The sequence below is a fragment of the Herbiconiux sp. VKM Ac-1786 genome, from assembly GCF_015350805.1.
GTDB lineage: Bacteria > Actinomycetota > Actinomycetes > Actinomycetales > Microbacteriaceae > Herbiconiux.
The window spans coordinates 226166-282142 of sequence record NZ_JADKSG010000001.1; the positions used below are offsets into that span (position 1 = coordinate 226166).

A 55977-nucleotide genomic window follows, 5' to 3' on the forward strand; every position below is an offset into this window, starting at 1 on the left:
AGTCTCCCAGCCTGCACGGCGCACCCGGGTCGCCACCGTTAGCATTGCCCGGTGAGCACCGAGGAGCCGACGACCGCGCCGTCCCCGCCCCCCGACGCGCACGAGGCTCAGGATGCTCGCGCCGCAGCCGACGCGCCGGCCGCAGCCGTGGCCACCGCCGCCGACACTACCGACGCCCCCGCCGAGCCCGCGCTCCCCGTCCGCACCGGATCCCGCCTCGACGACTGGTGGCTCCGCCTCCTGGCCACCCCCGCCCGCGAGCGCGCCTGGCGCTGGGGCGGCCCGATCGCAGTCACCCTGCTCGCCGCCGTGCTGCGTCTGGTGAACCTCGGCCATCCGCACAGCCTCGTCTTCGACGAGACCTTCTACGTCAAGGATGCCTGGGCCACCTGGAACCTCGGCTACGAGGCCACCTGGCCGGCCGACGCCGACACGCGGTTCAACGCCGGCGAGACCGACATCTTCCAGACGATGGGCTCGTTCGCCGTGCATCCGCCCCTCGGCAAGTGGATCATCGGCGCCGGCATGGAGCTCTTCGGCCCCGGCGACTCGACGGGGTGGCGCATCTCGGTGGCGGTGGCGGGCATCCTGCTGGTGCTGCTGACGACGCTGATCGCGGTGAAGCTGACCCGCTCGACGCTGCTCGGCGTGATCGCCGGGTTCCTGCTGGCGATCGACGGGCACGCGATCGTGATGAGCCGGGTGGGCATCCTCGACGGGCTGTCGTCGCTGTTCCTGCTGCTCGGCTTCGGAGCGGTGCTGCTCGACCGGGCCTGGCACGAGCGCAGGCTGGCCGCGGCGCTGAATGGGAAAGAGAATGCCACCTGGGGCCCCGCGATCTGGTGGCGCCCCTGGGTGCTCGCCGCGGCGGTCGCGTTCGGCGCCGCCTCCTCGGTGAAGTGGAGCGGCCTCTATTTCCTCGCCGCGTTCGGCGTCTACCTGATCGTCGTCGACGCCCTCGCCCGCCGCCGGCTCGGCCTGCCGTTCTGGTTCAGCGCCGCGGTGCTGAAGCAGGGCCCGGTCACGGCGATCCTGCTCGTGCCGCTCGCCGTCGTCACCTACCTCACCACCTGGATCGGCTGGTTCGCCACCACCGGCGGCATGTACCGCACCTGGGCCCAGACCTCGGGCGGCGAATGGACCGGCGCCCTCAGCTGGGTGCCGCTGGCCGTGCAGAACTTCTGGCACCTCGAGGTGGCGATCTACCAGTACCACGTGGGCGAGAACTCGCCCCACCCCTACGCGGCGAACCCGCTGACCTGGCTCTTCCTGATCCGGCCGACGCAGATGTACGTGGCGCAGGTCGACGACTCCGTCTGCGGCGGAACCACCTGCTACGAGAACATCACCTCGATCGCCAACCCGATCATCTGGTGGTGCGCGACGGCCGCTCTGTTCTACCTCGTGTACCGCCTGGTGCGCCGCCGCGAGTGGCAGGTCGGGCTGGTGCTGATGGGAATGGTCGCCGGCTACCTGCCGTGGCTGATGTACACGGGCCGCACGGTGTTCCAGTTCTACACGATCGCGTTCGAGCCCTACATGATCCTCGGGCTGACGATGGTGATCGGGCTGGCGCTCGGTTCGCGGGCCGATCCACGCCCGCAGCGCACCCGGGCACTGGCGATCGTCGGGGCGTTCCTCGTGATCTGCGTGCTGGTGAGCGCGTGGTTCTACCCGGTGTGGGTCGGGATGCCCGTGCCCGCCTGGTTCCTCAGCCTGCACTACTGGCTGCCGAGCTGGCGCTGACATGAGCGCGCCGCCCGCCGGTCGGGCGCCCGACCTGCTTCGACGGGTGCTGCCTGGCATCCTGGTCGCCGCCGCCGCGGCGCTCGTCGCCCTCGCGCTACACCTCGCACTGCCCGCCGTGCCGCTGCTCACGATCGCGGTCGTGCTCGGGATCGTCGTGGGCCAGCTCCCGCCCGCCCAGCGACTGCTCGACGGCGTGCTGAAGCCCGGCCTCGGCCTGTCGTCGCGGCGCCTGCTGCGCATCGGCATCGTGCTGCTCGGCCTCAAGCTCAGCCTCGTCGACATCGCGGCGCTCGGCTGGCCCACAGTGCTCGCGATCGTCGCGATCGTGCTCATCACCTTCGTCGCCACCTTCGGTCTCGGCCGCCTGCTCCGGCTGCCGGGCCACCAGCCCGTGCTGATCGCCGCGGGCTTCTCGATCTGCGGCGCCTCGGCGATCGGCGCCATCAGCGCGGTCACCCGCAGCGACGAGGAGGAGACCGCCACCCCCGTCGCCCTCGTCACCCTCTGCGGCACGCTCGCGATCGCGGTGCTCCCGGTGCTCCGCTTCCCGCTCGGCCTCTCCCCCGAGCAGTTCGGACTCTGGGTCGGTCTCAGCGTGCACGACGTCGGCCAGGTCGTCGCCACCGCCCAGATCGCGGGCCCCACGGCGCTCGCCGTCGCCGTCGTCGTGAAGCTCACGCGGGTGCTGACGCTGGCACCCATGGTCGCCGGTGTCTCCCTCGTGACGAGACGAGCGGATGCCCGCGCCGCCGTCACCCCGGCCGCCCGCCCCGCGCTCGTGCCGCTGTTCGTCGCGGGTTTCCTCGCGGCGGTGCTGGTGCGCACCCTCCTGCTGCCGCTGGTCGCGGCACCCGTGGCGACCACACTGCTGGACGTCGCCGACGTCGCGCAGAACGCCCTCTTCGCGGTGGCGCTGTTCGCGCTCGGCACGAGCATCCGCTTCGCGCGCCTGGCCCGCACCGGCTGGCGCGCGCTCATCGTGGGGCTGGCATCGTGGGCGCTGATCGCGGCGCTCTCGCTCGGCGCGGTCGCGCTGCTCACCTGACCGCCGCGGTCGCGCTGCTCACCTGACCGTCGGCGCTCGTGCTGCCCGTCGGATGCCCCACCGGGCGTCGGTACGGGAGGAGAATCGCGGCGATGGCGCTCCCCGGAGGATATGGCCGCCATTCTCCTCCCGTGCCGACGTGCTGCGGGGCGCGGCAGGCGTGGTGGCGGGGAAAGTAGGCTGTGCGCGTGAGCGATCGGGGTGCAGCGGCGGTCGTGGGGGTGCTCGGGCCGGTGGCCGTGGGGCGCGGCGGGGTGTGGGTCGAGCCGTCGGGGCGCCGGGCCAAGGCGGTGCTCGTGGTGCTGGCGCTCGCCGCCGGGCGGGCCGTGGGCGTCGAGGCGCTGATCGACGAGGTGTGGGGCGACGAGCCGCCGCGATCCGCGCGGGGGGCACTGCAGGCGCTGGTGTCGCGGCTGCGATCCGCGTTCGGTGACGGCGTGATCGAGTCGACCGCGTCGGGATACCGGCTGGGGGTCGGCACCGACCTCGGCGAAGCGCGAGCCGAGGCGGCGCGGGCAGCGCAGGCCCTGGCGGGAGGCGCCCCCGAGGACGCGGCCCGGATAGCCTGCGAGGCCGCCGCGCTGTGGCGCGGCACTTCGGGCGCCGACCTCGATCCGGGCGAGCTCGCCGATGCACTCGCGAGCGCTGCCGACGAGGTGGCCGCGGCCCTGGATTCGACCGCCGCGGCCGCCGCGCTCGCCCTCGGCCTCGCCGCCGACGCCGAGGCCGCCGCTCGCAGGCTCGCCGCCCGGGCGCCCTTCGACGACCACGCCCAGCTCCTCCTGATGAGGGCGCTCGACAGGCAGGGCCGCGGAACGGAGGCGGTCGCCGCCTTCGCGCAGTATCGCGAACGGGTGCAGGACGCCTTCGGAACCAGCCCCTCGCCCGAGCTCCAGGCCCTGAACCTCGAGCTGCTCGACCGCGCGGAGCAGCCCCCGGCCGCGGCGACGGCCACGCCGGCGTCTGCGGCGGCATCGGCGACGGACGCGCCCGGCACCGCCGCACCGTTCGCCCGGGGCATCCGGGCGGCGCCCAACGCCTTGGTGGGACGCGAGGACGCGGTGCAGGCCGTGCTCGCGCTACTGCAGCAGGCGCGCGTGACGACGATCCTCGGGCCGGGCGGGCTCGGCAAGACGCGGCTGGCGCACGAGGTGGCGGCAAGGTCCGTCGGGGCGTTCGGCGCGGTCGTCGTCGTGGAGCTCGCGAGCGTGCGCAGCGCCGAGGACGTCGTGTTCGCGCTGGCGTCGGCCCTGGGCATCCGGGAGCTCGGCACCTCACGGCGGATGGGCGACCAGCGGGTGCGCGCCGACCTCCGCATGCGCATCCTGGACCGGCTGGCCGAGCGCCGCACGCTGCTCGTCGTCGACAACTGCGAGCACCTGATCGACGCGGCCGCCGGCTGGGTGGCCGAGCTGACCGCCGAGCTGCCCGCCCTGACCGTGCTGACGACGAGCCGCACGCCGCTCAGCATCTCGAGCGAGCGCGTGTACGCACTGCAGCCGCTCGGGGCTTCCGGCACCGATCAGCCCGAGGCCGATCCCGCCGTGCAGCTCTTCCTCGATCGTGCCACCGCCGCCCGCCCCGACGCCGCCCTCGACCCCGCCACCGTCGCGCGGCTCTGCGAGCGACTCGACGGGCTGCCGCTGGCGATCGAGCTGGCGGCGGCGCGCATCCGCTCGCTGTCGCTCGACGAGATCGAACGCCGGCTCGGCAACCGCTTCGCCCTGCTGACGGGCAGCGACCGCACGGCCCCCGAGCGGCACCGCACGCTGCTCGCCGTGATCGAGTGGAGCTGGAACCTGCTCGGCGCCGACGAGCAGCGCGCCCTCGCCCGGCTCTCGGAGTTCGCCGACGGCTTCAGCGGCGACGCGGCCCGCGCGGTCGTCGGGCCGGGCGTCGACGACGCGCTCGACGGGCTCGTGGCGCAGTCGCTCGTCGTGCTGAGCGAGCCGGCGGTCGCTGACATCGACGCGGCGGGCGGGGTCGCGGGCAGGGCTGCAGGCGGTGCGGTGGTCGGGGCTGTCGGCGGGGCCGCAGGCGGCGGCGCTGGGGCCGGGGCGGCAGGCGGCGGCACGGCCGGCGGGCTGCGGTTCCGGATGCTCGAGACCGTCCGTGAGTTCGGACGGCTGCAGCTCGAGCGCGGTGCGCTCCGGGCCGAGGTGCAGGACGCCCTGTTCGCCTGGGCCGACGCCTTCGGCGAGCGCCTGCTGCCCCGGCTGAACGGGAGCGGACAGGTGGCGGCGCTCCGCGAGGTCGCCGCCGAGGAGGACAACCTCATCGACGTGCTGCGCCGCGCGGTCGACGCCGGTCGTCCCGACGTCGTGGTGTCGGTGTTCGCGCTGCTGGCCTGGTACTGGTCGTTGCGCGGGACGCACTCCGAGGTGCTGGCGTTCGCCGCGCCGGTGTTCGAGAGCGTGCGCCGCTACGATCCGACGGCGGAGCGCGCGGGGAGCACCGTGCTGTCGCTGATCCTGATCGCCGTGACGCAGCTGGTGGGGCAGCAGCGGGCGGCGTACCGGGTGCTGTCTCGGGTGCGCCGGGTGCTGGCCGCGCATCCGGTGACCGAGCCGCGACTGGCCGCCATGGCGGAGATCGCCCTGGCGATCGGCGACGCCGCTCGCCTGGAGGCCGCCATCGACCGCGCCCGCTCCTCGGCCGACCGGCCGACCGCCCTGATCGGCAGCCTCGTCGCGAGCCTCGCGGCCGAGAACGCGGGCCGGTACCCCGAGGCGATCACGACGGCGCGACGGGCCGCGTCGCTCGCCGACTCGCTCGGCGACACCTGGGGTGCGGGCATGGCGGCGCAGATGCTCGCCCAGCTGCACAGCCAGAACGCCGAGCCCGCCGAGGCGCTGCGCTGGGCCGTGCGCGCCCGGACGAGCATGAGCGCCGTCGGCGCGAGCGACGACGTGCGGCAGCTCGAGTGGGTGATCGCGGCGAACGACATCGGCGTGGGCGCGCTCGACGAGGCCGCCGTGCTGTTCGAGCGACTGGCCGCCGATCCCGGGCGGGCCGACGGCGTCGACGTCGCGTCGATCGGCCGGGCCGGACTCGCCGAGGTGCTGCGCGCCCGCGGCCTCGTCGAGCAGGCGGCCGAGGAGAACCGGAGGGCGCTCGCGAGCTTCGACGTGCCGCGCGGGCGGTCGTCGCCCTGGTTCCGGTTGGCGCTGTCGAGCGTGCTCGGCGCCCTCGTCGTCGACGGCACGGGAACCGTCGAGGAGCAGCGCCGGATGGCGCGGCGCCTGCGCTCGCGCACCCTCGCGAGCCTGCGGCCGGCGGGCGTGTACGTCGACCGTCCCGTGCTCGGTGCCTCGCTCGTGGGGCTCGCGGCGTGGGCGGCCGGAGTCGGGTCCCTGGGCGCGTCGCTCGCGCTCGAGCTGCTGGCGCTCGCCGAGACGATGGGGGCGCGCCAGGACAACCCGGGCCTGCACATCGCGCCGATGGTGGCGCGCTTCGCGGCACTGGTGGGTGAGGACGCGGTGGCGTCGGCCCGGGCATCCGCTGCCCTGCTCGGGCACGACGAGCGGCCCGGGCGTGCGGCGGAACTGCTGCGCGCACCCGGGCCGTGGTCGTGGGCCTGGACGGACCAGGCCGAGGTCTGAGCGTCTGGCCTCTGGCCTCAGGCCTTCTTCATGTAGGCGCGCACCGTGAGGGGCGCGAAGATCGCGACGATGATCGCGGCGCCGAGCAGCGAGATCCAGGCGTCGGAGGTGAACGTCGCGGTGTTGGCCAGGTCGCGCACCGCCGTCACGAGGTGCGACACCGGGTTCACGTTCACGAACCACTGCAGCACGGGCGGCAGGGTGTCGACCGGCACGAAGGCGTTCGAGAGGAACGTCAGCGGGAACAGCACGAGGAACGAGATGCCCTGCACGCTGGCGGCGCTGCGGGCGATGACGCCGAAGAACGCGAAGATCCAGCTGATGGCCCAGGAGCAGGCGATCACGAGTAGGCCGGCCACGACCACCGCGCCGAGCCCGCCGCCCGGGCGGTAGCCCATGATGAAGCCCATCACGAAGGTCAGCGTGGTGGCGATCGCGTAGCGCACGGTGTCGGCCAGCAGCGCGCCGGCGAGCGGGGCGATGCGGGCGATCGGCAGGGACTTGAAGCGGTCGAACACGCCCTTGTCCATGTCCTCGCGCAGCTGCACGCCGGTGACGACGCTGGTGGTGATGACCGTCTGCACGAGGATGCCCGGGATCAGCAGCGGCAGGTAGTCGGCGACGCTGCCCGCGATCGCCCCGCCGAAGATGTAGGTGAACATCAGCGTGAAGATGATCGGTTGCACGGTGACGTCGATCAGCTGCTCGGGCGTGCGGCGGATCTTGATCAGGCCCCGGCCCGCCATGCTGAGCGAGTTGCGCAGGGTCTGGGCGATCGTGACGTGGTTCTTGAGGGTGCGCTGGGCACCGGGGGTGATGGTGAGGGTGCTCATGCTCGCGCTCATCGGGTGGTCTCCAGTTCGGGGGTGGTTCCGGATGCGGGGGTCGGGTTCTCGGCGCCGGTCGCGCCGCCGCTCGGCTCGTCGTCGCCGGCCGTGTGGCCCGTCAGGGCGAGGAAGACCTCGTCGAGGGTGGGCTGCTGCACCGCGAGCTCCTCGACGGCGATGCCGTCGGCGCGCAGGCGGATGAGCAGGTCGGTGATCGAGTCGGGGTCGCTCATCGGCGCGGTGATGCGCCCCGCCTCCGGGGTGAGCATCGCCTCGACGCCGAGCACGTCGAGCACCGCGTGCCGCGCCCGCTCGAGCGCCGCCGGGTCGGCCAGGCGCAGCAGCAGGGAGGCGCTGCCGACGCTCGCCTTCAGCTCCCCCGCCGTACCCTCGGCGACGACGATCCCGCGGTCGATCACCGCGATGCGGTCGGCGAGCTGATCGGCCTCGTCGAGGTACTGGGTGGTGAGCAGCACGGTGGATCCGGTCGAGACCAGGCGTCGGATCGTGTCCCACATCTGGGCGCGGGTGCGCGGGTCGAGACCGGTGGTCGGCTCGTCGAGGAAGATCAGCGGCGGCTGCGAGATCAGGCTCGCCGCCAGGTCGAGGCGCCGACGCATGCCGCCCGAGAACTTCTTCAGGGGGCGCTTCGCGGCTTCGGTGAGGCCGAACTCCTCGAGCAGCTCGGTGGACTTCCGCCGCGCATCCGCTCGGCTGAGCCCGTTGAGGCGGGAGAAGAGCACGAGGTTCTCGGTGGCGGAGAGGGTCTCGTCGACGCTCGCGTACTGACCGGTGACGCCGATCAGCTGGCGCACGATCTGGGGTTCGCGGCGGATGTCGTGGCCGAACACGGTGGCCTCGCCGCCGTCGGGCTTCAGCAGGGTGGCGAGCATGCGGATGGTGGTGGTCTTGCCGGCGCCGTTCGGGCCGAGCACGCCGTACACGGTTCCCGTGCGCACGCTCAGGTCGACGCCGTCGACCGCGCGGTTGTCGCCGAAGACCTTGACGAGGCCGTGGGCCTCGACGGCCCAGTCGGAGGAGTACGTCATGGGGCGTCCTTTCGTAGTGGATGCCCCTACCCTCGCCGGGCGCGCTGACGCGGCGCCGACGTGGCGCTGACGTGCGCTTACACGCGCGCGCGCGCTCGCTCGCTCGCTTACGTCGGTGCCGGGTTGCCGCGGCGGGCGGGTGCGGTACGGGAGGAGAATCCGGGCCTTGGCCCTGTGGGGGGCTCGAAGGGCGGATTCTCCTCCCGTACCGACGTCAGTCGCGGGCGAGGGCCGCCGGGTCGGTGACCGGGAGGCGGCAGACGAAGTCGCGGCAGAGGTAGGCCGTCGGGAGGCCGTCGCGCGTGGCGCGGTCGGCGAAGAGCTCGAAGCCGGAGGCGGCGAGGAGCTGCGCCTGCTCGTCGGTCGCCCGGGCGACGACAGCGCCGCGCCACGTGCGGACGCGGGCGGCGAGGGCGTCGGGTGAGGGCGTGCGGTCGGGGGCGTCGGGGGCGGGGGTGCGGTCGAGGGGGTCGGACGGGGCGGGGGTGACGAGCACGAGCTGCTCGGCGGGGCGGGAGAGCCGGGTGAGGAGGTCGAGGGTGGCGCCGAAGGCGATGGGCTGCGCGACGGCGTCCGCCGCCAGGGGCGCGACCGCGCGGAGGGCCGCGGCGCGGTAGCGCGCGTCCGCGGTGAGGGCGTGCAGGAGGAGCGCCGCGGAGGCGGCGGCGGAGTTGCCCGAGGGGTAGGCGCCCTCCGAGGGGTCCAGTTCGCTCGCCAGGCCCTGGGCCCCGAGCACGGGATCGCCCCCGCCGGGGACGGCGAACACGGGGGTGGTGGGGTCCTCGGCCAGGACGGCATCCACGAGCATCCGGCCCGCTGTCGCGTAGCGCGTGGAACCGGTGGTGGCGGCGAGGCGGAGGAGGCCCTCGGCGAGCATGCCGTAGTCCTCGAGGGTGGCGACCGCCGTGGACGCGCGGCCGTCGATCGAGGCACGGAGGAGGCGCGGCGGCTCCCCGGCGGGCGAGGTGACGTGCGCCTCGAGCAGGTGGTCGGCCGCGTGCTGGGCGGACAGGGCGAACTCGGGACGGTCGAACACGAAGGCGGCCTGGGCGAGGGCGCCGATGGCGAGGCCGTTCCAGCCGGTGAGCACCTTCTCGTCGAGGGCGGGCGGGGTCTGACGGGCGCGGGCCTCGGCGTCGAGCGCGTAGTAGCCGCCCTCGACGCGGTGGCCGTCGACGGTGCTCTCGGAGTCCTGGGCCGAGGCGAATCCGCCGGACTGCAGCTGCATCACCTCGATGAGGAAGCCGGCGACCCCGAGTGCGGCGTCGCGCGCCCAGAGCTCGTGCGGGGCAGACGCCCACGCCGCGGTGAGGGCGTCGAGCAGGAGGGCGTTGTCGTAGAGCATCCGCTCGTAGTGGGGCTCGCTCCAGTCGCGCTTCGTCGCGTAGCGGAAGAAGCCGCCCTCGACGGGGTCGCGGAGCGGCGACGCGGTCATCGCGCGGAGGGTGCGCAGCGCGAGAGCCGCGGCGCCTGTGGCCGTGTCGCCGGAACCAGCCCCCACCTCGAGCAGGAAGCGGAGCACCGGCGCCACGGGGAACTTGGGCGCGCCGCCGAAGCCGCCGTGCTGAGCATCCTCGTACTGACCGAGCTCGGCGACGACGGCCGCGAGCTGCTCGGCCGAGACCGCGCCCGCGCCCGCGTCGGCGCCCCCGACCGCCACCGCCCCCCGCCCGCGCAGCCGCTCCTGCCCCTCGGCGAGCATCGCGGCGAGCCCCGCGGCCGAGCGCTCGACCTCGGCGCGGCGGGTGGTCCAGGCGTCGTCGACCGCGGCGAGCACCTGCGAGAACGCCGGATGCCCGTCCACCGGCACCGGCGGCGAATACGTCCCGGCGTGGAACGCCTGCCCCGTCGGCGTGACGAACACGTTCAGCGGCCACCCCAGGTTCTGGGTGAACGCCCCGGCCGCGGCGAGGTACGCCGAGTCGACCTCCGGATGCTCCTCCCGGTCGACCTTGACCGCCACGAACCGCTCGTTCAGGTACGCGGCGAGCGCCGGGTCGCTGAAGCTCTCGCGCGCCATGACGTGGCACCAGTGGCACGTCGAGTACCCGATCGACACCAGCACGGGCACGTCCCGCTCGCGGGCGGCGGCGAACGCCTCCTCGCCCCACGGGTACCAGTCGACCGGATTGTCGGCGTGCGAGCGCAGGTACGGGCTGATCGCGTCCCCGAGTCGGTTCGTCATGCCTCCACCCTCGCACCGCCCGGCCGACGCCACCACGGGGCAGGGCCCGATCGACTTGCCACTTTCCGCCCCAAAATCGCCGTTTCAGGGCGGATTTCGGCAACTCGATCGGGTCAGTGGCGGGCCACCTGCTTCTCGCCCGCGCGCACGGGCAGCGCGAGGCGGTTCTGGGCGGGCGGGAGGGGGCAGACGTAGAAGTCGGCGAACGCGCAAGGCGGCAGGTAGGCGCGGTTGAAGTCGACCTCGATCGGGCCGGCGCCGCCATCCGCCCGCAGCTTGAGGAAGCGGAAGCGGTAGCTCTCGGTGCCGCTCGTCGCGTCGGCGAACACGACCTGCATGCCGGTGCGGGGCCCGGTCGCGACCAGCGCCACCTCGTCGCCGCCGATCGTGACCGTCACGGTGCCCGCCAGCGCGCTCGTCTCGGTGTAGCCGTCGATCTCCTCGACGTCGATCGTCGCGCCCTCGTCGGCCGGCTCGAAGCGCCCCGCCAGAACCCATGCCTCATCGGGCATGTACGAGTCGATGCCGGCGACGGATGCCCGGCTGCCCGCCCCCGCGTCGAGAACCCGCAGCGCCACCTCGTCGTCGCGGCGGAAGTGCCGCAGCACGAGCGACCCCACGAGGACCTCACCGCCCTCCTCGATCGTCAGGTCGTCGCCGACGATGTCGCCGTCCTCGACGCGCCAGGTGCCGTCGAGTCCCTCGATGGCGACAGGCTCCGCGCCGGGGGTGAGCCAGTGCGTCCCGACGAGCGCGGCGATGCCGTGCGGAGCCGTGACGAGCCGCAGTCGCGCCTCGTGCCAGGACGCGAGTGCCTGCTCGAACTCGGAGGGGAAGGAGGCGGGGCGGTCGGCGTTCGGGTCGGTCACCCGTCGAGCCTACGTCGGGCGGTGGACCCGGGGGCCGGGATGCCCGAGACTGGAGCCGTCGCGGCAGCGCCGCCGCGCATCCGGAGCCGGCCCGCGGGGCCGAGACGTTGGAGGCCGCCATGACCGAGTTCACCCAGAGCAGCACGGGCGACACCGTCGCGTTCGACCGCTACGGCGACGGCAGCGGCCCGACGGTCGTGTTCATCGCCGGCGCGGGGCCGTACCGCGCGGGCGACGCCGTCACGACCGAGACGGCGCAGCTCGCGGCCGCCGACGGGCTCACGACGCTCGTGTTCGACCGGCTGGGGCGCGGCGAGAGCGCCGCCGAGGGCGTGCTCGACCTCGACCGCGAGCTCGAGGCCGTGCGGGCGGCGATCGCGGCGGCCACCGGGTCGGAAGACGGGCGCGCCGTGCTCGTCGGCCACTCCTCCGGCTGCTCGATCGCCCTCGCCGCGACGGTGCGCGGCCTGCCGGTGAGCGGGCTGGTGCTCTGGGAGGCGCCGCTCAGCGAATCCGCCGCCGACACCGCCGAGTGGAGCGACGGCTTCGAGGCGCTGCTCGACGCGGGCGAGGACGAGCGGGCGAAGGAGCACTACATGCGGGACATGCCGCCCGAGTTCCTGGCGGGCGCGAAGGCCTCGCCCGCATGGCCCGCGATCGTGGCCAACGCGCGCACCGAGCGGGCCGACGGGCAGTCGATGAAGTGGGCGAACGCGGCGCTCGAGGGCGACGGCTTCCCCGGGATCGACGTGCCGGTGCTCGCGGTGTACGGCACCCAGACGTTCCCGCAGATGCCGCTCGCGGCCGCCCGCATCGTCGCCGCGATCCCGGGCGCGCGGGAGAAGACGGTCGAGGGCGCGATGCACTCGTGGCAGCCGGCCGCGATGGCCGCCGAGCTCGTGACCTTCGCCCGCGCGCTCGCCTGACGGGCCGGGCGGCCCCACCCACCCCCCGCGGCGGTACGATGGAGGGCTCATGTCTGCCGCCCCCCTGCGCATCGTCTTCCCCCCCGAGCTGCCCGTCAGCCAGAAGCGGGAAGATATCGCGCGTGCCATCGAGGCCCACCAGGTCGTGATCGTCGCCGGCGAGACCGGATCGGGCAAGACCACCCAGCTCCCCAAGATCTGCCTCGAGCTCGGCCGCGAGAACATCGGCCACACCCAGCCCCGCCGCCTCGCCGCCCGCACGATCGCCGAGCGCATCGCCGAGGAGCTCGGCCAGGAGGTCGGCGGGCTCGTCGGCTACCAGGTGCGCTTCACCGACCGCGCGAGCAAGGAGACGCGCGTCAAGCTGATGACCGACGGCATCCTGCTGAACGAGATGAACCACGACCGGCTGCTCAGCCGCTACGACACGATCATCATCGACGAGGCCCACGAGCGCAGCCTCAACATCGACTTCCTGCTCGGCTACCTCAAGCAGCTGCTCCCCCGGCGACCCGACCTCAAGCTCATCATCACGAGCGCCACGATCGACCCCGAGAGCTTCGCCCGCCACTTCGCCGAGCCCGACGGCACGCCGGCCCCCATCGTCGAGGTCTCGGGCCGCACCTTCCCGGTCGAGGTGCGCTACCGCCCGCTGGCTCCGGATGCCCCCGCCGACGACCCGGCCGACGACGACTACGACGAGACCGACGCCGACGAGGGCGCAGCCCCCGAGCGCCCCCGCGCGACCCCCAAGCCCCGAGCCGGACGGGGCGACGACCGCCCCTCCGAACCCAAAGACCTCTTCGAGGCCATCGGCGACGCCCTCGACGAGCTGGCCCGCGAGAAGCCGGGCGACGTGCTCGTCTTCCTCAGCGGCGAGAACGAGATCCGCGACGCCGAGGAGGCCCTCCGCGGGAAGTTCGCCGCGACCGGTGGGGCCGGCCAGACCGAGGTGCTGCCGCTGTACGGGCGGTTGAGCGCCGCCGAGCAGCACCGGGTGTTCCAGAGGAGCAGCACCCCGGGCATCCGTCGCCGTGTCGTGCTGGCCACGAACGTCGCCGAGACGAGCCTCACGGTGCCGGGCATCAAGTACGTGATCGATGCCGGAACCGCGCGCATCAGCCGCTACTCGGTGCGCTCGAAGGTGCAGCGGCTGCCGATCGAGCCGATCTCGCAGGCCAGCGCGAACCAGCGCTCGGGGCGGAGCGGGCGCACGAGCGACGGGATCGCGATCCGGCTGTACTCCGAAGAGGACTACACGCGGCGCCCCGAGTTTACCGACCCGGAGATCCTGCGCACGAACCTCGCGGCGGTCATCCTGCAGATGATCTCGCTGGGGCTGGGCGACATCGCGTCGTTCCCGTTCCTGCAGCCGCCCGACTCGCGGGGTGTGAAGGACGGCCTCGATCTGCTCGCCGAGCTCGGCGCGACGCGTGCGGGCAAGGCCGGTGAGCAGCCGCGACTGTCGGCGATCGGCCGCGACCTCGCCCGCCTGCCGATCGAGCCGCGGTTCGCCCGCATGGTCGTCGAGTCCAAGCGCACCAACACGAGCCGCGAGGTGCTGGCGATCGTCGCGGGCCTCACGATCCAGGACCCGCGCGAGCGCCCCCTCGAGAAGCGCGGCCGCGCCGACGAGCTGCATGCCCGCTTCGCCGACCAGACCAGCGACTTCCTCACCCTGCTGAACCTCTGGAACTACCTCGAGGAGAAGCAGCGCGAGCTCGGTTCGAGCGCGTTCCGGCGCCTCTGCAAGGCCGAGTTCCTGAACTACCTGCGCATCCGCGAATGGCAGGACGTCTACCGCCAGCTGCGCCAGCTCGCCAAGCCCCTCGGGCTCGAGATCGGCGAGCCGAGCGTGAACCCCGACGGCATCCACCGCTCGATCCTCTCGGGCCTCCTCAGCCAGATCGGCCTGCGCGACCAGGTCAAGCGCGACTACCTCGGCGCCCGCCAGACCCGGTTCTCGATCTTCCCCGGATCGACGCTGGCGAAGAAGCAGCCCGCGGCCGTGATGAGCGCCGAGCTCGTCGAGACCAGCCGCCTGTTCGCGCGGATGAACGCCGCCATCGACCCCGGCTGGGCCGAGGCGATGGCGGGCGACCTCGTGAAGCGCAGCTACTCCGAGCCGCACTGGGAGAAGAAGCAGGGCGCCGCCGTCGCCTACGAGCGCGTCACCCTGTTCGGCGTGCCGATCGTCGTGCACCGCCGCGTGCAGTTCGCCCGGATCGACCCCGAGTACGCCCGCGAGCTCTTCATCCGGCACGCGCTCGTCGAGGGCGAGTGGGAGTCGCAGCAGGCCTTCGACCGCGCCAACCGGGCCTTCCGCCGCGACCTCGAGCAGCTCGAGGAGCGCAGCCGTCGTCGCGACATCCTGCTCGACGACGAGGCCGTGTTCGAGTTCTACCAGGCCCGCATCCCGCGCGACGTCGTCTCGCAGCGCAGCTTCGAGGGCTGGTGGAAGAAGGCCCGCCACGACGACCCCGAGCTGCTCACGATGACCGTCGAGACGCTGCTGCCCGAGGGTGCGCCCGACGTCGACGAGAGCGAGTTCCCGGCCGAGTGGCAGCAGGGCGACCAGCGGCTGGCGCTGTCGTACCGCTTCGAGCCGGGCGCCGCCGACGACGGCGTGACGGCCACCGTGCCGCTCGCACTGCTGCCGCGGTTGAAGCCCGAGGGCTTCGAGGCGCAGGTGCCGGGGCTGCGGCGCGATCTCGTGACCGCGCTCATCCGCTCGATGCCGAAGCGGCTGCGCGTGAACTTCGTGCCCGCCACCGACTGGGCCGGGCGGCTGCTCGACGAACTCGGCGACCTGGGCGCCGACGCGGGAGACGACTTCCCCGCCCGCCTCGCCGCCCTCATGTCGAAGCTCGCCCACACCCCGGTCACGGCCGCCGACTTCGACCGGGCGAAGCTCCCCGAGCACCTCCGCGTCACCTTCCGCGTGGTCGACGAGCGCGGACGCACCGTCGGCGCCTCCAAAGACCTCGTCGAGCTCCAGAGCACCCTCTCCGACGCGGCCCGCGCCTCGATCTCGCGCGCGGTGCGCCAGGTTCCGGATGCCCGTCCCGCCCGCACCTCGCGCGGCGACGCACCGGGCTCCGTCGAGGGCGTCCGACGCGGCGCGGGCCCCGACGCCGTCGCGGCCGCGAGCGGCCCCGCAGCACCGACCTCGGCCGGCGATGCCGCCGGCGCCTTCCGCGAGCGGTCGCAGCTCACCTCCTGGTCGTTCGGAACTCTCCCCCACCACGTCGACACCCGCCAGCACGGCGGCGTCATCCGCGCCTATCCGGCCCTCGTCGACGAGAAGACGGGCGTCGCCCTCCGCCTGATGGCGACCCCTGAGGAGCAGGCCCGGGAGACGCCCGCGGGCATCCGGCGCCTGCTGCTGCTCGCCGTGCCGAGCCCGGCCTCCTACGTGCGGGAGCACCTCACCCAGAACGAGAAGCTGCTGCTCGCGACGAGCCCGTACCAGAACGTCAACGCGCTCTTCGACGACGCGATGACGGCGTGCGCCGACGAGGCACTGACCGCACTGCACCCAGACGGTCTCGTCTGGACGGAGGAGGAGTTCGACGCGGTGCGCGACCGCCTCTCGAAGGCCGTGCTCCCGCTGCTGGATCAGACCGTCGCCACCGTCGTGCGCATCCTGGGCGGCGTGCGCGACGTGGAGAAGGCGATCAAGTCGGTGACGAGCATGGCGCTGCTGCCGGCCATCGCCGACGCCCGCGAGCAGCTGGCCGCCCTCGTGCGCCCCGGCTTCGTCTCGGCGACCGGCCTCGCCCGGCTCGGACACCTGCCCCGCTACCTCGCGGCGATCGTCTACCGGCTCGAGATGCTGCCCGACAACCCGGCCCGCGACCGCGCCTGGATGACCGAGGTGCAGACCGCGACGGCGCGTCTGATGGACGCCGGCGGCCGCATCCCCCTGGCGCCGCACTCGCCGCCCCACCTCGTGCGGGCCCGCTGGCTGATCGAGGAGCTCCGCGTCGGCCTCTTCGCCCAGCCGCTCGGCACCGTGGAGCCCGCCTCGCTGCAACGCGTCACGAAGCTCCTCGCGGCGCAGTAGCCGAGCATCCGCTCTCTCTGTTCACGACCCGGCCCACCCTGTGACCAGGATGGGAATGTAGGCTAGTTCGGTTATGAGCAGCTACCGGGACCTTCTGAAGACGCGCGGCGTCGCGCGCATCATCGCGGCCCAGCTGACCGCGCGTTTCCCGAACGGGATGCTGTCGCTGGCGTTCCTGCTGCACATCGAGCACACCTACGACTCCTACGGCGTGGCGGGGCTCGTGCTCGCCGCGCTGAGCATCGGCCAGGCCATCGCCGGGCCGCTGACGAGCCGGCTGATGGGGCGCTGGGGCATGCGCCCGGTCATCCTCACGGCGATGATCATCTGCGCCCTCGCCATCTCGACGATCGCCCTGTTCCCGCTCGGCATCGCAGCCGACATGGGCATCGCGCTGATCGCAGGGCTCAGCACCCCGCCCATCCAGCCGGCCGTGCGCACGATCTACCCGAAGATGGTGAACTCCTCCCAGCTCACCCCGCTGTTCTCGCTCGACGCCTCGGCGCAGGAGATCATCTGGGTGCTCGGGCCGGTCATCGTCACCTTCGTCTCGATCCAGATCGGCACCGTCTGGGGCATCATGCTCGCGGTGGCGTTCCTGATCGGCGGCGGCATCTGGTTCCTCACCAGCCCCGAGCTCGGTCGGGTGCGCATCCCGCGCTCGAAGCGCAAGCTCGGCGTCGTGCTGAAGAAGCCGCCGGTGCTGCTCGCGACCATCGTCGGCTTCCTGCTCGTCGCCGCCTGCGCGGCCATCGAGGCGGGCGTCGTGTCGACGTTCGGCGAGGGCGGGGCCGAGGCCGGCATCGTGCTCGCGGTCTTCGCGATCGGCTCCCTCGTCGGCGGACTCTCGCTCGGCCACAAGCCGATCGGCCCCTGGGCGCTCGCCCGCCGCATGGCGATCGTCTTCGTCGGCACCGCCATCGCCGCCGCGTGGCTGAACATCTGGTGGCTCGCGATCACGCTCTTCATCGCGGGCATCGGCATCGCGCCGGCCCTCGCGGTGATGTTCGCGATCGTCTCGGCGAGCGTGCGGTTCAGCGACACCGCCGAGGCCTACGGCTGGGTCGGCACCGGTCAGCTGATCGGCGCGGCCGTGGGGTCGGCGCTGGCCGGCTTCCTGATCGACGGCATCGGCGCGGTCGGAGCGTTCATCGTGGCCGCGGCCCTGGCGCTGCTCGGGTTCCTGGTGCCGCTCCTCGGCAAGCGCTACCACCCCGACCTCCGCGGCCGGGATGCGAGCCCGCTGCCCGACACCGAGCCCGTCGCGACGATCACGGGCTGATCGTGTCCCCGTCTCCCCTGCTCCCGCTCAACGACGGCGCCGCGATGCCGCAGCTCGGCCTCGGTGTCTACAAGACGACCGACGAGGAGGCCGCCACCGCGGTCTCGTTCGCCCTCCGCCACGGCTACCGCCTGATCGACACCGCCTCGATGTACCACAACGAGCGGGGCGTCGGCGAGGGGGTGCGAGCATCCGGAGTCGACCGCTCGGAGGTCTTGGTCACCACCAAGGTCTGGTTCACCGACAACGGCTACGACGAGACCCTGCGCGCCTTCGACGACTCGATGCGGATGCTCGGCCTCGACCACCTCGACCTCTACCTCATCCACTGGCCGGCCCCGCTCCGCGACCGGTACGTCGAGGCCTGGCGGGCGCTGATCGCCCTGCGCGACTCGGGGCGCGTGCGCTCGATCGGCGTCGCCAACTTCCACCCCGCGCACCTCACCCGGATCGTCGAGGAGACCGGCGTCGTCCCCGCCGTCAACCAGGTCGAGCTGCACCCGCGGCTGCCGCAGACCGCGCTTCGGGCCTTCGACGCGGCGCAGGGCGTCGTGACGCAGTCGTGGTCGCCGCTCGCGCGCGGTGGCCTGATCGCCGACCCCGTACTCGCCCGCCTCGCCGCGAAGCACGGCCGCAGCCCGGCGCAGATCGTGCTGCGCTGGCACGTGCAGCTCGGTCTCGCGGTCATCCCGAAGTCGGTGACGCCGGCGCGCATCGTCGAGAACCTCGACGTCTTCGACTTCACGCTCGACGATTCCGACCTGGCGGCCATCGCCTCCCTCGAGACGGGCGAGCGCACGGGCGTCGACCCGAACGACCGCAACTGACCCGTCGTCTTCGCCCTACGTCACTTCACGAGCGGAAACCAGTGCCGATCTCGAAGTGGGGAGTCGGTGCCGATGCTCACCCAGCTGCCCTCGACGATGGGGTGGCACTCCGAGGTCCAGACCCGGGAGGTCGAGCCGCCGCCCGGTGTCCGGCCGGGCCACGCAGAAGACGCGGTCGGTTCGGCGGATCAGCAGCCTGGCGACGCATATCGGCGTGGGTGGTGTGGACCGCCGGACGACCTCGGCCCGCCCGGACCGCGGAAGCCACGCGGCGTCCCGCGTGACGTGCACGACCGTCTCCTCGTCAGCGGCCACCCCGAGAGCGTACCCAGGTGAGAGGCCCGGCCGAGCCGTCGCAAATCGCCCTCTCGGAGCTCTGAGAGGGCGATTTGCGACGGCTGGATCGGGGCGGGGACGCTCCGCGGCGTTTTCGGGGTCTGTCGGCGTGGGCCGCTCGAGGGACTCGATCTAGGGGTCGGTGGGCGTCGGTGTCGTCGGGGGCACGGGCGAGGCCGGGCCCGGGACGGCGGGGGTGCGGCGGAAGGCCGCGCTGTTCGCCAGGGCGACGCCGCCGAGCACGATGAGGCCGCCGATCGCCTGCGCGAGGGTCAGCGGCTGCCCCGCGATCACCACGAAGATCGCCGTGAACACCGCGATGAGGTTGAGGAACACGCCCGCGCGCGCCGGCGGGATGACCGCGAGCGCCCGCCCCCACAGGAGGTAGGACATGACGGAGGGGAAGACGGCGATGAACCCCAGGGCCCACCAGCCGCCGTCGGTCTGCGGGAACGTCGGCCCGCCCGTGAGCAGCGACACCGGTGCGAGCAGCACCACCGCGATCGCGACCTGGGCGGCCGTGGCGCTGATGGCGGGCATCCGCGGCGCCTGGCGCAGGAGCAGCGTGTAAGCCGTCCAGGCAAGGATCGCGCCGATCATCAGCACGTCGCCCACGCCGAAGCCGCCGGTGAACAGCGACAGGATCGAGCCGCGCGAGAGCACGATCAGCACGCCGATGAGCGCCACCAGGATACCGATCGCCGCCGTGCGCGACAGCTTCTGCCGCAGGATCACGACCGCCGCGATGCTGATCAGCGCCGGGTTGAAGGCGTTGATCAGCGAGGCGCTCAGCGCGTCGATGTGCAGCAGGGCCGAGTAGAGCAGCAGCGAGTACGCGAGGATGCCCGCCACGCTCTGCGCGAGCAGCCACCGCCAGTTGCGCCACAGCGCCCGCCAGTCGGGCCGCTCGACGAGCTGCGCGATGACGACGAGCGGCACGAGCGCGAGGCACCACCGCAGCAGCACGAGGCTCATCGGGTCGAGCTCCCGCACGGCGACGACGCCCACGACGTTGTTGCCCGCCCAGAACGCGGTCGCCAGCACCAGCGACACCACGGCGACGATCGTCGCGCGACGCGCGCCCGCCGACGATCCCGCCGCCGACCCCGGCGTCAGTCCTGGCGTCGCTCGCGCCGTCGGTTCCGGATTCGAACCCGGCGTCGATCCCGAGCCGCCCGCTGTTCCACCCGAGCCGCCCGCTGCCCCGCCCGCACCGCTCATCGCTCCCCCAAGCCGTTCCGCCACCCGCTGTGCGAGGACACTCGTGACCGGAAGGCCCGGCGGTGGACGCGCCGACCCGGCCCGGTCGCACGCTGCGCGCCGCCTACCGACCGCGACCCCATGCTAGGCCGAGCAGCATCGGCCGCGGGCGCGCCGCGCACCCCCACAACCAGGGGGCGCACCTCACCCCGACCGCGCGGTCGCCTACCAGCGGTCGTGGATGGCGGCCCGGAAGGAGCGGTCGTAGATCTCGTGCACGGTGGCGTCGAGGGTCGGCGGCAGCTCGAGCGAGCCGGCGGCCGCGTTCGACTCGGCCTGGGCGCGGTTGCGTGCACCCGGGATGACCGTCGAGACGCCGTCCTGCGCCGCCACCCACGCGAGCGCCGCCGCCGCCGGAGCGACCCCCGAGGGCAGAGCGGCCGCGAAGGCCTGCGCCGCCTCGACACCGGTCGCGAAGTCGACCCCCGAGAAGGTCTCGCCGACGTCGAAGGCGCTGCCGTCGCGGTTGTAGGTGCGGTGGTCGTTCTCGGCGAACGTGGTGTCGACCGTGTACTTGCCGCTCAGCAGCCCCGACGCCAGCGGCACCCGCGCGATGATGCCGACGCCGGCCTCGCGGGCCGCCGGGAGCACCTCGTCGAGCGGCTTCAGCCGGAAGGCGTTCAGGATGATCTGCACGGTCGCCGTGCCGGGCCGCGCGATCGCGGCGAGCGCCTCGGCGGTGGTCTCGACGCTCACGCCGTAGTTCGCGATCGCGCCCTCCTCGACGAGGGTGTCGAGCGCGTCGTAGACGGCGTCGCTCGAGAAGACGGGGGTCGGCGGGCAGTGCAGCTGCACCAGGTCGAGGGTGTCGACCCCGAGGTTGGCGCGGCTGCGATCGGTCCAGGCGCGGAAGTTCGCCAGCGTGAACTCGGCCGGATCTTGCGCGCCTCGGCGGCCCATCTTCGTGGCGACGGTGAGCCGCGCATCCGGATTCTCGCGGCGGAAGCGGCCGATGATGGTCTCGCTGCGCCCGTCGCCGTAGACGTCGGCGGTGTCGAAGAAGGTGACGCCGGCGTCGACCGAGGCGGCGAGCACGTCGAGGGCGGCGTTCTCGTCGACGTCGCCCCAGTCGGCGCCGAGCTGCCAGGTACCGAGGCCGATGATGGAGACGGAGCGGCCGGTGCGGCCGAGGGTTCGTTCGAGCATGCTCCGACCCTAACGCGAGCGCCCGACATCGGCCCGTCGAGGCGCAGCGATAACGACCGGGTAACCATCGCGGCGGTCCCAGGCGGCCTTCAGACAACCGGCCCTAGCGTGAGCGGCATGAGACGAATGATCCTCGCTTCCTCCGCCGTGGTCGCGGTGCTGCTGCTGGCCGGATGCTCGGCGGCCGGCTCCTCGTCGAGCCAGTCCGAGGGCGTCCCGTACGTCGACGGGCAGCGCCTCGACCCCGCCGAGGCCGCGCCCGAGGGCGGTGTCGCGGCCGACGGCTCGACCGAGTCGCTCGCCGAGTCCGAGCAGAGCGTCATCACCACGGGCTGGATCACGATCACCGTCGACGACCCCGCCGCCGCGACCGACGACGCGATCGCGCTGGTCGACTCGCTCGACGGGCGCATCGACTCCCGCACGCAGGAGGCCGGCAGCGACGACCAGGGCGCGAGCTCGCAGCTCACCGTTCGGGTGCCGGCCGAATCGGTCGACCAGGCCGTCGACGGGCTCCGCGAGCTGGGCGACGTCGAGTCGGTGTCGATCAGCACCAGCGACGTCACGCTGCAGGTGCGCGACCTCGACGCGCAGATCTCGGCACTGCAGGCCTCGGTCGACCGGCTGCTCGACCTGGTGGGGTCAGCGGCCACCACCGCCGACCTGATCGAGCTCGAGACCGCGATCTCCGACCGGCAGGGGCAGCTCGACAGCCTGAAGTCGCAGAAGCAGTACCTCTCCGACCAGATCGACTACTCGACGCTGACGCTCGACCTGCAGCAGAAGGGGGCGCTGCCCTCGGCCGCGCCCGGTGACTTCTGGCTAGGCCTCGCGGCCGGCTGGGCGTCGCTCGGCGCGACGGCCTCGGCATTCCTGGTGCTCGCCGGGGTTCTCATCCCGTGGCTGCTGCCGCTCGCAGTGCTCGCGGCGATCGCGCTGCTCATCGTCGCGGTGGTGCGCCGAGGCTCCCGCCGCGCGACCCCGCCCGCGCCCGCCGCGCCCGACACCGCGAGCACAGGCGTGGACACGTCGGCCCCCGCACCCGCCGCGGCAGCATCGGCACCCGCCACATCCGCACCCGCGCCTGCCCCAGACGCACCCACCCCAGCCCCCGACACCTCAGCCACCCCGAGCGACCACCCCCGCCCCGACACCCTCTAGCGACGAGAGCGGCCCGGCTCAGCCCGCCGGGTGCTGCTGCACCCAGAGCTCCCGCCGCAGCGTCAGCACGTGCAGCGCCGCGTCGTCGACCCGCGACGCCGGGATCGTTCCCGCCCGCACCGCCGCCGCCAGCGACGCCACGAGCGGCGGAAGATCCACCGTGCTGTTGTAGAGCAGCACGTCGTTGCCCGCCGCCACCGCCGCGATCGCGTTCGCCGTGCGATCCGCGTACGCCGGAACCCCCGACGCCTCGAGCATCAGCAGATCATCCGTCACCGCCACGCCCTCGAACCCGAGCTCCTCGCGCAGCACGCGATGCCACTCGGGCGAGAGCGACGCGGGCCGCGCATCCACCGCCGTGTAGGCCAGGTGCCCGAACATCACGAGCTCGGCCCCGGCATCGATCCCCGCGGCGAACGGCGGGGCGACCTCGCTCCGCCACTGCTCCAGCGGCAGCGGCGTCGACGGGATCGACGTGTGCGAATCCCCCGCCGTCGCCCCGTGCCCCGGGAAGTGCTTCAGCGTGCTGAACACGTGCCCGCGCTCCGCCTCCACCGCGGCGGCCACCCGATCGGCCGCCGACGCCGCCTCCGTTCCGAGCGCCCGCTCGAAGATGAACGACCCGGGATCGGCGGTCACGTCGGCCACGATCCCGAAGTTCACCGTCATCCCGGTCGCCTCCAGCAGCGCCGCCCGCTGCGCGAACGCATCGTTCGTCGACGCGACCGGCTCCGACTTCAGGGTGTCCGCCGCCGGATACCCGTCCTCCGCCAGCCGCGCCACGATCCCACCCTCCTCGTCGATCGCCACGAGGGTGCCGAGGCCCTCGCTCTGCTGCAGCGCATCCGTCAACGCCGTCGCCTGCACGCTCGACCCGGGCACGTTGTCGCCGAGCAGCAGCAGCCCGGCCGGCTGGTTCGCGGTGAGATACGCCTGCAGCGGCGCCGGATCGGCCCCGCCCACGTGCACCATCACGAGTGACGCGAGCTTCTGCTCGAGCGTCATGGTCGACAGTCGCGCCTCGGCATACAAGCGGATGCGCTCCCCCACCGACACGACGGGGAACTCCCCGCGCACCCGCCCGCTCCCCTCCGGTGCCGCCCCCGAGGCGCCCCCCGCCGCCGACGTCGCACTCCCGGACGGGGCGACCCCCGACCCGCCACCGCCCCCGGCACTCGACGTCGCGGCACCCGCAGGCCCGCCCGCGGTTCCGCCCCCGAACAGCGCCGACCCCGTGCATCCGGAGACCGCCATCGTCGCCGCGAGCAGCACACCCGACAGCACCCCGAGGCGCCCGGCCGCCGAACGGCGCCGGGGAGTGACCACGCGCGTCATTCGGGCACGGGCCCGAGCAGCGCGTTCGCGACCGTGGAGTGCGCCGACTCGTCGTCGGAGGGATGGAACATGCCCGCGACGACGTCGCGGTAGAGCCGCCCGAGCTCGCTCGAGGAGGCGATGGCCGAGCCGCCTGAGACACGCAGGGCATGATCGACGACGACGCGGGCGCTGTCGGTGGCGCGCACCTTGAGGCCCACGAGCGCCGGGAACCAGGCCGCACCGCGGTTCTCGAGCGCGTCGACCGCGCGGGCGAGCACCTCGATCTGCGGCGGGATGCCGTCGTGCTGGATGCCCGCCGAGGCGATGCGCCAGCGGATGTCGGGGTCGTGCGCGTACGACCGCCCGTTCGCCTTCAAGGAGGTGCGCCGGTGCGCGGCCTCGACGGCGAGCTCGAGCGCCCGCTGGCTGAGACCGGTGTAGACGGCGGCGACCAGCACCTCGAAGTTCGCGAAGATGCCGAAGATCAGCGGGTCGGCGCTCGGCCCGGCCGGCAGCCGCCGGACCACGCGCGCGGCCGGGGCGACGGCGTCGGTGAGCACCGTGGTCTCGGACTGGCTGGCGCGCATGGCCAGTGTGTCCCAATCGGAGAGGGTCTCGACGCCGGGCTGCCGCTCGAGGAACGCGTGCACGAGCAGGGGCGCCTCGGGGTCGGTGTCGTCGCGGCCGAAGACGCCGAGCCTCGTCCAGACGGGGGAGAGGGAGGTGAAGATCTTGGTGCCGGTGAAGGCGTAGCCGCCGTCGGCCTGAGGCGTCGCGACCGTGCGGGAGCCGAAGAGCACGAGGTCGTTGCCCGCCTCGCTGTTGCCGAAGGCGAACACCTCACCCGCGACAGCGTCGTCGAGCACCCAGGCGATCGAGTCGTCGCCGCGGTCGAGGAGAACCTTCGCCGTGCCCGTCCAGACGAGGTGCATGTTCAGGGCGAGCGCGGTGGCCGGCGCCGCGGTGGCGAGCCGGGTCTGCTCCCGGGCGACGCGTTCGAGCCCGAACCCGAGACCGCCGCGGTCGACCGGCGCGAACATCCGCAGGTAGCCGGCGTCGCGCAGTTCGCTCAGGTCGTCGTGCGGGAACGTGTTCTCGCGATCGTGCACAGCGGCCCTCGAGCGGATGCGCGCGAGCAGCTCGTCGTCGACGACGGACACGGCGGCCGCCTCGCCGACACCACCGGTGGGCTCGTTCTCGGGCATGCCCCCACGCTACCGCCGCCCCCTGACAACCCGGTCAGCGAGGGCGGAACGAGAAGCGCGAGCTACTGGCGCCGCAGCTGCACGATCTCCGACCCGTCGACGGTCAGCGTCGTCATCACGTCTCCTTCGACGATCGCGGACCCCAGCTCCGAGAACGACGTCGTCATTCCCACGCACGCCCGCAGCGTCGACAGATCGAGGTCGAAGCTGACCTCGTTCCCCGTCACGCTCGTGGTGCCGCTGACGCCGTTGCAGCCGTCGGTGCCCCGCACGGCCCCGTCGGCGTCGAAGCTCAGCCGCGCCTCGTCGGGCGCCTCGGCCCGCCACTCCCCCTCGAGCTCCGACGGAGACACCGTGGACGCCTGACCATCACCCGATCCGTCCCCGGAGCCGTTCTGCGACGACGCGCAGCCCGAGAGCGCGGAGGCGGCGAGAAGGAGAACCACGGCGGTGACGAGGGAGCGAGCAGTCATGGCCCCATCCGACCATCTGCCGACCGATCGGGCAAGAAGCCGAGTTCTTTCTGCGACCTTTCTCTGTAACTGCCGACAGATGTTGACTATGGTGGAGGGCAGGGGGCCGTTCCGTCACGCAGGTGAGGGCTAGATCTATGCCCCCTGACGGATACACGGAATCAGGGGAAGTCATAGATGACGATGAAGAGAAGACTCGCGTATCTCGCGGTCGGAACAGTTGCCGTCGCCGGCATGAGCGGCGCGTTCGGGCAGGTCGCCTTCGCGACCGAGGGTGGGGAAGCCCCCGTGTCGGGAGCGGCGTTCGACGCCTTCGCCCAGACGCTGCTCGCCGATGACGGGATCCAGGCCGTCGCCCAGGGTGCCGACGGCCCCGTGGTCTACACGACCGAGGCGATCGACCAGATCGCTCCGGATGCCCGGTTCCTCGTCGAGTCGAACAGCAACGTCACCGTGCGCGTGCTGACCGCTCCGCTGCGGGCCTACGACGCCGACGAGGTCGTCGGCGGCGCCGGCTACTTCGCCGGAGAGGACGCCTCCTCGACGGGCGGCGGGCTCTGCTCCGTGGGCTTCAGCGGCTGGTCGCCCGAGGGCGACCCCGCGGTCATCTCGGCCGGACACTGCACGGGCGACAACTCGCTCGACGTGAGCCAGCTCACCCTGCCGACCGGTGACCCGGCCGGTGGCGGAGCCACCGACAACAGCGACGTCCAGCTCGTCACCGGCCTCGGCCAGCTCGCCTTCTCGCAGTTCGGCGGAGCAGGCAACACCCCCGGCGCCGACGGCGACGTCAAGAGCGTCGACATCTCGGTCATCGACGTCACCAACGACGACCTGACCCTCCTGCCCGAGGTCACCGACTGGAGCACCGCCTCCAGCGAGGACCTCGCCGCGTCTACGACCGACGTCTCCGCCGTCGGCGAGGCCGAGCTCGGCGCCGTCCGGAAGAGCGGTCGCACGACCGGCTCGACCACCGGCACCATCGAGGCCATCAACGGCTGGGCGACCGTGACCGACGCGGAGGGCAACAACCCCCGCCAGGTCTACGGCTTCGGCAGCCTGATGACGGCGGCCCCCGGTGACTCCGGTGGATCGCTCGTCCAGGGCGAGACCGCGGTGGGCGTCCTGTCCGCCGGTGGCAAGCTCGACACCGGTGAGGACTTCGTCTGGGGCGCCAACCTCGAGGCCGGCCTCGCGCTGACCGGCGGCTACACCGTCGCCCTGCACCTCGACGCTCCGGCGCTGACCTCCCCCGCCGACGGCGGCCAGGTCTACACCGGTCGCGCCATCTCGGGCACGGCTCCCGCCGGCTCGACCGTCGTCGCGACCCAGGGCTCGGGCGAGCCCTTCGAGGTCACGGTCACCGACGGCAAGTGGTCGTTCCCCGCACCGGGCACCCCTGGTGACTACGACTACACCGTGCGCGCCGAGCGCGGCTTCGACACCTCCGCGAGCAGCTCGTTCTCGGTCGAGGTCGTTCCGGCCCCGCTGGAGCCGGCCGTCATCAGCTCGCCGTTCGACGGCCAGGTCGTCGAGACCTCGGTTCCCGTCATCTCGGGCACCGGTGAGCCCGGCGCGACCCTGACCCTGTCGGGTGACGTCGAGAAGACCCTCACGGTCGCTCAGAACGGCACCTGGTCGACCGATGTCGACCTCGACTACGGCTCGTACAGCGTCACCGCCGTGCAGACCCGCGAGAACGCCTCGTCGTCGGCTCCGGTCACCGTCAAGTTCTCGGTCGTGCCGGTCGCCCCGGCGATCACCGACCCGAAGACGGGCCTCGGCTACGACCTCGGCGCCGGCCCGACCTCGGTCAGCGGCACCGGCATCGACGGCGCCACGGTCACCCTCCAGGTGAACGGCAACGCCGCGGGCACTGCTGTCGTCAAGAACGGCAAGTGGGAGATCGCGCTGTCGAAGCAGCTCGACGCCGGCACCGTGACGATCACCGCCACGCAGACGATCGACGGCGCCACCAGCGCGGTCGCCACGTCGACCATCACCATCACCGCTGCGGACAACGGCGGCAGCACCCCGGCACCGGCTCCGGCCGGCTCGGGTGGCAACGGCTCGCTGGCCAACACCGGCGCACCGATCGCCCCGCTCGCCGGTGGCGGCATCGCGCTGCTGCTGGCCGCCGGTGGCCTGCTGCTGGTCGCCCGTCGCACCAACGCGGCACGACGCGCGGAGTAACTCCCCGCTGAACGCCTGAGGGGGCGGTGACCATCTGGTCACCGCCCCCTTCGCCGTCCCCGGCCGTGCCACACGCAGAAGCGCCCGGCACCACCAGGCACCGGGCGCTCGAACGCGAGATCGCGAGATCGCGAGATCGCGAAGGCGACCCTACCCCCGCGCCTCCAGCTCCCGCACCCGCGGGATCACCTGCTCCCCGAACCGCTCCATCTCCCGCAGGTGCGGTGAGAACTGCAGCAGCAGCAGGTCGACCCCGGCATCCGAGAACTCGCGCACCCGCCGCGCCACCTGGTCGGGTGTGCCGACGAGGTCGGGCCGCAGCCCCCGGTTCGAGACCGAGTAGTCGCGCAGGTCGACCTTCGTGTCGAGCTGCGACTTCGAGATGAAGTCCTGATACGACTCGTAGGCCGCTCCCCCGCGCACGTCGGTGATGCGCTCGAGCTCGGCCTGCGCCTCCTCCTCGGTGTCGCGCACGATGGCGTACGCCGCCATGCCGAACGACTGGAACGGCTCGTTTGTCACGGCAGCCCGCCGCTCGGTGAGGTCGGCGACCTTCGCCCGCAGCTCGTCGGGCGTGCCGCCGTGCGTGACGTAGGCGTCGGCGAACCGCGCGATGGCCTGCTTGCCGCCCTCGCTCTCCCCACCGGCGTAGACGACGGGAGCCCGCCGCGGCTTCGGCGACAGGTACGTTCCGGACAGCGAGTAGTACTCCCCGTCGAAGCTGAACGGCGTCTCGGCCCACAGCCCCTTCAGGATCGACACGAACTCCAGGCTCCGCTTGTACCGGTCGTCGTGCTCCGAGAAGATGCCGCCGTACTGCCGCGCCTCCTCGGCCCACCAGGCCGACACGACGTTGAGCGAGAAGCGCCCGCCCGAGATCTCGTCGATCGTCGCCGCACGCTTGGCCGCCACGGCCGGCAGGTGGTAGCCGGGCCGCACCGCCGTCATGATCTCCTGCGTCGAGGTGACCGCCGCGATGGCTGCCGCGAGCTCCCAGGCGTCGAAGCTCGGGCCCTCCTGGCCCTTGATGTCGTTGAGGTTGAGCTCGGCGATCAGGGTCAGGTCGAAGCCGATGCGTTCGGCCGTCTGCGCGATCTGCTTCACGTGCTCGAAGCTGAACGGCGTCTGTTCGTCGTCGACGTTGCGCAGCCACCCGCCGAAGACCGGCGTCCAGTACCCGAACCGCATGCCGGCCATCAGGCGTTCACCCCGGCGTGCTCCGAGACCAGCAGCCCGCCCAGGAACTGCGCGATCCGCCGCGGCCCCGACACCGGGCTCGACGCCTCGACGTCGGGGTTGTAGTTCGTGTTCGTGTTGATGTCGTAGGTCACGCGCCGCCCGTCGAGCGTCTCCATGAACTCCACGCCCGCGATCTCGATGCCGTTGGCGGCCAGGAACGCCTCGTACCGCGACACCAGCGGGTCGCTCTCGAACCCTTCCCGCACCGAGAACAGCGGCGCCGCCCCGGGCACCGCGCACGCGTCGGCCGGGCACAGCTCGAAGCTGCCGTCCGAGGTGTCGACCCGCACGGCGTAGACGAAGCGCCCGCCCACGAACTCGGCGCGCGTGATGAACGGCGCGGCCGCCACGAGGTACTCCTGCAGCAGCGTGATTCCGTCGATCGGCTCCTCGAACTCGGGCCCGGCGACGTAGGCGTCGAACTCCTGGTAGCTGTCGAAGCGGCGCACGCCGAGGCCCTTTCCGCCCTGGTTGTGCTTGGAGATGAAGGGCAGCCCGAACTGCCTCGCCGCCGCCGGCAGCCCGCTGCGCCCGAACACGGCGACCGTGCGCGGCACGTCGAAGCCGGCCTGCGCGAGCAGCAGGTGCTGGGCGATCTTGCTCACCTCGAGGTCGATGACGGGCAGCCCGGATGCCGACGAGGCCCCCGGGTTGCCGTTCACGACCCGGGCTCCCCCGGCCTGCAGCCACGCGAGCACCGCGCGGGTGTACTCCTTCGCGTGCGGGTTGCCGCGGGTGTGCGCCGAGGCGCTCATGCGCGACCAGTACACCCCGGGCGGTGGCGGCGACGCGAGGTCGATGCCGCCGAACGGCGACTCCTCGGTCAGCAGGATCTCCTCGAGCGGCACCCCCTCCGCCTCGAACGCGGCGGCGAGCGGCGGAAGCCACTCGGGGTTCTCGTGGATGACGTAGACACGCGGGGAAGTCATTCCTCCACTCTAGATTCAGCCTCCGACGGTGCCGCCCCGGTGGGCCTCCACGTGCCCCAGATATGTCGTCGCGTTACGGCGGATGCCCGCCCGCTCCTCCTCGGTCAGCGACCGCCGCACCTTTCCGGGCACCCCGGCGACCAGCGATCCGGGCGGCACGACGGTGCCCTCCAGCACCACGGCCCCCGCGGCCACCAGCGATCCGGTGCCGATCACGGCCCCGTTCAGCACGGTCGCGTTCATGCCGATCAGGCTGTCGTCCTCCACCGTGCAGCCGTGCAGCACCGCGTTGTGGCCGACGCTCACCCCTGCGCCGATGAGTGCCGGATGCCCGGGGTCGACGTGCACCACGACGTTGTCCTGCAGGTTCGATCCGGCGCCGAGCGAGATCCGGTCACCGTCGGCCCGCAGCACGGCGCCGTAGAACACGCTCGATCCGGCGGCCAGCCGCACGTCGCCGATGACGGTCGCGGTCGGCGCGATCCACGCCTCCGCGTCGACGACCGGTGTCTTCCCGCCCACGGTGATGATCAGTCCGCTCATGCCGAGGACACTACCAACCCGGCCGGGCGGAGCGACCCCGCCGACCGCACCGACCGCACCGCCGAAGGCCCCCGCACCGCCGAGGGCATCCTCACAGCCGGTCCCCGAACCGCGACTCGATCGCCGCCTCCTGGTAGTCGAGCTTCGCCAGGAACTCCCGCGCCGCCTCGTCGTCGAGCAGGTTGCGATCCCGCTCCCGGATGATCGCCAGCCGCTGCGCCCGGATCACGCGGCGCTGCAGCGCCCCCATCTCGCGCCCGAACTCCGTGGTCGCCGGGTCGGCCTCCCGCTCGGCCGCCGCGGAGCGCTGCGCCACCCGCTCCTCCACGCCCTTCACCATCTCGGGTGGCATGCTCGCCGGCGGGTTGCGCACGAACTCGGCGAACACCTCGCTCGACGCCTCCCGGGCCACGTCCTGCGCGTGGGCGGCCTGCTCCTCGTCGATCGCGTCCTGCGCCGGGTCGCTCAGCTTCAGCGAGCGGATCAGCGCCGGCAGCGTCAGCCCCTGCACGAGGAGCGTGCCCACGGCCACCGTGAACGCGATCGCCTGGATCTCCGGCCGCCCGGGGAACGGCGTGCCGTCGGCGAGCGACAGCGGAACACCGGCGGCGGCGGCCAGCGTCACCACCCCGCGCATCCCGGTCCACGAGACGACGACGCTCTCCTTCCACGACAGGAAGACGGGGAACTGCCGGGGCTTCCGGCCGCGGGCCGCCCGGGCGATGTTCTCCCGCTCGATCCGGGCGCGCATCCGCTCGTCGCTCGCCATTTTGCGGCGCATCAGCCGGTCGGTCACGACGTTGCGCCCGAACGACGCGAACACCCACACCGGGCGGATCAGCAGCACGACGAGCAGAACCAGCAGCGCCGCCCCGAAGACCTGCCAGACCGAGTCGGCGCCGCCCGCCTCCTGCACGTCCTGGATGACGAAGCGCAGCTGCAGCCCCATGTAGGCGAACACGAAGGCCTCGAGCAGCACGTCGATCGACGACCAGACGTCGCGCTCCTGCAACCGCGTCGCGTAGCCCGCGCGCCGGGAGCTGGCACCGATCGCGAAGCCGGCGGCCACGACGGCGAGCACGCCGGAGGCCTCGAGCTGCTCGGCCAGGAGGTAGGCGGCGAACGGCACGATCAGGCCGAGCACGGTCTCCAGCGGCGGGTCGTTCAGGAAGCGCCGGATGAGCGTGGCGACGCCCGCGAGCACGACCCCCACCCCGATGCCGACGCCGGCGCTGTAGAGGAACAGCAGCACCGGGCTGTCGATGAACGTGTGCGTGCCGACCACGGCCGAGACCCCGATCGAGAACAGCGTCAGGGCGGCAGCGTCGTTGACGAGGCTCTCGCCCGTGAGGATCGACATCACCCGCTTCGGCAGCCCGAGCTTCGTGCCGATCGCGACGGCGGTCACCGCATCCGGAGGCGCCACGATCGCGCCCAGCACGATGGCCGTGCCGAGGGTGAGGGCCGGCACCACCCATGACGCGAAGACCCCGACGACGAGCGCGGTGACCACGACGAGACCGACCCCGAGCCCGACGATCGGCCGCAGGTTCTTCAGGAAGGAGATGAACGAGAAGTTCAGCGCCGCCGAGTACAGCAGCGGCGGCAGCACGAGCCCGAGGATGATCTCGGAGTCGAGCTCGAGCCCGGTGAACCCCGGGATGAACGAGGCGGCGAAGCCCACCAGGGTGATCACGAGCGCGGGCTGCAGGCCGCGCCGCTGGGCGATGCCCGTGACGGCGATCGCGCCGACGATCACCAGAAGGAGCTGCACGCCGTTCATGCCGAAACTCTAGCGATCGGCCACCGGGTCGCCGCACCCGCTCGACGTCGCGGGCAGGCAATAGGGTGTGAGCATGGACGATCCGGTCGACGCAGTCTCGTTGATCACCGAGCTGTTCAGCTGGATCGGCATCGGCCTCGGCGTGCTGCTGCTCGTGGTCGGCTACGTGCGCGGCGCGTTCTTCCGCAACTGGCCCGAGACCCTCGGTGTCGTCGTGCTCGCCGACGGCGGCGAGCTCGTCTACCGCTGGATGGGCGAGGACGGCGTGCTCTACGAGGCCCCCTGCTCCGACGACCACGGGCACTCCCCCGAACCGGGCGACGACGTCACCGTGCACGTGAACCCCCGCGACCCGGCGGTCGGGCGCATCGACGACCCGTCACACGAGGGCCGCGCGTTCCGCACCACGGGGTGGATCCTGCTCGGCATCGGCGTGGCCGCGGTCGTGATCCAGTTCGTGCTGCTCATCGTCTCGTCGACGGCGTCATGAGCACGCGTCGGCGCAGCATCGTCCCGGTGCTCCGGATGCGCGGCCGCAGCATCCACGAGAAGGGCCGCGTCTCGACGCCGCTCGAGCTGCTCTTCGACCTCACCTTCGTCGTCGCCGTGGCCTCGATCGTCGCCCAGCTCGCCCACGCCGTGGCCGAGGACCACATCGCCACCGCGCTACCGAACTTCCTGATGGTGTTCTTCGCGATCTGGCTGGCGTGGCTGAACTTCACCTGGTTCGCCTCGGCCTACGACACCGACGACGTGCCCTACCGGCTGCTCACCATGCTGCAGATGGGCGGGGTGCTGGTGCTGGCGGCCGGCGTGCCCGGTGCCTTCAACGAGGAGGACTGGGGGCTGGTCACCCTCGGCTACTTCATCATGCGCGTGGCCCTCGTCGGCCAGTGGCTGCGCGCGGCGGTGCAGGACGAGCCCGGTCGCCGCACCGCCCTCGGCTACGCCATCGGCATCTCGATCGTGCAGGCGCTGTGGATCTTCCGGCTCCTGGTGCTGAACGACCTGCCGTTCGCCGCGCAGGTCGCGGTGTTCGCGCTGCTCGCGCTCTGCGAGCTGGCCGTGCCGCTGATCGCCGAACGCGGGCGCCACATCGCGTGGCACCCGCACCACGTCGCCGAACGATACTCGCTGTTCACGATCATCCTGCTCGGGGAGTCGGTCGCGGCGTCGAGCTCGGCGGTGCAGGGCGTGCTGAGCGCCGGGGCGGCCACCGGCGAGTTCGTGCTGATCGCCGCCTCGGGGCTGGCGCTGCTGTTCGGGCTGTGGTGGGTCTACTTCCTCGAGCCGGCCCACGAGGGGCTCGAGAAACACCGGTCGCGCTCCTTCTTCTGGGGCTACGGGCACTACCTCGTGTTCGCGGCGCTCGCGGCGCTCGGCGCCGGACTCGAGGTGGCGGTCGAGTCGATCGGGCACGAGCTCGAGGTGCCGTCGACCGTCATCGGCTACGCCACCGGCATCCCGGTCGCGGTGTTCTTCGTCATGATGTGGGTGCTCTACCGGCCGCTGACCGGGCCCACCGTCATCCCGCCCGCGGTGAGCCTGGGTGCCGCGCTCGCGGTGCTGCTGCTGCCGCTCGCGGCCCCGGCGATCTCGCTGGGCGGTGTGGTGCTGCTGATCGCGCTCGTGGTCGCCGCGGTGATCGGCATCACGGTGGTCTACCGGCGGGGGCCGGCGCTCCCTGCGGCGCCGTCGTCGTCGGGGTCGGCGTCACCGGCGCCGTCGGCGTCGGCCGGCCCCTCCGCGTAGCTCAGGATGTCGCCGGGCTGGCAGCCCAGCACCCGGCAGATGGCGTCGAGCGTCGAGAAGCGCACGGCCTTGGCGCGCCCGTTCTTCAGGATCGAGATGTTCGCCACGGTGATGCCCACGGCCGCCGCGAGATCGCTGACCGACATCTTCTTCTTCGCCAGCTCGACGTCGAGGTTGATCACGATCGGCATCAGACGACCTCGGCGAGCTCGTCGTGCAGGCCGGTCGCGCGATGCAGCAGCCTCCGCATGACGTCGACGAGCAGGGCCAGGGCAGCGGCCGCGGCAGCCACCGCCGCCGCGAGCACCGCGACGGTCGCGCCGGCCGGCGTGGAGGCGGCGCCACTGACCAGCAGATAGCCGAGCCCCACCGTGGCGAGGGCGCCACCGATCGCGAGGGCCGCGACGGCTCCGCGCACCCACCGGTCGGGGCGCCGCTCGGCCTCGAAGATGCGACCGTCGCGGGCCAGTGGCGCGAGCGCCCAGACGCACACCAGCACGACCTCGACACAGACCAGCCCCGCCACCGCGAGCACGGCCACGACGACCGCCGCACCCTCGCCCAGCACGGCCCGCGCCACCGCGTAGCCCGCCACCTGGGCGGCGACGGCCCCGGCGAACAGCAGCACGAGCAGCGCTCTCAGGGCGCCGAGCATCACCGAAGCCATGGATCCTCCTGATTTATCGAAAGACGTGCGTTTCATATCGTTCTTCGATATGTTAACGCCTCAAACACTACCGCAAGGAGCGATCGTGACCGAGCAGCAGCGCACGAGAGAACGACCTTTCGCCGAATGGGCGGAGTACTTCGAGGGGCAACCTCGCCCGGCACGAGCGGCTCGACCGCACCATCCCGTGGGGATCGATCTCGCCCCTCCCGGCCGGTCACATCGCGGCCATCGCCCGCTCGCTGCAGCGCTTCGAGCTCGGCGAGAGCGGCGAGGGGCAGGGGCTCCGCTCGAAGGCGGCCCGACTGGGCGACCCCGACCACGACACCGCCCTCGGCCTGTTCGTGGCCGAGGAGCAGAAGCACTCCGCACTGTTCGGCCGCGCGCTCCGCCGCTTCGGCGTCGGCCCTCTCGAGGCGCACTGGTCGGACGCGGTGTTCGTGCGGCTGCGGCGGCTGATGGGCCTCCGCACCGAGGTGACGCTCTTCCTCGTCGCCGAGACCGTGGCGCTGGAGTACTTCGCCGCGCTCGAGCGCTCCGCCGACCCGGTGCTGCGGGGCGTGGCGCGGCGGGTGCTGACCGACGAGGTCGAGCACATCCGCTTCCAGGTGGCGCAGCTGCAGCTCGGGTTCGCGGGCACGTCGACGGGCTTCCGGATGCTCGCGGCTGCCGCCGCCTGGGTCGTGGCGGTGGGCGCGGCCACCGTCGTGGCGATCGACCACGGACCGGCACTGCGCGCCGGCGGCCTGACCCCGCTCGCCTTCTGGGGCCGGGGCCTCCGGCACTTCCGACGCGCGGCGGCGGACGCCTTCGGCTCGGCCGCGCCGCGCGTCCACCCCGGATCGGGTGCCCTCGCGCATCCGGAACCCCACGCCGCCGAACGACGTCACAGAGCAGGAGGCGCCGCCGCGCATCCGGAACCCGCCCGGAGGGCCGCCTAGGCGGCGGGCGTCTCGTCGAGCAGCGCCTTGAGCTCTCGGCGCAGCACCTTGCCGACGTTCGTCTTCGGCAGCTCGTCGCGGAACTCGATGCGGTGCGGGCGCTTGTACCCGGCCAGCTCGCCCTTGAAGTAGGCGGTCAGCTCGTCCTTCGTGATCGTCGGGTCGGAGGGCACCACGAAGAGCACCACCGACTCCCCCGAGCGGTCGTCGGGCACGCCGATGGCGCCGGCGTCCTTCACCTTGGGGTGCGACATCGCCACCTCCTCGACCTCGCTGGGGTAGACGTTGAAGCCCGAGACGACGATCATGTCCTTCTTGCGGTCGACGATCGTGATGAAACCGTCGTCGCTCATGGTGGCGACGTCGCCGGTGCGCAGCCAGCCGTCGACGAGCACCTCGGCGCTGTTCTCGGGCTGGTTCCAGTAACCCGACATCACCTGCGGCCCGCGCACGCACAGCTCGCCCCGCTCACCGAGTGCCACCGGATTGCCGTCGTCGTCGCGCAGCTCGATGTCGGTGGAGGGCAGCGGCAGGCCGATGGTGCCGACCCGCGGATGCTCCCAGGTCGGGTTCACGCAGACCACCGGCGAGGCCTCGGTGAGCCCGTAGCCCTCGAGCATGTCGCTGCCGGTCGCCTCGCGCCAGGCGTCGGCGGTGGCGCTGCGCACGGCCATGCCGCCGGCCACCGCGAGCTTCAGGCCCGAGAAGTCGAGCGCCCGGAAGGCCTCGGTGTCGAGCAGCTGGGCCGCCAGCGTCGACACCAGGATGTAGACGCTCGGCTTCGTCGACTGCAGCGTCTTCACGAGGTCGGCGGTCTCGCGCGGGTTCGTGACGAGCACGTTGTGGGCGCCGTAGGCGAAAAAGGCCAGGCCGTTCACCGTCATCGAGAAGATGTGGTAGAGCGGCAGGGCGGCGAGGATCGTCTCCTCGCCCGGGGTCAGCCGCAGCTTCATCGGCGCCAGCATCTGCGCCTGGTTCGCGAGCAGGTTGGCGTGGGTGAGCACGGCGGCCTTGGTGCCGCCGGTCGTGCCGCCCGTGTACTGCAGCAGGGCGGTGTCACCCGGTTCGACGACGGGCCGGTCGACGGATGCGCGGCCGCTCCCGCGCGCCTCGGCCACGCTCTTCGCCCCCGCCGCCAGCGCCTGCCGGAACGGGATCGTGCCGGTGAGGCCGTGCGGCGGCACCATCTTGCGCACGCGCTTCACGACGAAGTTGGTGACGACGCGCTTCGGTGCCGGCAGCAGGTCGCCGACCTCGGTGAGGATGACGTGCTGCAGAGAGGTCTCGCCGATGATCTTCTCGAGCTTGTCGGCGAAGTTCTCGAGCGCCACGATCGCCACGGCACCCGAGTCGATGAACACCTTCTTCATCTCGCTCGCGCTGTAGAGCGGGTTCGCGCCGACCACGACGAGTCCGGCCTTCAGGGCGCCGTAGACCGCGATCGGGTACTGCAGCAGGTTGGGGCTCTGCACGACGATGCGGTCGCCCTTGGTGAGCCCGAGGTCACCGAGCAGGAAGGCGGCGAAGGCGTCGCTCAGCCGGCCGACGTCGGCGAAGGTGAGCACCTTGCCGAGGTTGGAGAAGGCGGGGCGGTCGGCGTAGCGGCGGCAGGTCGCGTCGACGAGCGCGCCGACGGAGTCGACCTCGCGCTCGCCGATCGTGGGGGCGAGGTCGGGCGAGTAGCTCGCCAGCCAGGGACGGCTGTCGTAGGCGTTCGTGGTCATGTGAGGTTCTGGGTTCGCGTCGCTGCGGGCGGCGGGGTTCGTCGACGGGGGCCTGGGCGCGACGCGCTCAGACCCGCTCGGGACGGCCGTCGGCGTTGCCGAGCGGGTCGTCGGCGATCGGCCCGGCGGGTGCGGCGGCGGCCGGGTCGTCGCTCGTGGCGGGATCGGTGTCGGCGTCGGCGATCAGCTCGGCGTCCCAGTCGACGACGGCCTGCTCGGCCTCGGCGCGCGTGGCGAACGGGCCGAGCGACGGGGCGTCGGGGAAGTCGTCGGGGTTCAGGTCGGTGACGACGTAGTAGGTGACGGTGTCGTCTTGCTCGTGCTCGACGATGCGCAGATCGGTCATACCGTTCACCCTATCCAGTCGACAGCCGTCTGCCGCGCGCGTCGCCTGCCTCGTTCGGGCGCGGTACCCGCCCCGCGGTGGGCCGGGTGCCTCTAGAAGTCGAAGCCGCCGCCGAAGTCGCCGCCACCGAAGTCGCCCCCGCCGAAGTCGCCCCCGCCACCGAAGTCGCCGCTGCCGCCCGACCAGTCGCCGCCCGAGGCGTCGACCGAGCCGGCGTCGCCGCCCACGTCACCGCCGGAGCCCGCGTCGCCGCCGGTGTCGCCGCCGTCCGCACCGGCGTCCCCGCCATCGGCCCCGGCGTCGCCGCCGTCGGCCCCGGCCTGGTCGAAGCCGACCGGCGGGAGGAAGGCACTCACGAGCGCCGAGCCGATCACGAAACCGGCCACCGTGCCGAGCATCGAGGAGGCCATCATCGAGCCGAAGCCCATTCCACCGCCGCCGCCCATGCCGCCGCCCTGGCGTCCGGCGCCCGCGAAGGCGCGCTCCATGGTGCCGGGCTGACGGATCTCCGACCGCGTCGCCGACTGCGCGAGCGAGTGCGGGTCGTCGCCCTTGGGCTGGTCACCGGCGGGCGCGTTCTCGCTCAGCTGGGTGAACAGGATGCGCCGCTGCTCGGGCGTCAGCTTGGTGAACGCCTCCTCGTGGACCTGCTCGATGGTCTCGGGCGGGGCCGTGCGCAGGAGGTAGCGGTAGCGCTCCACCGCGATCTCGTCGTCGCTGCGCTGAGCGCCCTGCGCGCCCTGGCCCTGACCGGCCGGCGCGGCGGGAGGCTGCTGCCCGTACCCGCCCTGGCCGTAGCCGGGGTTCTGCGGCGGTTCTTCCCGGCCAAGCAGTCGGTCGAGGAATCCCATGCTGATCGCTCCGATCTCAGGCGGCGCCGCGTGCGCCGTCGCTTCCTCTCATCTTTCCCACGCCGTCTGTGCTTTGACTGTGCACCGGCTGCACCGGCTGCATCGCGGCGAGGAGCTCGGGCGAGACGGTCTCGGGCCGGATGCCCCGGCCGATCAGCCGCGGAGCGACGGCCTGCAGCATCGGCACGATCAGCGACAGCGCGATCCGCTGCAGCCGCGTCGGCGGGCTGGCGAGGAGCGGCCCCGCGCCGGGCTTCGCGATCGTGGCGTGCACCCGCAGCTGGAGGGCTTGCATCAGCCGCACCGGCGGCAGCCGACGGCGCTGGATCGCCGCCAGCTGCACGCCGGTGACCGCGGCGCCCCCGCCCGAGCGCAGGGTCGTGACGAGCGCGTTCGCGGTGGCCACCGCATCCTGGATCGCGTAGTTCACGCCCACGCCGAACGCCGGGGACATCGCGTGCGCCGAGTCGCCGATGCAGAGGAGCCCAGGCCGGTGCCACCGCTCGAGGTGGGAGACCTGCACGCTGAGCAGCTTCACCTGGTTCCAGTCGGTGAGCGTGCCGACCACGCTCGTCAGCGGCTTGGCGGTGACCGCGAGGTTCCGCCGGAACGCCTCGAGCCCCGCCGCCTTGACCTCGTCGAAGCGCCCCTTGGGGATGATCTGGCCCGCCTGGAAGTGGTCGCGCCGGTCGATGGTGAGCACGAAGGTCCCGTCGGCGACGTAGAGCAGCGTGGGCTTCAGCGTCGCGCGGGGCTTCGGCAGTGAGAACCACAGCACGTCGATGGCGACCCCTGACTCCGTCGGTACGAAGCCCGCCGCCGACCGCACCGTCGAGCCGCGGCCGTCGGCGGCGACCGTCAGGCCGGCGTGCACCTCGAGCGGGCCGTCGGCGTCCTCGGCGGTCGCACCGGTGATGCGCCCGCCCTCCTCGAGCACCCCGGTGGCGGCCGTGCCCATCAGGATGCGGAACGAGGCGAACTCGGACGCCTTGCGCGTGAGGAAGAAGAGGAAGTCCCACTGCGGCATGAAGGTCAGGAAGTCGTCCTCCCCACCGAGCCGGGCGAAGTCGACGGCGTGGATGCGCGTGCCGTTCACCACGGCGTCGAGCGCGCCCACCTCGCTGTGCGGCAGCTCGAGGAACTCCTCGCGCAGGCCCAGCTGCCCGAGGAGCGCCAGCGTCGAGGGGTGGATCGTGTCGCCCCGGAAGTCGCGGAAGAAGTCGGCGTGCTTCTCGAGCACCACGACGTCGACCCCGGCGCGCGCGAGCAGGTACCCGAGCATCACCCCCGCCGGCCCACCGCCCACGACGCACACCTCGGCGTGCACCTCGCGCACTGCCGTTCCACCCCCTGGCCCCGCCCCAACCCCGCTCATACGCCCAGGCTAGGGCCTGCTCAGCCAACAGGACAGACCACTGCGTGACAGTGATACAAGAATGATCTATCCTCATTTCATTACACGGATTCGGAGATTCCATGCTGCGCTCACCAGGCCGCACTCGCTTCACCCTGATCGCAGGAGCACTCGCGTTGGTCGCCGGGCTGGCGACCTCCTCGACCGTGTCCTTCGCCGCATCATCTCCCCGCGCCATCGAACTCGAACGAATCTCCTCTGCGATTCCCGACCCGGCATCGGGAGGGATGGGAGCCGCTCAAGTCGATCCGACGACGGGCCGAGGATTCGTCGTCGACACCTATCTGAACAAAGTCGAGACGTTCGCCGTCACGTCGACATCGATGACACCGACGGGGCCTCTGTCCATCGGAACCGCCCTACCGATGGCTGCCGCACTCGACGATCAGAACCACGTGCTCTACGTCGTCGACCGATCGACTCCAAATCGCGTCGTCGCGGTCAACGTCGACCCGGCATCGAGCATGCGCGACAAAGTGATTGGGACCTATCTGACAGGTGGCACGGACCCACTGAGCATCGCCGTAGATTCGATTTCCCACACGGTCTACGTCATGAACGTGACGTCGAACGATGTGACAGTCATCGACGTTCCTACCGGGGCAGTTCGTTCCGTCGCTACCGGCAAGAGCCCGGACGACATGGCGGTCGACTTCGACAGTCACCGCGCGTACGTGACGAGTACGGAGGACGAGAGCATCACTACCGTCTTCGCGACGGGCTCGTCGACATCGACGCCCATGAACAGGCCGCTTTCCATCGCACTCTGCAAAGACACGATCTTCGTTTCGACCGACCGGCCGTACGGATACCACATCGAGAAGTACGACGTAGGCATGCGCTTGCTGGCTACGTCGCCTCCCTTGGCCTCCGCTCCCAACGAGATGCTCCCTGACTGCCGTCGCCACGCTCTCTACACAGCCGACGCAGCTGCGGGCGTTCCCGGTCTGCAGGTCTTCCGCACCAGCGATCTGAAGCTCGAAGGGGGATCGAACGTGGATTACTACCGAACGCTCACGATGGATCCCAGTGGCAATCGACTCTTCGCCAGCGAGACCGGTCGGACGGCCGGCTCAGCGATCGTGATGTTCGAGCCACACTTCAGTCCTCCGGCAGCGGTGGAGCGGGTCGCCGGGGCGGATCGATTCGAGGTGTCCGCTGCGATCTCGCGCCAGAACTTCCTGCCGAACTCCGCCGTGGCGTACGTCGCATCGGGCGCCGGCTTCGCCGATGCCCTCTCGGGCTCCGCGGTCGCGGGCGAGAGGAGGGCACCGGTGCTGCTGGTGACGAAGGACGGTGTTCCTGGAGCCATCGCCGATGAATTGGCGCGCTTGAAGCCACGGACGATCGTGATCCTCGGTGGCACCGCAGCCGTCAGCCCGGGTGTAGAGGAGAGCCTCAAGAGGTACTCCGGTTCGGTCACGCGCATCAGTGGGGCCGACCGGTTCGTGGTATCGGCGGCGGTCTCGGCGTCAGTGTTCAAGCCGAAGGTGCCGGTCGCGTACCTGGCCTCGGGAGCAAACTTCCCGGACGCTCTGTCAGGATCCCCAGCGGCCGGGCGGGCGCACGCACCCGTGCTATTGATCGAGAAGGATCGCATCCCCGACGCCGTCGCCGCCGAACTGGCCCGGCTCGATCCGGGTGAGATCGTGGTACTCGGCGGGCCGAACGCGATCAGCGAAGCCGTGCTGGATCAGCTTTCGACGACGAAGACGGTTTCGCGCATCGAGGGCGCTGATCGGTTCGAGGTCTCGGCGGGGATCTCGGCGCAGAAATTCCACGACGGGGCGTACATGGTCTACATCGCATCAGGTCAGACGTTTCCCGACGCCCTGTCCGGGGCGCCGGTAGCGATCGCCGACGGGGCACCTGTGCTCCTGGTGACGCGAGACAGCATTCCAGACCCCGTCGCAGCCGAGCTCGAGCGACTGCATCCGTACCGGATCGTCGTGCTCGGCGGGACGGCAGCCGTCTCGGACGGGGTCAGCGAGCAGCTGAAGAGCTACCTGACCGACTGACTCTCAGGGGGCGGGGAGGAGGAAGACGTCGGCGAGGAGGGCGCGGAGGCGGGGGGCGAGGGCCGCGCGGAGCGCCGCCTCGTCGACGGAGAGCACCTGCGCGATGGCCGCCGCGATGGCCGAGGCCGAGAGGTCGCCGTCGCAGGCGCCGACGAAGGCGGCGAGGCCGGTGTCGAGGTCGATCGAGCGCGAGAAGCCGCCACCCTGGCGCAGCGTCATCACCACGGGGTCGTCGTGGCCCGGCCAGTAGTGGCGCTCCTCCGTGACGTCGGAAGCGTAGACGTAGGTTCCGGCGAGCAGCTCGTCGTCGTCGCGGTGGGCCTGCCAGTCGTGACCTGCGAGGCAGACCGCCAGATGGTCGCCGAGGCCGATCGGGTTCGAGCCGATCGCGGCGTCGACGCGCTCGTAGCGGTCGAGGGTCGGCGCGGCCGCGGGAACGCGCGACCCGACCGCGGGCGCCGCCGCCGGCCGCCGCAGCAGCACGTACCCGAACCCCACCTCCCGCACGCCCCGCGCCTCGAAGTCGTCCAGCCAGCTCGAGTAGAGGGAGTCGAACGCCGGCGTCCCGGGCCGCGTCCCGCCGTCCCGGATCCACGTCTCCGCGTACAGCGGCGCATCCTGCCGATCGCGCTCGATCACCCACGCGTCCACCACGACCGGCGACGACGCCACCCACGACCGCACCCGGTGCAGCCCGTCCGACGCCCCGTACTCCCAGTTGCCGAGCAGCTGCGCGATGCCGCCCGGCGCCAAATGCGACGGGGCCGAACGGATGACCGACGCCACCAGCGCATCCCCCACCAGCCCGCCGTCACGGTACTCGTAGAGCGGCACGCCCTCCTGCCGCGGCGTGATGACGAACGGCGGGTTCGAGACGATCCGGTCGAACCGCTCCCCCGCGACCGGCTCGAACAGGCTGCCGTGCCGGAACTCGATCGAGTCGATGCCGTTCAGCCGCGCGTTGAACGCCGCGATCGCGAGGGCCCGGCGCGAGATGTCGGTGGCCACGACCCGGCGCGCGTGGCGGGCGGCGTGCAGGGCCTGGATGCCGCATCCGGTGCCGAGGTCGAGCACCGAGTCGACCGGCGTCGGGATCATCAGCCCCGACAGCGTCATCGACGCCCCGCCGATGCCGAGCACGTGGTCGGGGTCGAGCGGCCGGCCGAGCACCGACTCGCCGAGGTCGGACGCGATCCACCAGCTCCCCGCTCCGAGCGAGTCGACGAAGCTGTAGGGCCGCAGGTCGAGGCGGGCACGAACCCCGCCCGCAGTGCCCGCGGGCCCGATGAAGCCGAGCGCCTCGAGGCCGGCGACGCCGAGCGTCGGCAGAGCATCCGCCACCTCGTCGGCCGGCACCGTCGACCCCAGCAGGAAGAGCCGGGCCAGCGTCGACACGGGCGAGACGGGGGCTCCGGATGCTCGAGCCCGCGAGATCGCGCGCACCGCCGGCTCGCGCTGCCCCCGGTGCAGGGCGGCCGCCGCCGAGGGCCCCCACAGCGCGTCGATCACGTCGACCCGGAAGCGCGCGGCCACCAGGTCGTCGCGGAGCGCATCCACCAGCGCCACGTCCTCGGGCGCCGACGAGCTGAGGGCGGGCGGCAGGGCGATCGAATCGTGGCTCACCGCTCCATTCAATCGCTACAGTGACCCCATGACGCACCTCCCGGGCGATCCGCTCCTCGTCGAGACCGAGTCCGGAGCCGTGCGCGGCACGCTCAGACGGGGAGTGCGCTCCTGGCGCGGCATCCCGTACGCCGCCCCTCCGCTCGGGCCGCTCCGGTTCCGGGCGCCCGCCCCGGCCGAGCCGTGGGACGGCGTGCGCGAGGCGCTCGACTTCGGCCCGGCCGCGGTGCAGCACGAGAACAAGGCGGTCGCGCTGCCCGAGGGCGTCACCCAGTCGGAGGACTGCCTCAGCCTGAACGTGCTGGCCCCGCCGCGCGAGCCGGGGTTCGACGACGGGCCGTTCCCGGTGATGGTCTGGATCCACGGCGGCGCGTACGTCGCCGGCTCCAGCGCCCAGCCGCTCTTCGACGGCACCGAGCTGGTGGCGAACGGCGACGTGATCGTGGTGAGCCTGAACTACCGCCTCGGCGCGCTCGGCTTCCTCGACTTCTCGAGCCTGGGCGACGGTTTCGAGACCAACGTCGCCCTGCGCGACCAGCTCGCCGCGCTGGCGTGGGTGCAGCGCAACATCGGGGCGTTCGGCGGCGACCCCGGCAACGTCACGCTGTTCGGGGAGTCCGCGGGCGCCGGCTGCGTCACGACGCTGCTCACCTCGCCCGCCGCCGACGGGCTGTTCCACCGGGCCATCGCCGAGAGCCCCCCCGCCACGAGCGTCTACGACCGCGAGCGGGCCGCCCGGGTGTCGCGCCGCTTCCTCGGCCTGCTCGGGCTTGACGCCGACGCCGACGCCTCCACGACGGCGGCCGAGCTCCGCACGATCGAGGCCGACCGCCTCGCCCGAGCGACTTTCGACCTCGTCGCCGCGGTGGCCGCCGAGCAGCCCGGAACCCTCGCCGTCGCGCCGGTGGTCGACGGGGAGCTCGTGCCCGAGCATCCGGTCGACGCCTACCGCGCGGGCCGTCAGCTGCCGGTTCCGCTCGTCATCGGCACGAACCACGACGAGGCGTCGCTGTTCCGCCTGATGAAGTCGCCGCTGATGCCGATCACCGCCGGCTCGGTGCACGTCATGTTCGAGGAGCTGGCGGCCGAGCATCCGGAGTTCGCCGCCGCCGAGAACCGCATCGAGGCCGCCTACCCGCGCTTCCCGCACCACCGCACCCCGGCCGAGCTCTCGCGCGACGCCGGCTTCCGGATGCCCAGCATCTGGCTCGCGTCGGCCCACAGCCGTGTCGCCCCCACCTGGATGTACCGCTTCGACCACAGCACCCCCGCGCTCACCCTGCTCGGCATCGGAGCGACGCACGGCGCCGAGATCGCCTACGTCTTCGGCACCCTCGGCGTCGGCCGCCGCGACCCGAGCTTCCGGCTCGGCGGCCTGGCCGAGGCGAGACGCCTGTCGGAGGCGGTGCAGCACCGCTGGCTCTCGTTCGCCGCGGAGGGCGAGCCGGCCGGCCTCAGCTCCCTCGAGAGCGCCGGCACAGCACCCGAGTGGCCACGGTACGACGAGGAGCGGAGGGCGACGATGCTGTTCGATCACGGCGAGCGCGTGTCCGACGACCCCGATGCGGCCATCCGGGAAGCCTGGGGAGACTCCACGATCTCCTTCGACTGACGCCCGCCGGGCACTACGCTCTGGGCAGGGGTGCTGTGAGGCAGGAGGCGAGGGATCCAGCGACTGGTCGGGCCCCGCTCGGCGCGCCCGCCCTCCTGCGGAACGGCCGCCGGCCGGTGCTCGTGCTGCTGGGCGTGACCGTCGCGCTGCTGATCGCCTCGCTGGTCGCGCTGTTCCTCCCCGGTGCGCACCCGCTGCTCGAGGGAGTGCTCTCGCTCGGCACGGAGTGGGCCGCCGTGCTCACCTGCATCGTCGCGGTCGTGCTCAGCCGGGCGCACCGGGCCGCGCCGGTGCTGGCGACGGCGGCGGTCGCCGCGACCGTGCTGGGCGACACGCTCTCGGTCGGCCTCGCCGACGGCAGCGGCGCGGTGCCCTTCCCCTCCTGGCCCGACGCCTCGTACACGGCCTTCTACCTGCTGCTCTACGCCGCCATCGTCGTGCTCGCCCGCCGCCACCTCGTCGCCCCGACCACCACCGTCGTCTTCGACGTCGTGATCACGGCGTTCGGCCTCGCCGCCCTGCTGGCGCTGGCCCTCACCCCGGTGCTCGACGAGGCGCTGATCGGCACCGAGACGACGGCTTTCGTGCTCTCGACGATCTATCCGCTCGTCGACGTGCTGCTGATCGCGACGATCGTGGCCATCGCCGCCTCCGACCGCTGGGGCGGCTACTGGCGGCTCGTGGCGGCGGCGCTGCTCCTGTACGCCGCGGCCGACACGGTGCTCGCGCTGCAGCTGCCGAGCGACGACTACCGCGCCGGCACCCCGCTCGACGCGGCCTGGATCGTCGGCTCGATCATCCTGACCGTCTGGGTCTGCGCGATCACCACCCACGCCGAGACACCCGCCCCGCCGGCCTCGGCCACTCGCGCCGGCACGACTCTCGCCATCGTCGCGATGGGTGCCGCGCTGGTGGTGCTCGTGCTGGCCCCGCTGATCGACGGGTCGCTGATCGCGGTCGCACTGGCCATGATCGCGCTGCTGACGACCGTGCTCTCGGTGGCGCTGCGCCGTGGTGCTCTGCCGGCGTTCGGGCAGACGGCCGAGCGCCGTCGCACCGTGCGCGAACTCCGCACCCGCGGCAGCCAGGAGCAGCTCGTGCTGCTCTACCAGCCGAAGGTGCGGCTCGCGACGGGCCGCATCGACGGCGTCGAGGCGCTCGTGCGCTGGAACCACCCCGTCCGCGGCCTGCTCGGCCCCGCCGAGTTCCTGCCGCTCCTCGACGAGGCCGGCACCCTGCGCGCCTGGACCACGCGCATCTTCACCCTCGCCCTCGACGACGCCGCGCGCTGGCGCCGCCGCGGCACCCCGGTGAGTGTCGCGGTCAACGTCACCGCCGAGTGGCTCCAGGATGCCCGGGCCGTGCACGAGGTGCTGCCGGCGCTCGGGCTCCGCTCGCTGCCCGCCTCGGCCCTCACGATCGAGATCACCGAGCAGTCGCTCGTCGCCGAACCCGAGGCCGTCGCGCGCCGGATCGAACCCCTCCGTGCCGCGGGCGTGCGCATCTCGCTCGACGACTTCGGCACCGGCTACAACTCGCTCAGCGTGCTGCACGACTTCGCGGTCGACGAGGTGAAGATCGACCGCAGCTTCGTCGAGGCCGTCGGCTCCGACACCCGGGCCCGCGCACTGGTGCGCTCGACCATCGCCCTGGCGGGCGCGCTCGGCAGCGAGACCGTGGCCGAAGGTGTCGAGACGGAGGAGCAGCGCCTGCTGCTGGCCGAGATGGGCTGCACCTTCGCGCAGGGCTTCCTGATCTCGGAGCCGGTGCCCGCGGAGCGGATCGACGACCTGCTAGCCTCGCCTGGAACCCCCACCACCCCGCTGCGACCGCAGCCGACAGAGGAGAACTCCGCTTGACGACGAACGTCCGCCTGGTCGCCTTCGACCTCGACGACACGCTCGCGCCCTCGAAGGCGCCCCTCGACCCGCGCATGGCGCAACTGCTCGTCGAGCTGCTCGACGTCGTGCCCGTGTGCGTCATCTCGGGAGGCCAGTTCGGCCAGTTCGAGTCGCAGCTCGTGGCGAACCTGCCCGCGTCGGCCGGCGACAAGCTCGCGCGCCTGCACCTCATGCCCACCTGCGGCACCCAGTACTACCGCTACGAGAACGACGGGTGGACCCAGGTCTACGCCGAGAACCTCACCGACGAGCAGAAGGCCGAGGCCCAGGCGGCGCTCGAGTCCGAGGCCAAGCGGCTCGGGCTCTGGGAGACCGAGACCTACGGCCCGGTGCTGGAAGACCGCGGCTCGCAGATCACCTTCTCGGCCCTCGGCCAGGCGGCCCCCGTCGACATCAAGTCGGCCTGGGACCCGGACGGCGCCAAGAAGGAGCTCCTCCGCGCCGCCGTCGCCGAGCGGCTGCCCGAGCTCGAGGTGCGCTCGGGCGGATCGACCTCGGTCGACATCACCCGCAAGGGCATCGACAAGGCCTACGGCATGAACCGCCTGGCCGAGCTGACCGGCATCGCGCAGGACGACATGCTCTTCGTGGGCGACCGCCTCGACGAGGGCGGCAACGACTACCCGGTCAAGGCGATGGGGATCGACACCGTGGCCGTGCACAACTGGCACGACACCGCGGCGTTCGTCGAGGGCTTCCTGGCCGAGCGCCGCTAGGCGCTGCGGCGGTCGGCGCCCGTCACTCCCCCTTGCGGGGCTTGCCGATGTTGAGCTCGGTCTCCTCGACGTCGATCTTGGCGAGCACCGACTTCACGGCCCGCTCCTGGTAGCGGCCCTCCGAGCGTGCCTGCAGCACGGCCTGTCGCTCGGCCTCGATCATGATGCGGCGCAGGCGGTTGTAGGCGCGCGCCGGAGGTTCGGCTCCCTCCGGTGAGGGGTTCTCGAGGGCATCCGTCAAGAAGGTCGCGTTCAGACGCAGGCGGTCGACGACCCGCTGCTCGTCGGCGTCGGTGACCTCGCTCTCGAGCCGCGCGAGGCCCTGGCTCTGGGCCTCGGACATCAGCATGTGCACCTCGGTCATCTCCTGCGAGAAGTCGGGCGGCGGCAGCTTCAGCCGGCGGATCACGAACGGCAGGAACGCGCCCTCGACGAGCGTGCCGACCACCACGACGAAGGCCAGGAACTGCAGGAACGAGCGCTGGGGCGTCTCCTCGGGCAGCAGGAACACGGCGGCGAGGGTCACCACCCCGCGGATGCCCGCGAACGACACCGCCGTTCCGGTGCGGTAGCTCCAGCCGCGGTTGCGCAGCCACTGCGGGCCGAAGCGGTACGCGGTCGTGGTCATCATCATCCAGACGAAGCGCGAGAGGAAGATCGCCAGGAGCAGCACCGCCGAGATGACCACCGTCGGCCAGAGGCCGGGTCCGCCGTTCGCCACCCCCTGGAAGATGCCGAACAGGCTGAGGCCGATGAACAGGAACACCGCGTTCTCGAGCAGGAACTGGATGGTGCGCCAGTTCAGCGACTCGGCGATGCGCGACTCGGCGGTCTGGATGACGGGCGCCTTGAATCCCAGGTAGAGGCCGGCGACCACGACGGCGAGCACCCCCGAGCCGTGCAGCAGCTGGGCCGGGATGAACGCCACGAACGGCGTGACCAGCGAGAGGCTGGTGTCGAGCACCGGTGAGCGCAGCGGCTTGCGGATGAGCGCGAAGACCCAGCCCACGAGGAAGCCGACCCCGACGCCCACGACCACCGCGACCACGAACTCGAGGATGATGCCCCACGGCGTCAGAGGCTCGGCGCCGGGCGTGTTCGCGCTGACGATCGCCGCGATGGCCGCGTTCAGCGCCACCAGCGCGGTCGCGTCGTTCAGCAGGCTCTCGCCCTCGAGCACGGTGACCAGGCGGCGGGGCAGCTTGAGACGGCCGGCGATCGCGGTGACGGCCACCGCATCCGTCGGCGCCACGACCGCCCCGAAGGCGAAGGCCGCCGCGAGCGAGATCGCCGGGATGATCAGCCAGGCGGTCAGCCCGACGGTGACGACCGTGAACACCACGAGGCCCACCGAGAGCAGCAGGATGCCGTCACGTCTCGCCCGCACGTCGGCGAACGAGGTGCGGATGGCCGCCGCGAACAGCAGCGGCGGCAGCAGCCCGTAGAGGATGAGATCGGGCTCCACCGCAATCGTCGGCACGCCCGGGATGAACGAGACGAGCGCCCCGACCGCCACCAGGGCGACCGGTGCCGACCAGCCGACGCGGCCCGCGACTCCGGTGACGGCGACCGTGACGACCACGAACGAGACGATCCACACGATGGTCCCGACCGCATCCGCCTCCATGCCCACCATTATGACGGGCGCCGCCCGCCCCCGTGACGGGGTGGATTCGGCGCGATCGGCGGGCGAGCATCCGTCGACCTACCCTGGAGTCATGGCCAGAACCATCTCCACCACCACCGAGGTCGACCGCGACGGCATGCTGGCTTTCGTGCGACCCAGGCACCGGATGCTCGTCGCCACCACCCGCGCCGACGGCCGACCCCAGATGTCCCCGGTCTCGGGCGGGGTCGACGCCGAGGGCCGCATCGTCATCTCCACCTACCCCTCGCGCGCGAAGGCACGCAACGCGTCCCGCCGCCCCGCCGCCTCGGTGCTCGTGCTCTCGGACGACTGGAACGACGCCTGGATCCAGGTCGACGGCGACGCCGAGGTGCTGCACATGCCCGAGGCGGCCGACGGCCTCGTGGACTACTACCGCTGCATCGCGGGCGAGCACCCCGACTGGGCGGAGTACCGCTCCGCGATGGCCCTCCAGGACAAGTCCCTTCTCCGCATCACACCGACCCGCTGGAGCCCCATCGCCACGGGCGGCTTCCCGCCCGACGTCGCGGCCCGCCTCGACGCCCTCTGACCCGCTGTCTCGCTGCCCCTCTGCTGTCCCCGGGTGAACACCTGACGAACCCGGGCCGCCCCCGATTGCCACGCCTTCCGTCGTCGCGCACACTCTTAGTGTGACCCCGGACGCGCCCCGACCTCCCCGAGCCTCGCGCCGCACGCCCGCCGTCGCGGCACTCCACACCGCAGGAGTCACCACCCTCGCGATCGCGATCGCGATCGCGACCCTCGGCCTCGTCATCTACCTCGGCGGCAACGAGGTCGCGTTCCTCCTGCTGCTCCTCGGCCTCGTCATCTTCGTCCTGGGCATCGGTCTCCTGACGGCAGCCCGCCGCCTCTCCTAGCCGGGTGGTACCGAGCGGCTACTTCGTCGCGTTCGGGTGGTGCGTGTGGACCTGCTCGAGATGGACGACCTGCGCCTCGACGTAGAACCAGATGCGCGCATCGCCCTGCCGCGTCGGCTTGTGCTGCCATCGCACGTACTCGGCGCCTCCGCGGGTGACGATCCCCAGGGCACCCTTGAGCGGATAGTTCGTCAGCGTGACGTCGAGCGGCGTTCGGGTCAGGAAGTCCCACGCATCGACCAGGGCGTTCCGATTGGTCGCTCGAAGATCAACCCAGCCCTTCTGTGCCTGCACTGAGGCGAAGCGGATTTCGTACTCGCTCTTCTTCGTCGGCCGCTCGACCTTCGAGTGCGCTCCGGCCATCAGGGGCGTTCGACCGGCATCTCGTCGTCCAGCCAGTCCACGGGCGAATCCTTCATTTCGGCGGCGAGCGCCGATGCGGTCTCGCGCCACGAGGTCAATTCGGCGGCGATCACGTGGGCCTGGCCGATGGCGAAGGACGCCCGTGCCGCGTCGACGAGGTCATGGGCGCAGCGTTCTCGATCTGCCCGGCTCAGTGCGAGCATCCACGGGTAAGCGTTCGCCATCCTGTCGGCCAGACTCCCACGATCGTCGATGGCCACCGCGATCAACTGAGCGGCGAACTGGAGGAGCTGCTCGCGGGAATCGGCATCCCGCTGCGACATCAGCACGAGATCCTGTCCATCCCGTCGGGTCACGCTGACGGGACCCTCTTCGGCCGCCGCGAAGACCCGAGGGGCATTACGGCTGAGATCGGACGACGGAAACTCACGCATACGATCATCGTACTTCAGAACGTATTCAGATATCACCGCCGCCTCGCCTTGTCGTCATTAATTGAGTTGCACTCATCTTGGCAGAGTGAGTGCCAACAGCAAGTAGTGATGTCCGACGCCGTCGGGCCTCAGTCGGCGGCGACCCGCACCGTCGGGCCCGCCGTGAGGGCGGTGAGCTGGGCGAACGTCAGGGGCACCACGGTGTGCGGCGTGCCGGCTGCAGCCCAGAGGGTCTCGTAGTCGGCGAGCGCCTCGTCGACGACCGTGCGCACGGGTGCAGGATGCCCGACCGGCGCGACCCCGCCGATGGCCTGCCCCGTCACCTCGCGCACCCGCTTCGCGGGCGCCATCACGACGGCCTGCGCGCCGAGCTGCTCCGCGAGGATGTCGGTGTCCACCCGGTGACGGCCGCTGGTCATCACGAGCACCGGCTCCCCGTCGGCCAGGAACAGCAGGCTGCTGGCGATCGCGCCGACCTCGCAGCCGAGCGCCTCGGCCGCTTCCGCGGCGGTCCGCGTCGAGGAGGGCAACTCGCGCACGCGAGCGTCGATCCCGGCGTCGATCAGGTGCTGCTGCACGATGCGGCTGCGCTCGGGCAGCTGCCGTTCATCGGTCACGGTCGACGCTCCCTGACCCCGCGCTCGCGATCGACGGACCCGCAGCCCGCTTGTCGGCCACGTACTTCCGGCGCGCGCGAACCAGCTGCGCGATCCCGAGCGCCAGCCAGGCGACCGGGAACAGCCAACGCCAGAGCTCCACGTCCCCACCGCCGAAGAGCACGGGCACGCTGGCCCCCGCGACGACGAAGAACACGACGGCCAGCCCTGCGGTCGCCTTCCAGCCCAATCCGTTCATCCGATCCCCCAATCGCGAGCGACTCTACCGGCCCGTGCGACCGACCCGACACCCCCAGCCCGAGGCAGCCGGCACACGCCCGCCGAGCCGCCCGACGCGGACGAGAACGTCCCCTACCCCGCCGAGCGGGCCGAGACTGGCCGTCGCCGCAGAGAACCATCCAGCACCTCCGGGCCCCGATAAACCATGTCCATCGCCCCGATGCTCTCCCCCGGCGGAACGATCGCATCGATCCGATCGAGCACCTCATCCGACAGCGAGACCGACGCCCCTGCCAGTGTGTCCTCGAGCTGCGCCATAGTGCGCGGCCCGGCGATGGCCGAGGTCACCCCCGGATGCGCCACGGCGAACGCCATCGCCAGATGCGTCAGCGGCATCCCCGCCTCGTCGGCCAGCGCAATGAGCTGCTCGATGGCACCGAGCCGCCGCTCATCCTGAAAATGCCGCATGCCCGTGCTCGCCCGGAAGTTCTCGTTCGCCTGCCCCGCCCGGTACTTTCCCGACAGCGCCCCGCCCGCGAGCGGGCTGTACACCAGCGTGCCCATCCCGTACCGCTCGGCGACCGGCAGGATCTCCCGCTCGATCTCCCGATCGAGGATCGAGTAGTTCGGCTGCTCGGTGCGGAACCGCTCGAACCCGCGCCGCTCCGAGACCCACTGCGCCTCGACGATCTCCGACCCGCGCATCGACGACGACCCGATCGCGAGCACCTTGCCCTCGCGAACGAGGTCGGTGAGCGCCGAGAGCGTCTCGTCGATGTCGGTGTCGGGCTGCGGCCGGTGCAGCTGGTACAGGTCGATCCGGTCCGTCCGCAGGTTGCGCAGCGACCGCTCGACGGCCTGCCTGATCCACCGCCGCGATGCCCCGCGGTGGTTCACGTCGTCGTCGACCGGCCCCCAGAACTTGGTGGCGAGCACGACGTCATCGCGCCGCCCGACGAGCGCCTCGCCCACGACCTCCTCCGAGTCGCCGTAGCGGTCGGCCGTGTCGATGAAGTTGATGCCGCCGTCGAGCGCGCGGTGGATGATCCGCACGCCCTCCTGGCGATCGGGGTTACCGAACGAGCCGAGCATCATGGCGCCGAGCGCATAGGGCGTCACCATGATCCCGGTGCGTCCGAGGGGTCGATACTGCATGGGGTCCTCCTGTTAGGATCAGATACGGAACACCGTTCCGCTACACCGACCACTATACGGAACACTGTTCCGTTTATGCAAGGGCCCTTCTGTGACCTCGACGACCGAACCGCGAAAAGTGCGAGCGGATGCGCGGCAGAACCTCGACGCCCTCCTCACCGCCGCGCGCACGGTCTTCGCCCGCGCGGGAGTGGACGCGCCAGCCCGCGAGATCGCCACCGAAGCCGGAGTCGGGGTCGGCACCCTCTACCGCCACTTCCCCAACCGCGCCGAGCTCGTGGCCGCGGTCTTCACCTCGGAGATCGACGCCACGGCAGCGGCGGCGGGTGAACTGCTGGCCGAGCATCCGCCCAAGGAAGCGCTCGACCTCTGGATCACCCGCTTCACCCGCTTCGTCGCCACCAAGCAGGGCCTCTCGGCCGCGCTGCGCTCGGGCGACCCGGCGTTCGACGCCCTGCCCGCGCTGCTCATGGGCAAGCTCGGCCCAGCCCTCGCCTCGCTGCTCGACGCGGCCGCGGCGGCCGGCGACATCCGCGACGACGTCGACCCTCTCGAGCTCCTGCAGGCGGTCGGCGATCTCAGCCACCGCGCCCCCTCCGCCGACGGAACGCCGAACCCGATGGTGCGCCTCCTCCTCGACGGCCTCCGCGCTCGGTAGAACTGCGCCTCGAACCAGTGCGCTCGCGGGCCCGCTCCGCGATACTCGGTGCATGGAACGCACCGATCACCCCGCGACCTGGGACGAACGATCGACCCTGCTCACGATGCTGCAGTACACCCGCGACACCGCCATCGAGAAGGCGACGGGTCTGACGGATGCCCAGGCCGCCGCCGCCCCGATCGCCACGTCGCCGCTGATGAGCGTCGGCGGCGTGCTCAACCACCTGCGCTGGGTCGAGCACTCCTGGATCGAGAACCGCTTCGTCGGCGGCCCCGACCTCGGACCCTGGACCGACGAGTCGCCCGACCAGGAGTTCATCGACGGCGCGACCCTGCCTCTGCAGGCCGTGATCGACGGCTACCGCGCGCAGGCGGTCACGACCGACGCGATCATCACCCGCCTGCAGCTCGACGACCGTTCGCTGACGGGGTTCCGCTCGGGCGAGCATCCGACGCTCCGCTGGGTGATCCTGCACCTCATCGAGGAGAACGCCCGCCACAACGGGCACCTCGACATCCTCCGCGAGCTCGCCGACGGCACCACGGGCGACTGACCGTCCACCGCGCCCCTCGCTTCAGCCGAGCTGTTGCTTAACCGGTCGGCAAGTGAAAGACTTCACTGTATGGAAAGCGACATCGAGAGCAGCAACGGGGCCGGCCGCACCGACGGGGCCGCGGCGCGCGATGCCCTGTCGGCACTGGACGCCGACCGGCAGGCACTGGCCGACCGCATCCGCACACCGGCGTGGTACTACCCGCTGCTGGGATTGTCGACGGCCCTGATCATCGGCTCACCGGGCCCGGGCGCGCCGACGCAGTTCGTGCTGGTGGCGTTCGGCTGCCTCGGCATCACCTTCCTCTCGCTGGCCTACCAGCGCATCACGGGCATGACCATCTCGCGGATGGCCGGGCCGAAGAGCCTCGTGGTCTCGATCGTGCTCGGCATCGTGATCGTGCTGCTGCTCGGCGTCTCGCTCACCCTGACCGCCGTCGGGCATCCGGAGTGGGTCGCGGCCAGCGCGGCGGTGGCCTTCGCGGCGATGTGGGGCGGCGGCCGGTTGTACGACCGCGTCTACGACCGCGAGCTGCGCGATGGACGCTGACGCCGGGTTCGACGAGCAGATCCACGCCCCGACCCGACTGCGCATCTGCGGGCTGCTGCGACCGGTCGACGCGGCGGAGTTCGCGGTGCTCCGGTCGACGCTGGATCTGTCGGAGGCGAACCTCTCGAAGACGCTCCGCGCGCTCACCGACATCGGCTACGTGCGCGTCACCAAGGCCTCGTCGTCGAGCCGCGGCGACCAGCGCCGCACCACGACCGTGGCGTTGACGGCGGACGGGCGCCGGGCCTTCGACGGGCACGTGGCGGCCCTCCGCCGCATCGCGGGCGACCTCGGCAGCTGAGGCCCCTGTTCCGTGGTCCGTCAGCGTGGGCGGTCGGTGATTCGCCGCGCCCACACCCGCAGCAGCATGGGCACGAAGAGGTAGACCGCAGGCGGGATGACCGCCACCGTCACGATCAGCGAGCGCAGCACGGTGGCGCCGATCGGTTCGGTGGGCGACAGGATCCAGTTCACCAGCGCGACCTCGGGGAAGATCACGAGCCACGTCAGCAGCGCTCGAACGTGCACCGATGGCTGCCGCGGGGCAACGCCGACCGCCTGCCGCGACGCGCCGGCACCCACGCTCACGCCTGGCTGCTCAGCCGCACCCGCCCCGCCGCCCGCGCCCGCCTCACCCATCCCGCGCCACCGCCAACGCCCGCGTCGTCGGCGCCCCCGGCCGCCGCCGGCGAATCAACGTCAGCACCACCAGCACCGCCGACAGCACGATCATGCTCACCGCCCCGATCATCACCGCGTTCAGCAGGCTCGAGAACGTCGCGACGAGCCCGAGCACCACCGCGACAGCCCCCTGCGACGCATACGCCGCGAGGTAGAACGCCGAGATCGCACCGGCTCGATGATGCGGCGGCGCGTGCAGGCTCACGTACCCGAGCCCGCCCGAGAACGCGGCCGCGTACGCTCCCCCGCCGAACGCGGCGGCGAGCAGGAAGTACACCACCGACCCGAGCAACGCAGAGACGGCGAAGAGCACGAACGCACCGATCGCGAAGATCCCGCCCACCCGCATCGACACCCGCGGTCCCAGCCGACGCGACACGACCGCCACGATCCCGGCCACGACGAACATGGTGCCGAGCAGCGAGCCGATCACCAGAGAGTTCTGGGCGTCTAACAGCTGCCGCGCGATGCTGGCCCCCAGGGCGAGCAGGATGCCGCCGGTCATGTAGGCGATGCTCGCCGCCAGCGCCGCAGTCGCGAAAATGAGCCCCTGCCCGGGCGGGATCGCGACGTCGACGGATGGCCGCCACCGTCCAGACGTGACGGCGACGGCGCCGGCGGGCTCGGGCAGGAACACCACGA

Annotated in this window: 50 protein-coding genes (1 of these 50 running past the window's edge); 22 read left to right on the forward strand and 28 right to left on the reverse strand. The window is 72.1% G+C overall.

The window, feature by feature from the left end; all coding sequences use genetic code 11:
* Positions 1 to 51 precede the first annotated feature (51 nt).
* From ITJ64_RS01075 to ITJ64_RS01085, 3 genes are all read left to right on the forward strand, one after another.
* Complete coding sequence (locus ITJ64_RS01075; protein ID WP_370544980.1) at positions 52 to 1746, forward strand: dolichyl-phosphate-mannose--protein mannosyltransferase; 1695 nt, start codon at positions 52 to 54, stop codon at positions 1744 to 1746.
* 1 nt (position 1747) lies between these two features.
* Positions 1748 to 2794, forward strand: a complete 1047-nt coding sequence (locus tag ITJ64_RS01080) for a YeiH family protein (RefSeq protein WP_194678919.1) — start codon at positions 1748 to 1750, stop codon at positions 2792 to 2794.
* A 188-nt stretch (positions 2795 to 2982) separates the two neighbouring features.
* Complete coding sequence (locus ITJ64_RS01085; RefSeq protein ID WP_194678920.1) at positions 2983 to 6396, forward strand: BTAD domain-containing putative transcriptional regulator; 3414 nt, start codon at positions 2983 to 2985, stop codon at positions 6394 to 6396.
* 17 nt (positions 6397 to 6413) lie between these two features.
* Here ITJ64_RS01085 and ITJ64_RS01090 read toward each other — a convergent pair whose 3' ends face one another.
* From ITJ64_RS01090 to ITJ64_RS19220, 4 genes are all read right to left on the reverse strand, one after another.
* Positions 6414 to 7229, reverse strand: coding sequence for an ABC transporter permease (locus tag ITJ64_RS01090; RefSeq protein ID WP_194678921.1), 816 nt, complete (start codon positions 7227 to 7229; stop codon positions 6414 to 6416).
* 8 nt (positions 7230 to 7237) lie between these two features.
* Positions 7238 to 8272, reverse strand: a complete 1035-nt coding sequence (locus ITJ64_RS01095) for an ATP-binding cassette domain-containing protein (RefSeq protein WP_194678922.1) — start codon at positions 8270 to 8272, stop codon at positions 7238 to 7240.
* Positions 8273 to 8486: 214 nt separating this feature from the next.
* The gene (locus ITJ64_RS01100) at positions 8487 to 10457 is read right to left on the reverse strand and encodes a thioredoxin domain-containing protein (RefSeq protein ID WP_194678923.1); all 1971 of its coding nucleotides are present in this window, start codon (positions 10455 to 10457) and stop codon (positions 8487 to 8489) included.
* A 113-nt stretch (positions 10458 to 10570) separates the two neighbouring features.
* The gene (locus tag ITJ64_RS19220; RefSeq protein ID WP_194678924.1) at positions 10571 to 11326 is read right to left on the reverse strand and encodes a DUF1684 domain-containing protein; all 756 of its coding nucleotides are present in this window, start codon (positions 11324 to 11326) and stop codon (positions 10571 to 10573) included.
* A 119-nt stretch (positions 11327 to 11445) separates the two neighbouring features.
* Here ITJ64_RS19220 and ITJ64_RS01110 point away from each other — a divergent pair, with 119 nt between their 5' ends.
* The 4 genes from ITJ64_RS01110 (at position 11446) to ITJ64_RS01125 (ending at position 18427) form a co-directional block, all read left to right on the forward strand.
* Complete coding sequence (locus ITJ64_RS01110; RefSeq protein WP_194678925.1) at positions 11446 to 12252, forward strand: alpha/beta fold hydrolase; 807 nt, start codon at positions 11446 to 11448, stop codon at positions 12250 to 12252.
* A gap of 49 nt (positions 12253 to 12301) precedes the next feature.
* The gene (gene hrpA, locus ITJ64_RS01115; protein ID WP_194678926.1) at positions 12302 to 16318 is read left to right on the forward strand and encodes an ATP-dependent RNA helicase HrpA; all 4017 of its coding nucleotides are present in this window, start codon (positions 12302 to 12304) and stop codon (positions 16316 to 16318) included.
* Between the two features lie 73 nt (positions 16319 to 16391).
* On the forward strand, positions 16392 to 17600 hold the full coding sequence (locus tag ITJ64_RS01120; RefSeq protein ID WP_194678927.1) for an MFS transporter: 1209 nt from the start codon (positions 16392 to 16394) through the stop codon (positions 17598 to 17600).
* Between the two features lie 2 nt (positions 17601 to 17602).
* Positions 17603 to 18427 (forward strand): aldo/keto reductase, encoded by an 825-nt coding sequence (locus ITJ64_RS01125; RefSeq protein ID WP_194678928.1) that lies wholly within the window; start codon positions 17603 to 17605, stop codon positions 18425 to 18427.
* 468 nt (positions 18428 to 18895) lie between these two features.
* On the opposite strand, the gene ITJ64_RS01130 is transcribed toward ITJ64_RS01125, so the two are convergent.
* Both ITJ64_RS01130 and ITJ64_RS01135 read right to left on the reverse strand, forming a co-directional pair.
* Complete coding sequence (locus ITJ64_RS01130) at positions 18896 to 19984, reverse strand: DMT family transporter (protein ID WP_228507610.1); 1089 nt, start codon at positions 19982 to 19984, stop codon at positions 18896 to 18898.
* 204 nt (positions 19985 to 20188) lie between these two features.
* Complete coding sequence (locus tag ITJ64_RS01135) at positions 20189 to 21169, reverse strand: aldo/keto reductase (RefSeq protein WP_194678929.1); 981 nt, start codon at positions 21167 to 21169, stop codon at positions 20189 to 20191.
* Positions 21170 to 21286: 117 nt separating this feature from the next.
* On the opposite strand from ITJ64_RS01135, the gene ITJ64_RS01140 reads away from it, so the two are divergent.
* The gene (locus tag ITJ64_RS01140; protein WP_194678930.1) at positions 21287 to 22330 is read left to right on the forward strand and encodes a DUF4349 domain-containing protein; all 1044 of its coding nucleotides are present in this window, start codon (positions 21287 to 21289) and stop codon (positions 22328 to 22330) included.
* Positions 22331 to 22348: 18 nt separating this feature from the next.
* Here ITJ64_RS01140 and ITJ64_RS01145 read toward each other — a convergent pair whose 3' ends face one another.
* From ITJ64_RS01145 to ITJ64_RS01155, 3 genes are all read right to left on the reverse strand, one after another.
* A complete protein-coding gene (locus tag ITJ64_RS01145) occupies positions 22349 to 23656 on the reverse strand; it encodes a glycoside hydrolase family 3 N-terminal domain-containing protein (protein WP_370544981.1) in 1308 nt (435 codons plus the stop codon).
* A gap of 5 nt (positions 23657 to 23661) precedes the next feature.
* On the reverse strand, positions 23662 to 24852 hold the full coding sequence (locus tag ITJ64_RS01150) for an acyl-CoA dehydrogenase family protein (protein WP_194678931.1): 1191 nt from the start codon (positions 24850 to 24852) through the stop codon (positions 23662 to 23664).
* A 62-nt stretch (positions 24853 to 24914) separates the two neighbouring features.
* Positions 24915 to 25325, reverse strand: a complete 411-nt coding sequence (locus ITJ64_RS01155) for an META domain-containing protein (protein ID WP_194678932.1) — start codon at positions 25323 to 25325, stop codon at positions 24915 to 24917.
* 183 nt (positions 25326 to 25508) lie between these two features.
* Here ITJ64_RS01155 and ITJ64_RS01160 point away from each other — a divergent pair, with 183 nt between their 5' ends.
* A complete protein-coding gene (locus tag ITJ64_RS01160) occupies positions 25509 to 27518 on the forward strand; it encodes a hypothetical protein (protein ID WP_194678933.1) in 2010 nt (669 codons plus the stop codon).
* A gap of 150 nt (positions 27519 to 27668) precedes the next feature.
* Here the strand turns inward: ITJ64_RS01160 and ITJ64_RS01165 are convergent, their stop codons facing one another.
* The 4 genes from ITJ64_RS01165 to ITJ64_RS01180 form a co-directional block, all read right to left on the reverse strand.
* Positions 27669 to 28715: an LLM class flavin-dependent oxidoreductase gene (locus ITJ64_RS01165; protein WP_228507611.1), complete on the reverse strand. Its 1047-nt coding sequence runs from the start codon at positions 28713 to 28715 to the stop codon at positions 27669 to 27671.
* Positions 28715 to 29686: a RimK family alpha-L-glutamate ligase gene (locus ITJ64_RS01170; protein WP_194678934.1), complete on the reverse strand. Its 972-nt coding sequence runs from the start codon at positions 29684 to 29686 to the stop codon at positions 28715 to 28717. The genes ITJ64_RS01165 and ITJ64_RS01170 overlap by 1 nt, the downstream gene beginning before the upstream one ends.
* Before the next feature lie 15 nt (positions 29687 to 29701).
* Positions 29702 to 30229 (reverse strand): gamma carbonic anhydrase family protein, encoded by a 528-nt coding sequence (locus tag ITJ64_RS01175; RefSeq protein WP_194678935.1) that lies wholly within the window; start codon positions 30227 to 30229, stop codon positions 29702 to 29704.
* A gap of 91 nt (positions 30230 to 30320) precedes the next feature.
* On the reverse strand, positions 30321 to 32012 hold the full coding sequence (locus ITJ64_RS01180; RefSeq protein WP_228507612.1) for a Na+/H+ antiporter: 1692 nt from the start codon (positions 32010 to 32012) through the stop codon (positions 30321 to 30323).
* 73 nt (positions 32013 to 32085) lie between these two features.
* Here ITJ64_RS01180 and ITJ64_RS01185 point away from each other — a divergent pair, with 73 nt between their 5' ends.
* The gene (locus tag ITJ64_RS01185; RefSeq protein WP_194678936.1) at positions 32086 to 32502 is read left to right on the forward strand and encodes a DUF3592 domain-containing protein; all 417 of its coding nucleotides are present in this window, start codon (positions 32086 to 32088) and stop codon (positions 32500 to 32502) included.
* Complete coding sequence (locus ITJ64_RS01190; protein WP_194678937.1) at positions 32499 to 33764, forward strand: low temperature requirement protein A; 1266 nt, start codon at positions 32499 to 32501, stop codon at positions 33762 to 33764. Before ITJ64_RS01185 ends, ITJ64_RS01190 begins: the two co-directional genes overlap by 4 nt.
* On the opposite strand, the gene ITJ64_RS01195 is transcribed toward ITJ64_RS01190, so the two are convergent.
* Together ITJ64_RS01195 and ITJ64_RS01200 are read right to left on the reverse strand one after the other, a co-directional pair.
* Complete coding sequence (locus tag ITJ64_RS01195) at positions 33674 to 33955, reverse strand: helix-turn-helix transcriptional regulator (RefSeq protein WP_194678938.1); 282 nt, start codon at positions 33953 to 33955, stop codon at positions 33674 to 33676. The genes ITJ64_RS01190 and ITJ64_RS01195 overlap by 91 nt on opposite strands.
* Entirely contained in the window at positions 33955 to 34431 is a 477-nt protein-coding gene (locus tag ITJ64_RS01200; RefSeq protein WP_194678939.1) for a DUF2975 domain-containing protein, read from the reverse strand. Before ITJ64_RS01200 ends, ITJ64_RS01195 begins: the two co-directional genes overlap by 1 nt.
* Before the next feature lie 344 nt (positions 34432 to 34775).
* Between ITJ64_RS01200 and ITJ64_RS01205 the strand changes: the two genes are divergently transcribed.
* Positions 34776 to 35372: a ferritin-like domain-containing protein gene (locus ITJ64_RS01205; RefSeq protein ID WP_194678940.1), complete on the forward strand. Its 597-nt coding sequence runs from the start codon at positions 34776 to 34778 to the stop codon at positions 35370 to 35372.
* Here the strand turns inward: ITJ64_RS01205 and ITJ64_RS01210 are convergent.
* The 4 genes from ITJ64_RS01210 to ITJ64_RS01225 form a co-directional block, all read right to left on the reverse strand.
* Entirely contained in the window at positions 35369 to 37096 is a 1728-nt protein-coding gene (locus tag ITJ64_RS01210; protein WP_194678941.1) for an AMP-binding protein, read from the reverse strand. The genes ITJ64_RS01205 and ITJ64_RS01210 overlap by 4 nt on opposite strands.
* A gap of 67 nt (positions 37097 to 37163) precedes the next feature.
* On the reverse strand, positions 37164 to 37442 hold the full coding sequence (locus ITJ64_RS01215) for a hypothetical protein (protein WP_194678942.1): 279 nt from the start codon (positions 37440 to 37442) through the stop codon (positions 37164 to 37166).
* A 92-nt stretch (positions 37443 to 37534) separates the two neighbouring features.
* Positions 37535 to 38293 carry a hypothetical protein gene (locus ITJ64_RS01220; protein ID WP_194678943.1) on the reverse strand — a complete coding sequence of 253 codons (759 nt, stop codon included), beginning with the start codon at positions 38291 to 38293 and terminating at the stop codon, positions 37535 to 37537.
* Between the two features lie 16 nt (positions 38294 to 38309).
* Positions 38310 to 39629, reverse strand: a complete 1320-nt coding sequence (locus ITJ64_RS01225) for an FAD-dependent oxidoreductase (RefSeq protein ID WP_370544982.1) — start codon at positions 39627 to 39629, stop codon at positions 38310 to 38312.
* Between the two features lie 140 nt (positions 39630 to 39769).
* Between ITJ64_RS01225 and ITJ64_RS01230 the strand changes: the two genes are divergently transcribed.
* The gene (locus ITJ64_RS01230) at positions 39770 to 41725 is read left to right on the forward strand and encodes a cell wall-binding repeat-containing protein (protein ID WP_194678946.1); all 1956 of its coding nucleotides are present in this window, start codon (positions 39770 to 39772) and stop codon (positions 41723 to 41725) included.
* A 3-nt stretch (positions 41726 to 41728) separates the two neighbouring features.
* Here ITJ64_RS01230 and ITJ64_RS01235 read toward each other — a convergent pair whose 3' ends face one another.
* Complete coding sequence (locus ITJ64_RS01235; RefSeq protein WP_370544983.1) at positions 41729 to 43348, reverse strand: methyltransferase; 1620 nt, start codon at positions 43346 to 43348, stop codon at positions 41729 to 41731.
* A gap of 28 nt (positions 43349 to 43376) precedes the next feature.
* On the opposite strand from ITJ64_RS01235, the gene ITJ64_RS01240 reads away from it, so the two are divergent.
* The 3 genes from ITJ64_RS01240 to ITJ64_RS01250 all read left to right on the forward strand — a co-directional run bounded on the left by ITJ64_RS01240 (position 43377) and on the right by ITJ64_RS01250 (position 47577).
* On the forward strand, positions 43377 to 44960 hold the full coding sequence (locus tag ITJ64_RS01240; RefSeq protein WP_194678947.1) for a carboxylesterase/lipase family protein: 1584 nt from the start codon (positions 43377 to 43379) through the stop codon (positions 44958 to 44960).
* 116 nt (positions 44961 to 45076) lie between these two features.
* Positions 45077 to 46819, forward strand: a complete 1743-nt coding sequence (locus ITJ64_RS01245; protein WP_194678949.1) for an EAL domain-containing protein — start codon at positions 45077 to 45079, stop codon at positions 46817 to 46819.
* A complete protein-coding gene (locus ITJ64_RS01250) occupies positions 46816 to 47577 on the forward strand; it encodes an HAD-IIB family hydrolase (RefSeq protein WP_194678950.1) in 762 nt (253 codons plus the stop codon). Before ITJ64_RS01245 ends, ITJ64_RS01250 begins: the two co-directional genes overlap by 4 nt.
* A gap of 22 nt (positions 47578 to 47599) precedes the next feature.
* Here the strand turns inward: ITJ64_RS01250 and ITJ64_RS01255 are convergent, their stop codons facing one another.
* Positions 47600 to 49204: a Na+/H+ antiporter gene (locus tag ITJ64_RS01255; RefSeq protein WP_194678952.1), complete on the reverse strand. Its 1605-nt coding sequence runs from the start codon at positions 49202 to 49204 to the stop codon at positions 47600 to 47602.
* Positions 49205 to 49295: 91 nt separating this feature from the next.
* Here ITJ64_RS01255 and ITJ64_RS01260 point away from each other — a divergent pair, with 91 nt between their 5' ends.
* Complete coding sequence (locus ITJ64_RS01260) at positions 49296 to 49775, forward strand: PPOX class F420-dependent oxidoreductase (RefSeq protein WP_194678953.1); 480 nt, start codon at positions 49296 to 49298, stop codon at positions 49773 to 49775.
* 100 nt (positions 49776 to 49875) lie between these two features.
* Positions 49876 to 50103, forward strand: coding sequence for a hypothetical protein (locus tag ITJ64_RS01265; RefSeq protein ID WP_194678954.1), 228 nt, complete (start codon positions 49876 to 49878; stop codon positions 50101 to 50103).
* Between the two features lie 18 nt (positions 50104 to 50121).
* Here the strand turns inward: ITJ64_RS01265 and ITJ64_RS01270 are convergent, their stop codons facing one another.
* The 5 genes from ITJ64_RS01270 to ITJ64_RS01290 form a co-directional block, all read right to left on the reverse strand.
* Positions 50122 to 50466: a hypothetical protein gene (locus ITJ64_RS01270; protein WP_194678956.1), complete on the reverse strand. Its 345-nt coding sequence runs from the start codon at positions 50464 to 50466 to the stop codon at positions 50122 to 50124.
* Complete coding sequence (locus ITJ64_RS01275) at positions 50466 to 50900, reverse strand: prevent-host-death protein (protein WP_194678957.1); 435 nt, start codon at positions 50898 to 50900, stop codon at positions 50466 to 50468. Before ITJ64_RS01275 ends, ITJ64_RS01270 begins: the two co-directional genes overlap by 1 nt.
* Before the next feature lie 128 nt (positions 50901 to 51028).
* Positions 51029 to 51517, reverse strand: coding sequence for a YbaK/EbsC family protein (locus ITJ64_RS01280; RefSeq protein ID WP_194678958.1), 489 nt, complete (start codon positions 51515 to 51517; stop codon positions 51029 to 51031).
* Entirely contained in the window at positions 51507 to 51755 is a 249-nt protein-coding gene (locus tag ITJ64_RS01285) for a hypothetical protein (RefSeq protein WP_194678959.1), read from the reverse strand. Before ITJ64_RS01285 ends, ITJ64_RS01280 begins: the two co-directional genes overlap by 11 nt.
* 113 nt (positions 51756 to 51868) lie before the next feature.
* Positions 51869 to 52891 (reverse strand): aldo/keto reductase, encoded by a 1023-nt coding sequence (locus ITJ64_RS01290; protein ID WP_194678960.1) that lies wholly within the window; start codon positions 52889 to 52891, stop codon positions 51869 to 51871.
* 91 nt (positions 52892 to 52982) lie between these two features.
* Between ITJ64_RS01290 and ITJ64_RS01295 the strand changes: the two genes are divergently transcribed.
* The 4 genes from ITJ64_RS01295 (at position 52983) to ITJ64_RS01310 (ending at position 54955) form a co-directional block, all read left to right on the forward strand.
* Positions 52983 to 53549 carry a TetR/AcrR family transcriptional regulator gene (locus tag ITJ64_RS01295; protein ID WP_194678961.1) on the forward strand — a complete coding sequence of 189 codons (567 nt, stop codon included), beginning with the start codon at positions 52983 to 52985 and terminating at the stop codon, positions 53547 to 53549.
* 52 nt (positions 53550 to 53601) lie between these two features.
* On the forward strand, positions 53602 to 54105 hold the full coding sequence (locus ITJ64_RS01300; protein ID WP_194678962.1) for a DUF664 domain-containing protein: 504 nt from the start codon (positions 53602 to 53604) through the stop codon (positions 54103 to 54105).
* A 69-nt stretch (positions 54106 to 54174) separates the two neighbouring features.
* Positions 54175 to 54654 (forward strand): hypothetical protein, encoded by a 480-nt coding sequence (locus ITJ64_RS01305; protein ID WP_194678963.1) that lies wholly within the window; start codon positions 54175 to 54177, stop codon positions 54652 to 54654.
* Entirely contained in the window at positions 54644 to 54955 is a 312-nt protein-coding gene (locus ITJ64_RS01310; RefSeq protein ID WP_194678964.1) for a transcriptional regulator, read from the forward strand. Before ITJ64_RS01305 ends, ITJ64_RS01310 begins: the two co-directional genes overlap by 11 nt.
* Positions 54956 to 54975: 20 nt before the next feature.
* On the opposite strand, the gene ITJ64_RS01315 is transcribed toward ITJ64_RS01310, so the two are convergent.
* Both ITJ64_RS01315 and ITJ64_RS01320 read right to left on the reverse strand, forming a co-directional pair.
* Complete coding sequence (locus tag ITJ64_RS01315) at positions 54976 to 55242, reverse strand: hypothetical protein (protein WP_194678965.1); 267 nt, start codon at positions 55240 to 55242, stop codon at positions 54976 to 54978.
* A 43-nt stretch (positions 55243 to 55285) separates the two neighbouring features.
* Positions 55286 to 55977 carry the 3' portion of an MFS transporter gene (locus ITJ64_RS01320; protein WP_194678966.1) on the reverse strand. It continues 553 nt past the right edge of the window, so the window shows 692 of its 1245 coding nt (coding positions 554-1245); the start codon falls outside the window, past its right edge — the gene reads right to left on this strand; its stop codon occupies positions 55286 to 55288.

Excerpts from the sequence above, each read along its gene's own strand:
- ITJ64_RS01110 (WP_194678925.1), top strand. The coding sequence starts at position 11,446 with ATGACCGAGTTCACCCAGAGCAGCACGGGCGACACCGTCGCGTTCGAC.
- ITJ64_RS01300 (WP_194678962.1), top strand. The coding sequence starts at position 53,602 with ATGGAACGCACCGATCACCCCGCGACCTGGGACGAACGATCGACCCTG.
- ITJ64_RS01180 (WP_228507612.1), bottom strand. The coding sequence starts at position 32,012 with ATGAACGGCGTGCAGCTCCTTCTGGTGATCGTCGGCGCGATCGCCGTC.
- ITJ64_RS01090 (WP_194678921.1), bottom strand. The coding sequence starts at position 7,229 with ATGAGCACCCTCACCATCACCCCCGGTGCCCAGCGCACCCTCAAGAAC.
- ITJ64_RS01305 (WP_194678963.1), top strand. The coding sequence starts at position 54,175 with ATGGAAAGCGACATCGAGAGCAGCAACGGGGCCGGCCGCACCGACGGG.
- ITJ64_RS01155 (WP_194678932.1), bottom strand. The coding sequence starts at position 25,325 with ATGACTGCTCGCTCCCTCGTCACCGCCGTGGTTCTCCTTCTCGCCGCC.
- ITJ64_RS01150 (WP_194678931.1), bottom strand. The coding sequence starts at position 24,852 with ATGCCCGAGAACGAGCCCACCGGTGGTGTCGGCGAGGCGGCCGCCGTG.
- ITJ64_RS01270 (WP_194678956.1), bottom strand. The coding sequence starts at position 50,466 with ATGGCCGGAGCGCACTCGAAGGTCGAGCGGCCGACGAAGAAGAGCGAG.
- ITJ64_RS01260 (WP_194678953.1), top strand. The coding sequence starts at position 49,296 with ATGGCCAGAACCATCTCCACCACCACCGAGGTCGACCGCGACGGCATG.
- ITJ64_RS01310 (WP_194678964.1), top strand. The coding sequence starts at position 54,644 with ATGGACGCTGACGCCGGGTTCGACGAGCAGATCCACGCCCCGACCCGA.
- ITJ64_RS01285 (WP_194678959.1), bottom strand. The coding sequence starts at position 51,755 with ATGAACGGATTGGGCTGGAAGGCGACCGCAGGGCTGGCCGTCGTGTTC.
- hrpA (WP_194678926.1), top strand. The coding sequence starts at position 12,302 with ATGTCTGCCGCCCCCCTGCGCATCGTCTTCCCCCCCGAGCTGCCCGTC.
- ITJ64_RS01120 (WP_194678927.1), top strand. The coding sequence starts at position 16,392 with ATGAGCAGCTACCGGGACCTTCTGAAGACGCGCGGCGTCGCGCGCATC.
- ITJ64_RS01275 (WP_194678957.1), bottom strand. The coding sequence starts at position 50,900 with ATGCGTGAGTTTCCGTCGTCCGATCTCAGCCGTAATGCCCCTCGGGTC.
- ITJ64_RS01195 (WP_194678938.1), bottom strand. The coding sequence starts at position 33,955 with ATGCCGATCGTGATCAACCTCGACGTCGAGCTGGCGAAGAAGAAGATG.
- ITJ64_RS01165 (WP_228507611.1), bottom strand. The coding sequence starts at position 28,715 with ATGGCCGGCATGCGGTTCGGGTACTGGACGCCGGTCTTCGGCGGGTGG.
- ITJ64_RS01210 (WP_194678941.1), bottom strand. The coding sequence starts at position 37,096 with ATGACCACGAACGCCTACGACAGCCGTCCCTGGCTGGCGAGCTACTCG.
- ITJ64_RS01230 (WP_194678946.1), top strand. The coding sequence starts at position 39,770 with ATGCTGCGCTCACCAGGCCGCACTCGCTTCACCCTGATCGCAGGAGCA.
- ITJ64_RS01175 (WP_194678935.1), bottom strand. The coding sequence starts at position 30,229 with ATGAGCGGACTGATCATCACCGTGGGCGGGAAGACACCGGTCGTCGAC.
- ITJ64_RS01160 (WP_194678933.1), top strand. The coding sequence starts at position 25,509 with ATGAAGAGAAGACTCGCGTATCTCGCGGTCGGAACAGTTGCCGTCGCC.
- ITJ64_RS01130 (WP_228507610.1), bottom strand. The coding sequence starts at position 19,984 with ATGAGCGGTGCGGGCGGGGCAGCGGGCGGCTCGGGTGGAACAGCGGGC.
- ITJ64_RS01095 (WP_194678922.1), bottom strand. The coding sequence starts at position 8,272 with ATGACGTACTCCTCCGACTGGGCCGTCGAGGCCCACGGCCTCGTCAAG.
- ITJ64_RS01100 (WP_194678923.1), bottom strand. The coding sequence starts at position 10,457 with ATGACGAACCGACTCGGGGACGCGATCAGCCCGTACCTGCGCTCGCAC.
- ITJ64_RS01135 (WP_194678929.1), bottom strand. The coding sequence starts at position 21,169 with ATGCTCGAACGAACCCTCGGCCGCACCGGCCGCTCCGTCTCCATCATC.
- ITJ64_RS01290 (WP_194678960.1), bottom strand. The coding sequence starts at position 52,891 with ATGCAGTATCGACCCCTCGGACGCACCGGGATCATGGTGACGCCCTAT.
- ITJ64_RS01140 (WP_194678930.1), top strand. The coding sequence starts at position 21,287 with ATGAGACGAATGATCCTCGCTTCCTCCGCCGTGGTCGCGGTGCTGCTG.
- ITJ64_RS01200 (WP_194678939.1), bottom strand. The coding sequence starts at position 34,431 with ATGGCTTCGGTGATGCTCGGCGCCCTGAGAGCGCTGCTCGTGCTGCTG.
- ITJ64_RS01220 (WP_194678943.1), bottom strand. The coding sequence starts at position 38,293 with ATGGGATTCCTCGACCGACTGCTTGGCCGGGAAGAACCGCCGCAGAAC.
- ITJ64_RS01185 (WP_194678936.1), top strand. The coding sequence starts at position 32,086 with ATGGACGATCCGGTCGACGCAGTCTCGTTGATCACCGAGCTGTTCAGC.
- ITJ64_RS01215 (WP_194678942.1), bottom strand. The coding sequence starts at position 37,442 with ATGACCGATCTGCGCATCGTCGAGCACGAGCAAGACGACACCGTCACC.
- ITJ64_RS01255 (WP_194678952.1), bottom strand. The coding sequence starts at position 49,204 with ATGGAGGCGGATGCGGTCGGGACCATCGTGTGGATCGTCTCGTTCGTG.
- ITJ64_RS01240 (WP_194678947.1), top strand. The coding sequence starts at position 43,377 with ATGACGCACCTCCCGGGCGATCCGCTCCTCGTCGAGACCGAGTCCGGA.
- ITJ64_RS01080 (WP_194678919.1), top strand. The coding sequence starts at position 1,748 with ATGAGCGCGCCGCCCGCCGGTCGGGCGCCCGACCTGCTTCGACGGGTG.
- ITJ64_RS01170 (WP_194678934.1), bottom strand. The coding sequence starts at position 29,686 with ATGACTTCCCCGCGTGTCTACGTCATCCACGAGAACCCCGAGTGGCTT.
- ITJ64_RS01190 (WP_194678937.1), top strand. The coding sequence starts at position 32,499 with ATGAGCACGCGTCGGCGCAGCATCGTCCCGGTGCTCCGGATGCGCGGC.